At 31.2% G+C, this 57,671-nt stretch carries 51 protein-coding genes, 1 pseudogene and 1 riboswitch (1 of these 53 running past the window's edge); of the genes and pseudogenes, 41 read left to right on the top strand and 11 right to left on the bottom strand.

The window, feature by feature from the left end; translation table 11 throughout:
• Positions 1 to 806, bottom strand: partial view of a leucyl aminopeptidase gene (locus JOD41_RS05770; protein ID WP_205051969.1) — the 5' portion only. 622 nt of this gene lie to the left of the window's left edge; only the first 806 of its 1,428 coding nucleotides appear in the window; it begins with the start codon at positions 804 to 806; its stop codon lies beyond the left edge, outside the window.
• Between the two features lie 186 nt (positions 807 to 992).
• Here JOD41_RS05770 and JOD41_RS05765 point away from each other — a divergent pair, with 186 nt between their 5' ends.
• The 9 genes from JOD41_RS05765 (at position 993) to JOD41_RS05730 (ending at position 10,366) form a co-directional block, all read left to right on the top strand.
• Entirely contained in the window at positions 993 to 1,895 is a 903-nt protein-coding gene (locus tag JOD41_RS05765; RefSeq protein WP_205051968.1) for a DMT family transporter, read from the top strand.
• 75 nt (positions 1,896 to 1,970) lie between these two features.
• Positions 1,971 to 2,597 carry a cytidylate kinase-like family protein gene (locus tag JOD41_RS05760; protein WP_205051967.1) on the top strand — a complete coding sequence of 209 codons (627 nt, stop codon included), beginning with the start codon at positions 1,971 to 1,973 and terminating at the stop codon, positions 2,595 to 2,597.
• A 227-nt stretch (positions 2,598 to 2,824) separates the two neighbouring features.
• Positions 2,825 to 3,814 carry a helix-turn-helix domain-containing protein gene (locus tag JOD41_RS05755; RefSeq protein WP_205051966.1) on the top strand — a complete coding sequence of 330 codons (990 nt, stop codon included), beginning with the start codon at positions 2,825 to 2,827 and terminating at the stop codon, positions 3,812 to 3,814.
• Between the two features lie 95 nt (positions 3,815 to 3,909).
• Positions 3,910 to 4,962 carry an enoyl-CoA hydratase/isomerase family protein gene (locus JOD41_RS05750; RefSeq protein WP_205051965.1) on the top strand — a complete coding sequence of 351 codons (1,053 nt, stop codon included), beginning with the start codon at positions 3,910 to 3,912 and terminating at the stop codon, positions 4,960 to 4,962.
• 349 nt (positions 4,963 to 5,311) lie between these two features.
• Positions 5,312 to 6,856, top strand: coding sequence for an S-layer homology domain-containing protein (locus JOD41_RS09200; RefSeq protein WP_239541074.1), 1,545 nt, complete (start codon positions 5,312 to 5,314; stop codon positions 6,854 to 6,856).
• Between the two features lie 329 nt (positions 6,857 to 7,185).
• Positions 7,186 to 8,151, top strand: coding sequence for a [FeFe] hydrogenase H-cluster radical SAM maturase HydE (gene hydE / locus JOD41_RS05740; RefSeq protein ID WP_239541072.1), 966 nt, complete (start codon positions 7,186 to 7,188; stop codon positions 8,149 to 8,151).
• A gap of 22 nt (positions 8,152 to 8,173) precedes the next feature.
• Positions 8,174 to 9,595, top strand: a complete 1,422-nt coding sequence (hydG, locus tag JOD41_RS05735) for a [FeFe] hydrogenase H-cluster radical SAM maturase HydG (RefSeq protein ID WP_205052082.1) — start codon at positions 8,174 to 8,176, stop codon at positions 9,593 to 9,595.
• Positions 9,595 to 9,765: a GTPase gene (locus JOD41_RS09195; RefSeq protein WP_239541069.1), complete on the top strand. Its 171-nt coding sequence runs from the start codon at positions 9,595 to 9,597 to the stop codon at positions 9,763 to 9,765. Before hydG ends, JOD41_RS09195 begins: the two co-directional genes overlap by 1 nt.
• A 22-nt stretch (positions 9,766 to 9,787) precedes the next feature.
• A complete protein-coding gene (locus JOD41_RS05730) occupies positions 9,788 to 10,366 on the top strand; it encodes a cytidylate kinase family protein (RefSeq protein ID WP_239541066.1) in 579 nt (192 codons plus the stop codon).
• Between the two features lie 278 nt (positions 10,367 to 10,644).
• Here the strand turns inward: JOD41_RS05730 and JOD41_RS05725 are convergent, their stop codons facing one another.
• Positions 10,645 to 11,253, bottom strand: a complete 609-nt coding sequence (locus tag JOD41_RS05725; RefSeq protein ID WP_205051963.1) for a DUF4230 domain-containing protein — start codon at positions 11,251 to 11,253, stop codon at positions 10,645 to 10,647.
• A 130-nt stretch (positions 11,254 to 11,383) separates the two neighbouring features.
• On the opposite strand from JOD41_RS05725, the gene JOD41_RS05720 reads away from it, so the two are divergent.
• On the top strand, positions 11,384 to 12,736 hold the full coding sequence (locus JOD41_RS05720) for a hemolysin family protein (protein ID WP_205052081.1): 1,353 nt from the start codon (positions 11,384 to 11,386) through the stop codon (positions 12,734 to 12,736).
• A gap of 210 nt (positions 12,737 to 12,946) precedes the next feature.
• On the opposite strand, the gene JOD41_RS05715 is transcribed toward JOD41_RS05720, so the two are convergent.
• Positions 12,947 to 13,786 (bottom strand): gamma-glutamyl-gamma-aminobutyrate hydrolase family protein, encoded by an 840-nt coding sequence (locus JOD41_RS05715; RefSeq protein ID WP_205051962.1) that lies wholly within the window; start codon positions 13,784 to 13,786, stop codon positions 12,947 to 12,949.
• Between the two features lie 395 nt (positions 13,787 to 14,181).
• Between JOD41_RS05715 and JOD41_RS05710 the strand changes: the two genes are divergently transcribed.
• From JOD41_RS05710 to tnpA, 7 genes are all read left to right on the top strand, one after another.
• A complete protein-coding gene (locus tag JOD41_RS05710) occupies positions 14,182 to 15,108 on the top strand; it encodes a DnaJ C-terminal domain-containing protein (protein WP_205051961.1) in 927 nt (308 codons plus the stop codon).
• Positions 15,109 to 15,128: 20 nt separating this feature from the next.
• The gene (gene clpB, locus JOD41_RS05705) at positions 15,129 to 17,708 is read left to right on the top strand and encodes an ATP-dependent chaperone ClpB (RefSeq protein ID WP_205051960.1); all 2,580 of its coding nucleotides are present in this window, start codon (positions 15,129 to 15,131) and stop codon (positions 17,706 to 17,708) included.
• Between the two features lie 187 nt (positions 17,709 to 17,895).
• The gene (locus JOD41_RS05700) at positions 17,896 to 19,668 is read left to right on the top strand and encodes an S-layer homology domain-containing protein (RefSeq protein ID WP_205051959.1); all 1,773 of its coding nucleotides are present in this window, start codon (positions 17,896 to 17,898) and stop codon (positions 19,666 to 19,668) included.
• A 178-nt stretch (positions 19,669 to 19,846) separates the two neighbouring features.
• A riboswitch (Lysine riboswitch) is annotated at positions 19,847 to 20,014 on the top strand.
• Between the two features lie 104 nt (positions 20,015 to 20,118).
• Positions 20,119 to 20,973: a transporter substrate-binding domain-containing protein gene (locus tag JOD41_RS05695; protein ID WP_205051958.1), complete on the top strand. Its 855-nt coding sequence runs from the start codon at positions 20,119 to 20,121 to the stop codon at positions 20,971 to 20,973.
• Positions 20,974 to 20,999: 26 nt separating this feature from the next.
• Positions 21,000 to 21,770, top strand: a complete 771-nt coding sequence (locus tag JOD41_RS05690) for an amino acid ABC transporter permease (protein ID WP_205051957.1) — start codon at positions 21,000 to 21,002, stop codon at positions 21,768 to 21,770.
• A gap of 1 nt (position 21,771) precedes the next feature.
• Complete coding sequence (locus JOD41_RS05685) at positions 21,772 to 22,500, top strand: amino acid ABC transporter ATP-binding protein (protein ID WP_239541063.1); 729 nt, start codon at positions 21,772 to 21,774, stop codon at positions 22,498 to 22,500.
• Positions 22,501 to 22,776: 276 nt separating this feature from the next.
• Positions 22,777 to 23,235 carry an IS200/IS605 family transposase gene (gene tnpA / locus JOD41_RS05680; protein WP_205051181.1) on the top strand — a complete coding sequence of 153 codons (459 nt, stop codon included), beginning with the start codon at positions 22,777 to 22,779 and terminating at the stop codon, positions 23,233 to 23,235.
• A 162-nt stretch (positions 23,236 to 23,397) separates the two neighbouring features.
• On the opposite strand, the gene JOD41_RS05675 is transcribed toward tnpA, so the two are convergent.
• Positions 23,398 to 24,387 carry a YeiH family protein gene (locus tag JOD41_RS05675; protein ID WP_205051956.1) on the bottom strand — a complete coding sequence of 330 codons (990 nt, stop codon included), beginning with the start codon at positions 24,385 to 24,387 and terminating at the stop codon, positions 23,398 to 23,400.
• Positions 24,388 to 24,623: 236 nt separating this feature from the next.
• Between JOD41_RS05675 and JOD41_RS05670 the strand changes: the two genes are divergently transcribed.
• The 8 genes from JOD41_RS05670 (at position 24,624) to JOD41_RS05635 (ending at position 33,765) form a co-directional block, all read left to right on the top strand.
• On the top strand, positions 24,624 to 26,327 hold the full coding sequence (locus JOD41_RS05670; protein WP_205051955.1) for a proline--tRNA ligase: 1,704 nt from the start codon (positions 24,624 to 24,626) through the stop codon (positions 26,325 to 26,327).
• 1 nt (position 26,328) lies between these two features.
• Positions 26,329 to 26,550, top strand: coding sequence for a YdbC family protein (locus JOD41_RS05665; protein WP_156701865.1), 222 nt, complete (start codon positions 26,329 to 26,331; stop codon positions 26,548 to 26,550).
• Positions 26,551 to 26,622: 72 nt separating this feature from the next.
• Positions 26,623 to 27,993, top strand: coding sequence for a trigger factor (tig, locus tag JOD41_RS05660; RefSeq protein ID WP_205051954.1), 1,371 nt, complete (start codon positions 26,623 to 26,625; stop codon positions 27,991 to 27,993).
• A gap of 17 nt (positions 27,994 to 28,010) precedes the next feature.
• Positions 28,011 to 28,595, top strand: coding sequence for an ATP-dependent Clp endopeptidase proteolytic subunit ClpP (gene clpP / locus JOD41_RS05655; protein ID WP_019108032.1), 585 nt, complete (start codon positions 28,011 to 28,013; stop codon positions 28,593 to 28,595).
• A gap of 8 nt (positions 28,596 to 28,603) precedes the next feature.
• Positions 28,604 to 29,821: an ATP-dependent Clp protease ATP-binding subunit ClpX gene (clpX, locus tag JOD41_RS05650; RefSeq protein ID WP_205051953.1), complete on the top strand. Its 1,218-nt coding sequence runs from the start codon at positions 28,604 to 28,606 to the stop codon at positions 29,819 to 29,821.
• A gap of 44 nt (positions 29,822 to 29,865) precedes the next feature.
• On the top strand, positions 29,866 to 32,199 hold the full coding sequence (gene lon, locus JOD41_RS05645; protein ID WP_205051952.1) for an endopeptidase La: 2,334 nt from the start codon (positions 29,866 to 29,868) through the stop codon (positions 32,197 to 32,199).
• The gene (gene yihA / locus JOD41_RS05640) at positions 32,186 to 32,785 is read left to right on the top strand and encodes a ribosome biogenesis GTP-binding protein YihA/YsxC (protein WP_205051951.1); all 600 of its coding nucleotides are present in this window, start codon (positions 32,186 to 32,188) and stop codon (positions 32,783 to 32,785) included. Before lon ends, yihA begins: the two co-directional genes overlap by 14 nt.
• A gap of 116 nt (positions 32,786 to 32,901) precedes the next feature.
• On the top strand, positions 32,902 to 33,765 hold the full coding sequence (locus JOD41_RS05635) for a DUF1002 domain-containing protein (protein ID WP_205051950.1): 864 nt from the start codon (positions 32,902 to 32,904) through the stop codon (positions 33,763 to 33,765).
• A 112-nt stretch (positions 33,766 to 33,877) separates the two neighbouring features.
• On the opposite strand, the gene JOD41_RS05630 is transcribed toward JOD41_RS05635, so the two are convergent.
• The gene (locus tag JOD41_RS05630) at positions 33,878 to 34,396 is read right to left on the bottom strand and encodes a nitroreductase family protein (protein WP_205051949.1); all 519 of its coding nucleotides are present in this window, start codon (positions 34,394 to 34,396) and stop codon (positions 33,878 to 33,880) included.
• Positions 34,397 to 34,872: 476 nt separating this feature from the next.
• Here JOD41_RS05630 and JOD41_RS05625 point away from each other — a divergent pair, with 476 nt between their 5' ends.
• The gene (locus tag JOD41_RS05625) at positions 34,873 to 35,535 is read left to right on the top strand and encodes an S-layer homology domain-containing protein (RefSeq protein ID WP_205051948.1); all 663 of its coding nucleotides are present in this window, start codon (positions 34,873 to 34,875) and stop codon (positions 35,533 to 35,535) included.
• A 68-nt stretch (positions 35,536 to 35,603) separates the two neighbouring features.
• Here the strand turns inward: JOD41_RS05625 and JOD41_RS05620 are convergent, their stop codons facing one another.
• From JOD41_RS05620 to JOD41_RS05600, 5 genes are all read right to left on the bottom strand, one after another.
• Positions 35,604 to 37,043 carry a bifunctional metallophosphatase/5'-nucleotidase gene (locus JOD41_RS05620; RefSeq protein WP_205051947.1) on the bottom strand — a complete coding sequence of 480 codons (1,440 nt, stop codon included), beginning with the start codon at positions 37,041 to 37,043 and terminating at the stop codon, positions 35,604 to 35,606.
• Positions 37,040 to 37,852, bottom strand: coding sequence for a phosphonate ABC transporter, permease protein PhnE (phnE, locus tag JOD41_RS05615; protein ID WP_205051946.1), 813 nt, complete (start codon positions 37,850 to 37,852; stop codon positions 37,040 to 37,042). Before phnE (JOD41_RS05615) ends, JOD41_RS05620 begins: the two co-directional genes overlap by 4 nt.
• A 1-nt stretch (position 37,853) precedes the next feature.
• Positions 37,854 to 38,675 (bottom strand): phosphonate ABC transporter, permease protein PhnE, encoded by an 822-nt coding sequence (gene phnE, locus JOD41_RS05610; protein ID WP_205051945.1) that lies wholly within the window; start codon positions 38,673 to 38,675, stop codon positions 37,854 to 37,856.
• Entirely contained in the window at positions 38,672 to 39,436 is a 765-nt protein-coding gene (gene phnC / locus JOD41_RS05605) for a phosphonate ABC transporter ATP-binding protein (protein WP_205051944.1), read from the bottom strand. Before phnC ends, phnE (JOD41_RS05610) begins: the two co-directional genes overlap by 4 nt.
• Before the next feature lie 82 nt (positions 39,437 to 39,518).
• A complete protein-coding gene (locus JOD41_RS05600) occupies positions 39,519 to 40,559 on the bottom strand; it encodes a phosphate/phosphite/phosphonate ABC transporter substrate-binding protein (RefSeq protein ID WP_205051943.1) in 1,041 nt (346 codons plus the stop codon).
• Positions 40,560 to 40,735: 176 nt separating this feature from the next.
• Between JOD41_RS05600 and rlmD the strand changes: the two genes are divergently transcribed.
• From rlmD to JOD41_RS05560, 8 genes are all read left to right on the top strand, one after another.
• Entirely contained in the window at positions 40,736 to 42,064 is a 1,329-nt protein-coding gene (rlmD, locus tag JOD41_RS05595; protein WP_205051942.1) for a 23S rRNA (uracil(1939)-C(5))-methyltransferase RlmD, read from the top strand.
• Between the two features lie 497 nt (positions 42,065 to 42,561).
• On the top strand, positions 42,562 to 43,149 hold the full coding sequence (locus tag JOD41_RS05590; protein WP_205051941.1) for a type IV toxin-antitoxin system AbiEi family antitoxin domain-containing protein: 588 nt from the start codon (positions 42,562 to 42,564) through the stop codon (positions 43,147 to 43,149).
• A complete protein-coding gene (locus JOD41_RS05585; protein ID WP_205051940.1) occupies positions 43,146 to 43,988 on the top strand; it encodes a nucleotidyl transferase AbiEii/AbiGii toxin family protein in 843 nt (280 codons plus the stop codon). Before JOD41_RS05590 ends, JOD41_RS05585 begins: the two co-directional genes overlap by 4 nt.
• Before the next feature lie 413 nt (positions 43,989 to 44,401).
• Positions 44,402 to 44,614, top strand: a complete 213-nt coding sequence (locus tag JOD41_RS05580; protein WP_004835177.1) for a helix-turn-helix domain-containing protein — start codon at positions 44,402 to 44,404, stop codon at positions 44,612 to 44,614.
• Positions 44,615 to 44,635: 21 nt separating this feature from the next.
• Positions 44,636 to 45,664: a nucleotidyltransferase domain-containing protein gene (locus JOD41_RS05575; protein ID WP_205051939.1), complete on the top strand. Its 1,029-nt coding sequence runs from the start codon at positions 44,636 to 44,638 to the stop codon at positions 45,662 to 45,664.
• The gene (locus JOD41_RS05570) at positions 45,665 to 47,407 is read left to right on the top strand and encodes a ThiF family adenylyltransferase (protein ID WP_004835062.1); all 1,743 of its coding nucleotides are present in this window, start codon (positions 45,665 to 45,667) and stop codon (positions 47,405 to 47,407) included.
• Positions 47,404 to 47,895, top strand: a complete 492-nt coding sequence (locus JOD41_RS05565) for a Mov34/MPN/PAD-1 family protein (RefSeq protein ID WP_004835165.1) — start codon at positions 47,404 to 47,406, stop codon at positions 47,893 to 47,895. The genes JOD41_RS05570 and JOD41_RS05565 overlap by 4 nt, the downstream gene beginning before the upstream one ends.
• Complete coding sequence (locus tag JOD41_RS05560; protein ID WP_004835104.1) at positions 47,879 to 48,697, top strand: hypothetical protein; 819 nt, start codon at positions 47,879 to 47,881, stop codon at positions 48,695 to 48,697. Before JOD41_RS05565 ends, JOD41_RS05560 begins: the two co-directional genes overlap by 17 nt.
• Before the next feature lie 332 nt (positions 48,698 to 49,029).
• Here the strand turns inward: JOD41_RS05560 and JOD41_RS05555 are convergent, their stop codons facing one another.
• Positions 49,030 to 49,371, bottom strand: a complete 342-nt coding sequence (locus JOD41_RS05555; protein WP_004816309.1) for a plasmid mobilization protein — start codon at positions 49,369 to 49,371, stop codon at positions 49,030 to 49,032.
• 349 nt (positions 49,372 to 49,720) lie between these two features.
• On the opposite strand from JOD41_RS05555, the gene JOD41_RS05550 reads away from it, so the two are divergent.
• The 7 genes and pseudogenes from JOD41_RS05550 to JOD41_RS05520 all read left to right on the top strand — a co-directional run bounded on the left by JOD41_RS05550 (position 49,721) and on the right by JOD41_RS05520 (position 57,532).
• On the top strand, positions 49,721 to 50,305 hold the full coding sequence (locus JOD41_RS05550; protein ID WP_154272114.1) for a TetR/AcrR family transcriptional regulator: 585 nt from the start codon (positions 49,721 to 49,723) through the stop codon (positions 50,303 to 50,305).
• Positions 50,306 to 50,315: 10 nt separating this feature from the next.
• Entirely contained in the window at positions 50,316 to 51,293 is a 978-nt protein-coding gene (locus tag JOD41_RS05545) for a helix-turn-helix domain-containing protein (RefSeq protein ID WP_154272115.1), read from the top strand.
• A 66-nt stretch (positions 51,294 to 51,359) separates the two neighbouring features.
• A complete protein-coding gene (locus tag JOD41_RS05540; RefSeq protein WP_019115691.1) occupies positions 51,360 to 51,950 on the top strand; it encodes an MptD family putative ECF transporter S component in 591 nt (196 codons plus the stop codon).
• Entirely contained in the window at positions 51,947 to 52,618 is a 672-nt protein-coding gene (locus JOD41_RS05535; protein WP_060790678.1) for an energy-coupling factor transporter transmembrane component T, read from the top strand. The genes JOD41_RS05540 and JOD41_RS05535 overlap by 4 nt, the downstream gene beginning before the upstream one ends.
• Before the next feature lies 1 nt (position 52,619).
• Positions 52,620 to 54,071 (top strand): energy-coupling factor ABC transporter ATP-binding protein, encoded by a 1,452-nt coding sequence (locus JOD41_RS05530; RefSeq protein WP_205051938.1) that lies wholly within the window; start codon positions 52,620 to 52,622, stop codon positions 54,069 to 54,071.
• A gap of 11 nt (positions 54,072 to 54,082) precedes the next feature.
• A pseudogene (locus tag JOD41_RS05525) lies at positions 54,083 to 55,803 on the top strand (ABC transporter ATP-binding protein).
• Complete coding sequence (locus tag JOD41_RS05520) at positions 55,796 to 57,532, top strand: ABC transporter ATP-binding protein (RefSeq protein WP_205051936.1); 1,737 nt, start codon at positions 55,796 to 55,798, stop codon at positions 57,530 to 57,532. Before JOD41_RS05525 ends, JOD41_RS05520 begins: the two are co-directional and overlap by 8 nt.
• The last annotated feature ends 139 nt before the right edge of the window (positions 57,533 to 57,671 follow it).

The raw sequence follows: 57,671 nt of genomic DNA, 5'->3' as shown, positions 1-57,671 counted from the left end.
CCTGCACCACCCATGTCGCAGTGCATATAGTTCATGCCAGCTGGAGATTTTATGTTGTAGCCACCAGAATCGTAAGTTAGTCCCTTACCAACTAGGGCAATTTTTTCTGACTCAGCATTTTTGTATTCCATTACAATAAGTCTTGGACGGTTAGTAGCACCTGCTGCCACCCTTAAAAAGGCCTTCATGCCAATTTTTTCGATTTCATCTTCTTCATAAACCCTTACCTTTACCCCAAGCTTTTCTAATTTTTCTACTGCAATATTGGCAAGGCTTTCTGGATAAATTACATTGGCTCTTTCATTTACAAGGTCTCTTGCAAGGAAGACTCCATCCATAATATTTTCCATTTTATCTAAGACTGCACGAAGTTTTTCTTCAGGGCCCTTAAAGGCAGAGTAGTTTACAGTAAGTTCAAAGTCAGCCTTTTTTTCTTTGACATCAGTTTTTTTCGTAAATTCATACTCTCCTTGGCGAAGGCCTTCATAGGCTGCCATAATAGTTTTTCTGTTGCACATAGAAAGGTCTGGCATTTTAATTTCTACTTCGTGTTCTTCATTGTCTCTTAAAATATTTCCAAGTTCAAAGAAAAGATTTCTCACATCTTCTAAATCAAGTTCATCATCGCCTAATCCCATGAAAATTTCTGATTCTTCAAGAAAACTAGGAAGATAAAGAGATTCCTTAAACTTGTAAGAAAATTTTTTCTTTTCGAGATATTCCTTAATATCTTCTGGAAGCTTATCATCTTTTTTTACAAAGTGGACTTTAAGTCCACCTTCTTTATACAAATTAAATTTAATCATATTTCACCTCTACCTTCATTATACATGAGATATGTAAAAGGTCTAATAATTGTTAATTAATATTTATTAAATAAAGTTTATACATCACTATTTTTTCGCGATAAATTATGATATTATTAAATTATAAAATAATAGCATCAATTTAGTTGATAACGCTGGATTGGTGTTTTTTTGGGTGGTGTTATAATGGGTAGAGAATTTAAATCGTCAATAATGCTATTTTTCACATCAATAATTTGGGGTCTTGCCTTTGTAGCACAAACCCAGGGTATGGAATTTATTGGTCCCTTTACTTTTACGGCAGTAAGATCTTTTGTTGCTATAATTTTTTTGTACTTAACTTATTTATTTTTTAATAAAACATCAAAATCCTATAGAGAGCAAAAATTTGACATGAAAAAAACTATAAGAGGTGGAATTCTTTGTGGTCTTGTCTTTACTTTTGGCATTAATTTTCAACAATTTGGTCTTGTCTATACAACTGCAGGCAAGGCAAGTTTTCTCACTGCACTTTATATAGTTTTTATTCCAATTATTGGACTCTTCTTTGGAAAGAGAATAAATAGAAAACTTCTTCTATGTATAGTTCTTGCCATGCTTGGAACTTATCTCATGTCAGTAAAGGGAAGCCTTAGCATGAATAGGGGCGATTTCATTACAATTATGGGTGCAATAGTTTTTTCTATTCACATTTTAATGCTGGCGGAATTTTCAGTAGATACTAATGCAGTTTTAGTATCCCTATTTCAATTTGCAATTTGTGGAATTATTTCTTTTCTTGCAGCTCTTATTTTTGAAGAGATAAATATTTCTGCAATTTTAAAATCCTACATTGCTATTTTGTATGTTGGGGTTTTGTCATCAGGCGTTGGCTTTACAATTCAGCTTATGGCACTAAAGGAACTGGACCCATTAATTGCATCTATGATAAGTTCTTTGGAATCAGTTTTTGGAGCAATTTTTGGCTGGCTTATTCTTTCACAAAGTATGAGTAAGAGGGAAATTATTGGTGCTGTAATTATTTTTATTGCCACACTTATTGCACAACTTCCAATTGAAAGTTATTTAAAGAAAATATTTGATAGATAAAATTTTTCACAAGAATTTTATATTAATTAAAAAAGATTTCACATTTATCATATATAATGGTTGAGAGGTGAGAATATGTCACTATTTAATAAATTTTTCGAAAAAGCTGGAAAAAAATTAATTACAATTGATGGAGAATATGGCAGCGGAGCCAATGAAATTGCAAAAAAAGTTGCCGAAAGATTAAATTACCAATTCTTTGACGAAAAATTAATTGAACTTATGAGCCTGGAAGGCAAAGTAAAACCTGAAGAAATAAAAAAAGACGATTCCTTTTTGCAAGGGACAATTTACGATTTATATAGACAAAACTATTCCTATTCACAAGAGGACATTGCAACAAATGATGCTGCCTTTCTTTTGGATTCAAGAACTATAAGAGAAATTGCAAAAAATAAAAAGGCTGTAATTTTTGGCAAGTGCAGTGATTTTGTCTTAGAAGATTTCCCAAAACTTTCTGTATTTATTTACGCATCAAGTGACTTTAAAGAAGAGAGAATTTTAAATACTTACAATGTAAAAAAAGATAAACTTGAACTAAAATTAGAGCGTGAAAATAATAGAAGGTCAAATCACTATGGTAGAAATACTGGAAAAATTTGGGGCGAGAGATCAAATTATGACCTCTTAATAGATTCTTCAGCCTTTGACTTTGAAAGCCTGGTAAATTTAATTGTAGATATGTCAAAAAATAAAAAGTAAAAATCCTGACACAAGTCAGGATTTTTTATCGAAAAAATTTATAAAAACTTTACATGATCTTTAAATAAAATATATATTTCATAGAAAAATGCTTTGTAAAATATATATAAGCAAAAAAATTTTAAAATTTTAAGACTTGCAACTTGGAGTTTACAAATTGACAAGCACTATTTATAGCTTGCCACCATAAATTTTTATAAAATTTACTTAGAAAAGGAGGTAAGACTATGATTTTAGCAGACAAAATTATAAATCTTAGAAAGAAAAATGCTTGGTCACAAGAAGAACTTGCAGAAAAACTTGGCGTAAGCAGACAATCTATTTCAAAGTACGAAGGGGCACAATCTATTCCCGACATGGATAAAATTTTAAAGCTCAGCAAAATTTTTGGTGTCACAACAGATTATCTCATCAAGGATGAGATAGAGGACCCAGAATTTTTAGATGAGGAATATGAAGAAAGTAAGACGAGAAAAGTTTCCATGGAGATGGCAAATGAATATTTGAATTTAAAGGAAATTTCAGCAAAAAATCTTGCTCTTGGAGTTTCTCTTTGTATAATATCTCCAATATTTTTAGTAATTTCATCAGAAGCCTACGAAAAAAAACTTTTATCTGTTCCAGAAAATGTAGTTTATGGAGTTTCTCTTACAGTATTATTTTTATTTATAATAGCTGCAGTTGGAATTTTTGTAAGGGAAGGAATGCTTTTAAAAAAACATGAATTTATAGAAAGTGAAGCCATTGATACTGATTATGGAGTTGATGGCATGGCGAGGGATAGAATGGAAAAGTTTCACGATTCTTTTGTCAAGAACAACATAATTGGTATCTTACTTATAGTTGCCTCAGTTCTTCCAATTTTTGTTGGCATGATTTTTTCAGCTGAAGACATGGTAATAGCAATAGCAATGGGTTTTTTATTGGCACTTGTCGGTCTTGGTGTAAATTTTTTGCTGAGAACCAATATTCCCATGAGTGCCCTAAAGGCACTTTTAGAAGAAGATGACTTTACTAGAAAAAATAAGGAGCTTAAGAAGAAGATAGAGCCCTTTATCACAGCCTATTGGATTCTTATTGTGGCAATTTATCTTGGCTATTCCCTTGTCACAAATAAATGGGACAAGTCATGGATAATTTGGCCAATGGCAGGCGTCTCCTACGTCCTATATTATTTAATTTTAAGATTTTTCCTGGAAAATAATTTTAAAAAATAAAATTTTGAAAAATAGATTTCACTTATATGAGATCTATTTTTTTGCGATTTTTTTCTTTGGGTATAAAATATTTATAAGGAAAAGATGGTGATGAAATGAAGGATTTTATTATTCCAAAAGTTATAAAAAACCTGGGCGTAATTTATTTAAATAATCCTAGAAAATTAAATGCCCTAAATTTTGAAATGATAAAGAAAATTAGAGAAATTTTGGAAAAATGGGAAGACGATGAGAATATTAAAGCAGTTTTATTTGACAGCTTGACAGATAAGGCCTTTTGCTCTGGAGGAGATTTAAAGGACCTCTACAATAATTTTATAAACAAGGATTCCTGTAAGAGAAAAGACGAATTTTTTGCAACAGAATTTGAGCTTGATAAGTATATTGCATCCTATAAAAAGCCTCTTATAAGTCACTGGAGAGGCATTGTCATGGGTGGTGGCATTGGTCTTAGCATAAATTCAGACTATATAATTTCAGAAGAATCTGTAAACTGGGCTATGCCAGAAACTAGTCTTGGCTTTGTGCCAGATGTTGGAGTCTGCAACTACATCTCTAGACTTCCGAAGGCCTTGGGACATTTTGTTGGCATTCTCGGAAGAGGTCTTGAAGCTTCTGATTTAATTAAATATAATTTTTCCCATGTCTATATTGATTCAAAGGATTATGAAAAATTAATTGAAAAACTTATTGATCTTTCAGAAATTTATGAGGGCGAAGAATTAATTGAAAAATTAAAAATTGAAGGCGAAAAATATAATTTGCCAGTAAAGGAAACTTTTGTAGATAAAAATTATGACAAAATTGAAAAATATTTTAATAAAGATAGCCTTGAGGAAATTTATAAAAGTCTAGAAGAAAACCTAGAAGATGAATTTGCAAGAGAAATCTATGATGACTTAAAGGCAAGGTCACAGTTTATGCTTCAAGTGCAATTTGAAAAATATTTTTTATGTAAAAACTTGACCTACCATGAAACTGTGGACTTAGACCTAAAAGTTTTAAATTACGCTCTTGAAATTGGGGAAATGGAAAAGGGAATTAAATCAAAAGTTATAGATAAGGACTACCAGCCGAAGTGGAGGGAGATGTCCTTAGAAGATGTTGAAATTGAAGAAGTAAAAAAATTATTAGAAGTAGAAAAATAAAAAAATATTCTTAAAAGATACTATTTTAAAACAGTCATTGAATTAAAGTAGTATCTTTTAAAATTAAAAGATAAGGATATCTAAAAAGACAGATAAAGCGAGGATATATTAAAGAAAAACATTTATTCAATCGCAATAAAATTAAAAATATTTTAATGAAGAAGAATTATTAAAAAAAGAAAGATAAAATAATAAACAAAATCAAGTGACAAATACTATGATTTAAGTATATGTAGAAATACTAGAAAGTTTTTATTTACATACTTCTTTGTCTTATATAAGTAGGAAAAACTTATAGATTTTTACTAATTTTTGTAAGCGCGTTTCTCTTATTATTTAAGGAGGAAAAATGAAAAAAATAAATGAAAAACCTAGTAATGGAATGAGTAAGTTGTCACTAGGTTTTGTTTCTTGCCTTTTAGGCTTTTCTTTAATGCTAGGTTCAGTACCAGGACAAGCCTATGCAAGTTCAGTTAAAAATTATACGCAAATAGCCTTAAAGTCTGACAAGACCAATAAAGAAAGAGAAGAAAGTCAAAGGCCAGGTACAGTTGGCGAAGATCAAAATGCAAATGAGAAGTTTGCAGCAAGGGTTAAAAAGGCCAAGGAAGAATTGAAAGTCTATTTAGATACAATGGACGATAAAGTTCTTGATAATGAAGCAATAGAATATGGTGACAATCAAGTAAAATCTCAAATTAAAAACTCTATAGCTAGGGCAAAAGAATTATTAGCAAAAGATTCTAATTCAATAAGTGAAGAAGAAGTGGCAGAAATTGAAGCAATGCCATTTAAAAAAGTTGATGGTAAAAAATCTGGCTTATTTAGAGATTATACTAAAAAAGCCCTTGTTAACTTTGAGGTTTCTGGAGATAGGGATAAGTTAAACCCACACAACAATAAAAAATATGTTGCCCTTAAGGACAATAAAATAAGAATTAAATCTACTTTAAAAGATGCAGGAAAGATTGGAGAAAATGAAAAATTCTTCTTCAAGCTTAACTATGTAACTGTAGATGATTTTAATGCTATGAAACCTTCGAAGGAAGTAGATATAACTTCAACAGCTACACCTAAATACAAAAAACAAGAGCTTCCAATAGAGGACTATTCTGTTAAGGCTGTGGATGGTGGTTATGAAATTGTAATAACTAAATTACCAGACAAGGCAAAATATATTAAACCTATTGTATTAGTTAAATTTGCAGAGAAAACTTATTTTGAAAATGGTGACATGGTAGAAGTTACTGAAAGCGCAATAGAAAATGCTCCAAATGAAAAACCTAAATCAAAACATGGAGCCTATATTTTTGGCTACGGTGACAAGAGTTTCCGTCCTGAGGGAAAGATAAGTCGTGCTGAAGCAGCTTCTATGATAGGAGTCTTGGCTGGATTAGACTTAGACAATAAGGACAAGCCTAACTTCAAAGATACACCTAATGGATGGTATAATGCAGCCATAAATGCTATGGTTAAAAACAACTTGATGTTCGCAGACGAGAATGGCAACTTTAGGCCTAATGAGCCAATAACTAGGGCAGAATTTGCTAGAGCCATAGCTGGTATTGATAAGAAGAACAACAAGACCGCTCCTTTTGCAGATATCAAGGGTCACAAATTTGAAGATGCAATCAATCAAGTTTATGGTAATGGACACATTGTTGGCTATCCAGATGGAAGTTTTAAACCAGATGGTGTTATTACTAGGGCAGAAGCCGTTACAATTTTAAACCACTATGATGGTCGTTCTATTAACAAAAAAGATTTAGAAAAGATTATTAAGGACTTTAATAATTTCACTGATGTCAAAGAAAATCACTGGGCCTATGTTCAAATTTTCTTGGCAGCAAATGATTATCAAGAAATTTTAAATTCCTTGGCTAAGAAGAATTAAAAATTACTAAATTATCTTCACTTTCTCAAAAATGGATGCAGTCTTTACTGCGTCCATTTTTTTATAGAAATTTATATTGTAGGCTAAAAAAGAATTATAAAATGGAAATTCTTTATCCTATTTGCATCTTTTGATATTCTTAAGTGCAAAAATTTTTTATTTCATTATGTTTCTTAAAATCAACAAAATTTGATATAATATGATACTGTAATTGTAGTTAAAAAATTATTTTCGGGTAAGATGAATGGAAGATGGCCATTGAAAACTTTAAAGATATGTGAAAAGTTTATAATACCAAGGAGATTAGCTTTAAGGATTTTTCCAACCTAATGAATTTGGATAAAGTTGAAGCCGAAGATTTACATGCCTTTGCAAGAGACTTAGCAGTAAAAAACTTTGGCCGAGAGATTTACATTAGGGGCCTAATAGAAATTTCCACTTATTGCAAAAGCAATTGCTACTATTGTGGTCTTAGGTTGGCCAACAAAAATACCAAGAGGCTTAGGTTGTCTAAGGAAGAAATCTTGGACCTTGCCAGCTACTCAGTGGACCTGGGGATAAAAACCATTGTCATGCAGGGTGGCGAAGATGACTTTTATAGCCTTGATTACTTAAAAGAAATTATTTATCATATCAAAGAAAAGTTTCCTGATGTTGCCATAACACTTTCTCTTGGTGAAAGAGATTTTCAGGACTTTGAGGCCTTGAAAAATATGGGGGCTGACAGGCACCTCTTGCGGCATGAAACCTATTCCAAGTCTCACTACCAAAGGCTTCATCCAAGCTCTATGAAGTTTGAAAACAGGATTGATTCCATTCTAAAATTAAAGGACTTGGGCTTTCAAACAGGTTGTGGCATGATGGTGGGTTCACCTTATCAAAGGCTTGAAAATTTATATGAGGATTTAAAATTTATTTTAAAATTAAGACCTCAGATGGTGGGAATTGGACCCTTCATACCCCAACATGACACTCCTTTCAGGGACTTTGAAGGCGGCAAGTTAGAAGATGTTCTTAAAATTTTATACATTGTAAGGATTGCTGACGAGAAACTTCTCTTGCCATCAACAACTGCCCTGGGAAGTATTGACGAATTTGGACGAGAAAAGGGAATTTTGGCAGGGGCCAATGTTTTAATGCCCAATGTTGGGGCAGAGAAACTTAGAAAAAATTATAAGCTTTACGACAATAAAATCGGTACAGAAGTTCAAAACTCTGACGACTTTATGGGACTAGAGAAAAAACTAGAGAAAATTGGATATAAGATTTCCAAATCTAGAGGAGATTATAAGTGAGGATTAAGGAATAGTGAAGAAATTGTACAAGCTAGATTCAAAAATTGCAGATGAATTTATAAACCATCAAGAGATCTTAGAAACTCTTGACTATGCAGAAAAAAACAAGAATAATAAGGACCTCTTAGATGAAGTTCTTGAAAAGGCAAAGAAGGAAAAGGGACTAAACCACAGAGAGGCGGCTTTACTTCTACTTGCTGAAGACAAGTATTACCAAGAAGAAATTTATAAGCTTGCAAAGAAAATTAAGGAAGACCACTACGGCAACAGGATTGTTTTGTTTGCCCCCCTTTATCTTTCAAACTATTGTATTAATGGTTGTGTTTATTGCCCTTACCATGCAAAAAATAAATCAATTAGAAGAAAAAAATTATCTCAAGAAGAAATTAAAAGTGAAGTTATAGCCCTTCAAGACATGGGCCACAAGAGACTTGCCCTTGAACTTGGTGAAGACCCTGTGAACAATACAATGGAATATATTTTGGAATCCATTAAGACAATTTATTCTATTAAACATGAAAATGGTCAAATAAGAAGGGTCAACATAAATATTGCTGCTACTACTGTGGAAAATTATAAAAAATTAAAGGATGCAGAAATTGGAACCTACATCCTCTTCCAAGAAACCTACAACAAGAAGTCATATGAAGAACTTCACCCAACAGGACCAAAGCATAATTACGCCTACCACACTGAAGCCATGGATAGGGCCATGGAAGCTGGCATCGACGACGTTGGGATTGGAGTTTTATTTGGATTAGAAACTTATAAGTATGAATTAGTTGGACTCTTAATGCACGCAGAACACTTGGAAGAAAGATTTGGAGTTGGGCCTCACACAATTTCTGTTCCAAGAATCCAACCTGCCGATGACATTGATCCAAGTGATTTTAAAAACGAACTTGCCGATGATATTTTTGAAAAACTAATTGCCCTAATTAGGGTTTCTGTACCTTACACTGGCATGATAATATCAACTAGAGAGTCACAAAAAGTTAGAGAACGCGCTCTTGAACTAGGTGTAAGTCAAATTTCTGGTGGATCAAGAACCTCTGTTGGTGGATATGTTGAGGAAGAATTAGAAGAAGATAACTCTGCTCAATTTGATGTTGCAGATAATAGGACCCTTGAAGAAGTTGTGGATTGGCTAATGGAACTTGGTTATATCCCAAGTTTTTGTACAGCCTGCTATAGGGAAGGAAGAACTGGCGACAGGTTCATGCAACTTTGCAAGTCAGGACAAATCTTAAATTGTTGTCAGCCTAATGCCCTTATGACTTTGAAGGAATACATGTTAGATTATGGAAATGAAAAGACAAGAGAACTTAGCGAAGACTTAATTGCAAGAGAACTTGAAAAAATTCCAAATGAAATTGTAAAGAAGAAGGCTAAAGAATATATAAGCGAAATGGAAGAAGTTGGAAAGAGAGATTTTAGATTTTAATGGAACTTAATAAGACAAATTCTGGTAACAGGATTCACATAGGATTTTTTGGAAAGGTAAATTCGGGCAAGAGCTCAATAATAAATGAATTTTCTGGCCGAGATATTTCCATTGTTTCAAACCAAGAGGGGACAACTACAGATCCAGTTTACAAGTCAATGGAGATTTAAGAGCTTGGGGCCATGTCTTTTAATGGACACGTCAGGCATAGGAGACGAAACAGTCCTTGGACAAAAGAGGATGAAGAGAACTGACGAAGTTATATCGAAAACTGACATTGGAGTCCTAGTTGTATCAGATACCCAAACAGGACCTGAAAGGGAAATGCTAAAAAAATTTAAGGACACTCCAATCCTTCTTGTAATAAATAAAATTGACCTCTTATCAGAAGAAGAAATAAAAAAAGATGATTCCTTTTTGCAAGGGACAATTTACGATTTATATAGACAAAACTATTCCTATTCACAAGAGGACATTGCAAAAAATGATGCTGCCTTTCTTTTGGATTTAAGAACTATAAGAGAAATTGCAAAAAATAAAAAGGCTGTAATTTTTGGCAAGTGCAGTGATTTTGTCTTAGAAGATTTTCCAAAAATTTCTATATTTATTTACACATCAAGTGACTTTAAAGAAGAGAGAATTTTAAATACTTACAATGCAAAAAATATTAGGAGTAGAATCGAGAGTACAAAAGAAAAAAGCATCCCAATAACAAACTACGGAATAGTAATAGCATATTTCAAGGGGATACTGGATAAAATAAATTATTAAAGATAATTAATAATAAAGAGCTGTGGTGACACAGCTTCAGATTGATGACAAGGCAGGCAAAAAAAGCCTGCTCTTTTAATATAATCATCTAATTTAAAGAAAAAATTAGGAATACTGCTATATAAATTCAATCCTAATAGAGATTTAACTTTGAATAAATTAATGGTTTTTTTAGCAAAGACATTAAAATGCAAAAAACCCAGAAAATATTCCTGGGTTTGTCTACAATCTGAGGACATACTATAAGGAATGCCCTTTTTTTTGATCTTATTAATATTTTATTTTAAAGAATCGTCCCTTGTTATTTTAATTTTATATTCACTTAAAATTGTATCTCCCAAGAGAAGTTCTTCTATTGCCTTTTTAGATTCTTCGTCAGCTTCCTTTAAAAGCCCTCTCTTAATGGCTTTTTTTTCAACTTCTTTCTTTTGATCCTTAGAAAAGTTGTTATAGTCTTCAATGTCAATTCTGTTAAAAATAGATTCTCTCTCGTCAAAAACCTTTAGTGAATCTTCATAAATTTCGTGGCTCAAAATTTTTGCCGGTGGAATTTTTATTTCAATGCTTTTATCATGAAGTTCTACCTTCATTTTTTCAAGGTCCACACCTGCATTTATAAGTCCATCATAGGAAACTATGAATTTTTTTGATGTAAAGGGAATTTTGTAGCCATAAAAAGTATTTTGATTTTCAAACTGTCCCATATTTGTATAGTGATATTTAAGAGTCGTAAGTTCCTTGGCACTAACTAATTTATTAAAAATTAAAGTAGAAGTTATATTTGGTTCCATTTGGCTTTTCATAACTTTTTTGCCAGCAAAGAAAGTTGCCAAAAGTGCCACTGCAAGGAGAAGAACTAAAATAGATAATTTTTTAAATTTTTTCATCATACACCTCCATATCAATTTTTATTATAACATAAAAATATCAATAAAAATTCCCTAGATTCATTCTTTTTCTGTTATAATCACAAATTCTTTGATATAATTAGTCTAAAAGATATGGAGGAATATGTTAATGGACGATGGCGCCTTGTGGGCTAAGCTCATATTAATCGCAATACTTACAGGAATTAACGCATTTTTTGCGTCAGCAGAAATGGCTATGGTTTCAGTTAATAACAACAAGATAAAGGAACTTGCAGAAGATGGAGACAAGAGGGCAAAAACTTTACTCTCAATTTCATCTGATCAGACAAGATTTTTATCAACAATTCAGGTTGCAATAACTCTTGCAGGATTTTTCTCATCTGGTTCTGCAGCTACAAGTATATCGCAAGTTTTTGGAGTCTATTTAAGAGATAGGGGCATACCTTATGGCTTTACAGTATCCTTTATTTTAGTGACATTTTTACTATCTTATATAACACTTGTCTTTGGAGAACTTGTTCCAAAAAGAATAGCACTTCAAAATTCAGAAAAAGTTGCACTGAAATCAAGTAATATAATTGCCTTTGCCTCAAAAATATTTTATCCCTTTGTAAAGCTATTGTCTTTCTCAACAGCTTTAGTTTTAAAAATGATGGGCAAATATTCAGAAGATGTTGAAGAAAAAATCTCAGAAGAAGAATTAAAATCCTATATAAAAGTTTCCACTCAGCAAGGAGTAATAAACTCAGCTGGCGAAGAAATGATTGTAAATATAATGGACTTTGATGACAAGTTGGCTTACGAAATAATGACGCCAAGGACATCAATTTACATGGTAGACTATGACGAATTTAACACAGACACAGTTACAGAAATTTTAAAGAAGGGCTATTCAAGAATGCCAGTCTTTAGAGAAAATACAGATAACATTTTGGGAACAGTCTATATCAAAGACCTTTTTGTAGAATATGCAAAAAATGATTATGAGTTTATAAATTTAGACAACTGTATAAAGTCACCTTACTTTGTTCCTGAAACCAAAAAAATTGACATGCTCTTAAAGGAACTTCAAGCTTCCAAAAATTATGTAGCAATATTAATTGACGAGTACGGTGGCTTCTCAGGCATGGTTACAGTAGAAGACATAGTAGAAGAAATAGTTGGAGAAATTGAAGACGAATACGACAAGGAAAATCACTCCTTAGAAAAAATTTCTGACAATGAATATATAGTTGACGGATCTATGGATATAGAAGACATAAACGATGAGCTTGGCACATCACTTTATTCAGAAAACCACGAAACAATTTCTGGGCTTATAATTGAAAAACTTGGCTTTATACCAGAAGAAAATGAAAAGAAAAAGCTTAGCGTAAAAACTTCTGGCTGTATCTTGACAGAACTTGCAGTGGCAGATAAGAGAATAGTAAAAGCAAGTATAAAGGTCATTCCAGAAGAACAAGAAGAAGCCAAAAGAGAATATAAGGAATTTAATTCATAATATAAAAAAACAGGTCCCAGGGCCTGTTTTTTCTTTGGAAGAATATAAAAAAAATTGCCGAGTCTTGCTCGGCGTGTAAAAGGAAATTAATTAAAAAAGTGTATTAAATAATCTGTTATAAGTTTAGCATAATAAATTAATAAATACAATAAAAAAATAAAAAAAATTAGAGGGAATTTTCCCTCTAAAATGTAAAACTAGATTAAATTTTTATTTTTGTTGTGATAATTCTTGTGCTTTTGTGATAAATGCCTTATAAAGATTTAATGCATCTTCATTGTTATCGTCAACTATTAATTCTTCAGGATGGAATTGTAATCCTAAGTAATATGTTTTGTCAGTTCTAGTAATTGCTTCAATTGTTCCGTCAGGAGCTTTTGCCAAAACACTTAAGTTATTTCCAAGGTCTTTAATAGCTTGGTGATGCCAAGAGTTAACTTCAATTTTGCCTGACTTTCCAAATCCTTCAGCTAAAATATTGTCTGGTAAAACTTCGATATCGTGTTTTACGAAAACTTTTCTTTCAGGATCTCTATGAATAACATCAGTAGGTCTTTGAACGATTATATCTTGATATAAAGTTCCTCCTGATAAAATATTAGTAAGTTGCATTCCTCTGCAAGTGGCAAGTGTTGGCTTGTCTTCTTCTAATAAAGCGTTAAGTAAAAATACGTCAGACTTATCTCTTCTTGGGTTAATGTCTTCTAATGTTGGAATTGGTTCTTCCTTGTAAAGGGCAGGGTTTAAGTCGTCTCCACCAGTTACAACAACACCTTGAACTTCACTAATTTCTTTTTTAGCTTGATCAAGTGATTTCATTTCTTTTAAGAAAACAACTTTTGCTCCAGCTTTTCTTAGTGCGTCTGCATACATTTGTGTATCAATGTCTACTTTGTCTTTGGAGTCTTTGTCTACTTCATCTGTTGACCAAGAAATTCCTATTACTGGTGCGTTCTTATCTTCTTTCTTTGAGCAAGCTGTAAATGTTAACATTGCTATTAATAAAAGACTGATGAAAATAATAATATTTTTTTTGTTGTTCTTTCTCATAATATGCTCCTTTTCTAAATATTATTTTTCTAGCTTTACAAATTAAGTATATCGTTTTCACAAAATTCAATCAAGAATTTTTTTGAATAAAATAAAAAAATAAAAAATAATTAGCAGACTACTTGCAAGAGTGCTAATGATGTTGTATAATGTAATAGTCAAAGATAGTCAAAGACAATTGACGTCTTTGAAAAAGATTTAAATTTTAAATTTTCTTATGTAAAAGGCAAGACGGAAACGGAAATTAAAATAAAATCTTTATAATAAAAAAATAAAAATAAAATGTATCAAATTATTAATTTTATTGGCAAATTTTCAATATAATAAATTTAGAAAATTTGGATATAATTATTGTAGAGTAGTTTGATTTTAAATAGATATGAGGAGGGAACAATTTGAAATACAAAGATTATTACGAAATCCTTGGAGTTTCTAAAAATGCTGATGAAAAGGAGATTAAATCTGCCTATAGAAAATTGGCAAAAAAATATCACCCAGATTTGCATCAAGGTGATGAAGCTGCTGCAGAAAAGTTTAAGGAAGTTTCTGAAGCTTACGAGGTTTTATCTGATAAGGACAAGAGAAAGAAGTACGATACTTTTGGCTCTAATTATGATTTTTCTTCCGGATATGATTTCGACCCTTCTCAATATGGCTATACTTACACTACTGGTGGAAGCGGTGCAGATTTTTCTGACTTCTTTGAAACTATTTTCGGCTCATCAAGGTCTGGCAAAGGAGGAAATTTCTCCGGTGGCTTTAATATAAATGACATCTTTGGAGATTTTTCTTCTAAGTCAAGGGGAAGATCAGCAAATAAAGCTAGAAACAAGTTTGAGTCTGAGCTTTCTATCTCAATTAAAGAGGCCTATGAGGGAATAACTAAAAATGTGAGCTTAACTTACAATAAGAAGGAATATCAAGTTGCTGTAAAAATTCCTAAGGGAATAACTCGTGGCAAAAAAGTTAAAGTAAAGGGCGAAAAGTTTGGCTTACCTGGAGATATTCTCTTTAAGATAAATATTCGCGACGAAAAGGATCTTGTCCTTGACGGTCTTGATATCACAAAGACTGAAAATATTTATCCATGGGATGCAGCTCTTGGTGGCAGCAAAACTGTGGAAACTTTAGATGGAAAATTAAAATTAAAAATCCCAGAAAATTTTGTTGGAGGAAATAAAATGAGAATTCCTTCCAAGGGTTTTAAAGATTTAAAGGGCAAGGTGGGCGACCTCTATGTCATCTTTAATATCATAAATCCAAAGAAATTATCTGATGATCAAATAAAATTATATAAAGAATTACAAAATTTAAATAAATAAAATGTAAATGAGGTGTTTTTATGAATTTTGAAAAATTTACTCAAAAATCCCTTGAAGCCGTTCAAGGCGCATACAATATTGCGAAGGAATACGGCAATCCTGAGGTAAAAGAAATTCACATAAATTATGCACTTTTAAATGACAAAGAAGGACTTATACCAAGGGTCTTAACTTATATGGAAAAAAATCCTGATATGATAAAAAGTGATGTCTTAAAGGTTATTGAAAGACTTCCAAAACAATCAGGTGCTGAAGTTTATGCCGACTCTTCTTACAGAGAGCTTTTCCAAAAGGCAGAAGACTTTATGAAAAAAATGGGCGACGAATATCTTTCTGTTGAACATATTTATCTTGGACTTTTAAACATGAAGGGAACTGATTCATCTTCTATTTTTAACAAGCATAAAATTGATGCTGATAGTTTTTTAAATGCTCTTAAAAAAATTAGGGGCAATCAACATGTTACTACAGATAATCCTGAAGGAACTTATGACGCCTTAAAAAAATACGGACAAGATTTAACTGAACTTGCTCGTGATGGCAAGTTAGACCCAGTAATTGGTCGTGATGAAGAAGTTCGTAATGTTATAAGAATTTTATCTCGTAGAACAAAGAACAATCCGGTTTTAATTGGTCCTCCTGGAGTTGGTAAAACTGCCATAGCAGGTGGACTTGCCCAAAGAATTGTGTCTGAAGATGTGCCTGAAGGACTTAAAAATAAAACTGTCTTCTCTCTAGATATGGGAGCTCTAATAGCTGGGGCAAAATATCGTGGTGAATTTGAAGAGAGATTAAAGGCTGTTTTAAATGAAGTGAAAAAATCTGAAGGCGACATAATTTTATTCATTGACGAAATTCACAACATTGTTGGTGCAGGAAAAACTGATGGCGCTATGGACGCATCAAATTTATTAAAGCCAATGCTTGCTCGTGGAGAACTTCACGCAATTGGTGCCACAACTCTTGATGAATACAGAAAATATATTGAAAAGGATCCAGCTCTTGAAAGAAGATTCCAAAAAGTTATGGTTAAAGAGCCAACTGTTGAAGATACAATTGCCATCCTTCGTGGTTTAAAGGACAAATATGAAATTTATCACGGCATAAGAATTTCTGACTCTGCAGTAATTGCTGCTGCAACTTTATCTGATAGATACATCACTGACAGATTTTTGCCAGATAAGGCTATAGACTTAATGGATGAAGCTTGCGCAATGCTAAGGACAGAAATAGACTCAATGCCAATAGAAATTGATGAAGTTAGAAGAAAAATTTTGCAACTTGAAATCGAAAACCAAGCTCTTAAAAAGGAAACTGACGAAGCAAGTGCTGAAAGACTTAAAAAACTTCAAGCTGAACTTTCTGAAGAAAAGGCAGAATTTGACAGATTAAAATCAAAATGGGAAGCTGAAAAGAAGGAACTTGATTCAACTAAGGATATCAAGAAAAAAATTGAAGATACAAATCATGCCATTGAAGAAGCTGAAAGAAATTACGACCTTGAAAAGCTTTCTGAATTAAAATATGGCACTCTTCCAAAATTAAAGGAAGAACTTGCAAAAAAAGAATCAGAAAAGAAAGATGAATCTTCAATGGTTAAGGAAGAAGTTACAGAAGATGAAATTGCCTATGTTGTAAGTAGATGGACAGGAATTCCTGTTGAAAAATTAAATAAAACTGAAAGAGAAAAACTTCTTAACTTAGAAGATATTCTTCACAAGAGAGTAATTGGTCAAGATAAGGCAATTGAAGTTGTTTCTGATGCTGTTTTAAGGGCGAGAGCAGGACTTAAAGATAGAAATAAACCTATTGGTTCCTTTATTTTCTTGGGACCAACTGGTGTTGGTAAAACTGAAACTGCAAAGGCTCTTACAGAAACTCTTTTCGATGATGAGAGAAATCTAATTAGAATTGATATGTCTGAATACATGGAAAAACACTCTGTGTCAAGACTTGTGGGATCTCCTCCAGGATATGTTGGCTATGATGAAGGAGGACAACTTACTGAAGCTGTAAGGAGAAAACCCTATTCAGTAATTTTATTTGACGAAATCGAAAAGGCTCATCCAGATGTCTTTAATATTCTTCTACAAGTTCTTGATGACGGAAGACTTACTGACAACCAAGGAAGAACTGTGGACTTTAAAAACACAGTTATAATAATGACATCAAATATTGGCTCTCACTTCTTAATTGATGGAATTGGTGCTGACGGACAAATTACTGAAGATGCAAGAGAAAATGTAATGAGAGACTTACGTTCATCTTTTAGACCAGAATTTTTAAATAGAGTTGATGAAATAGTTTTATTTAAACCACTTCAAAGAAATGAAATCTATGACATTATTAAACAAAGTATTAAAGAAGTTGAAAGAAAACTTGAAGATAGAGAAATTAAAATTGAAGTAACAGATGCTGCTCTTGAATTTATCCTTAACGCATCCTTTAGCCCACAATATGGTGCAAGACCAGTTAAGAGATATATTGGCCATGCTCTTGAAACAAAAATTTCAAAGATGATTATTAAGGGCGATATAATGGATGGCGACACAATTTTAGTTGATGTAGAAGCCGATGATTTGTCTGTTAAAGTTAAATAATTAAAAATACGGACTTGCTGCGGCGAGTCCTTTTTTATGTCTTTTGTGTTACAAAATGTTAAGAAAATATTAAATAGGCTAGTTTTAAGCCTTTTATCACTTTTTTATCACAAAAAAGATATAAACTCAGTAAAGTAGTATGAAATAGACTTAAAAAATATTTTATATTTTAATTAGGAGGAATATTATGAAACCATATAGTAAGAAATATTTAACACTTGCACTAGCAGGAGTATTAGCGGCATCAATGCCAGTATCTGCTTTCGCAGGAAGTGATGCTACAGAATCAAATAAAACAGAAAGACCTGCAGTGACAGAAGAAAAGAAAGAAGAAAAGAAAGAAGAAAATAAGACAGATGCAGAAAAAAGCAATCTAACAGATTTCAATTACAGCCTTAACAGAGGAGAAAGATTTTACACTAAAAATATTTCCCTACCTGATGGTGCAAAAATAATTGGCAACGAAAGTTTTGAGTATGACAAAACAGGACGTCACTTAGAATATGTTACAGTTGAATTTAAAGACGGCTCAAAAAAGACAATTGAACTTAATTTCAAAGTCAATGACAGATATAATAATAGATATGACAATATAACATTAAGAAATGTAAAATATGATGGAACTTATATTACAGGTGAAACATCAGCTAATGCAAAAATCTATTTAGAAAGCACTAGTTATAGATACTACAGAAATAATAATAGATATTTAACAAAAGCGAACAGCGATGGAACTTTTTCAGTAAGATTTGAAATTAAAGAAGGCGAAAGTGCAACTATTTACGCTGAAGATGAAGGACATACTTCAAGAAGTGTAGAAGTTAAAAATGACAATTACAAAGACATTAAAGGTTCTAAAATTGATGCCAGTGATTTAAGATTAATGGGAAGAATTTTAACAGGTTATATTAAAAATCATCCTTTTGAAAATGTTAGAGTTTATAGAGATGGAAAATTACTTGGAAACTTTAGAACTGACAAAAATTCATATTTTTCAGCTGATTTAAGCGAAAGCATTTCTGAAAGAGACCTTGATAATTTAAGATTTTATCTTGATTCAAAAACTGTAGAAAATAAAAAATTTAAGATTACAGAAGCCATTGAAGGTCAAAAACTTGTAAAGGGAACTTCAAATCCTAAAGATACAATTACAGTTTTTGATGCAAGCAATAGAAAACTTGGAAGCATTGATGTAAATAATTCTGGAGTTTTCACGGTTTTCTTAGATAGAGAATTAATTGCTGGTGAAACTATTAAAATTGAAGCAAAAGATGAAGCTGGAAATCTTACTAAACTTGAATATAAAGTTACTAAAAAAGTTGTAGAAGAAGCTAAGGCTATTTCTTATATTAAGGGTTATCCTGATGGAACATTTAAACCACAAGCAAATGTAACAAGAGCTGAAGCTGCTCAAATGTTTGCTACACTTTTAAATGGTGGAAGTGACTTTGGAACAAGCTCTGCAACAAAATTCTCTGATGCAAGTGACGATTGGTTCTCAAAGGCAATTAATTATGTTGTTGCAAAGGGATTAATTTCTGGATATCCTGATGGAAAATTCAAACCAAATGACAGCATTACAAGAGCAGAATTTGCACAAATGATTTCTGGATATGTTAACAATCAAAAGAAATCTGCTGCTGACTTTAAAGATGTTAAAGATCACTGGGCAAAGGACGCTATAGATAAACTTTATGGCAATAAAAATGTTAATGGTTATCCTGATGGAACATTTAAGCCAAATGCAAAAATTACAAGAGCAGAAGCTGTTACAATTTTAAACTCTGTATTTAACAGAAATACAACATCAACTTCACTTAATAATGTTAATAAATCAGCTCTAAATAAATTTTCAGATGTAAATGAAGGTTTCTGGGCTTACTACAACATTCTTGATGCAGCAAATACTCACAACAGAGAAAGATTAAATTCTTCTTCTGATGTTGATATGTGGAAATAAATTTAATAATATTAGGCTCCCAAGTGGGGCCTTATTTTTTTATTTTGAATAAAGTTTTTTAAAAGCTTATAAAAATTTTGGAGAAAAATTAAAAAATTTAAAGAAAATAAAAAAAGTCCTTGACATTTATAATTCTCCTATATATAATTGATGAAACAATTAAATACATTGTATTGAAAAATACGATAGAGGAGCGGACTTTATCAGTAATCTTTCAGAGCAAGGCCATGCAAGGAAGAAAGATGAAAGGAAATTTCGCCGAAGTGTATTAATGGTAAGTTAATATGCTGGGCATGCAAACAATATTTGCATGACTGTCACAAATATGTGGGGAGCTATCTAAAGTTAAATACTTTGTCTTATATTCTATTAGACATTTTTAACAGTTTGGTTTTCCAGACTGTTTTTTTATTACTTTTTATAGCCACCGGGAATTTACGGAGGTATATCATGAATTTAAGAAAGAATGTAGCAAAAGTTTTACTTGTAGGCGCTTTAGCAAGCACAATGTTTTTAACAGCTTGTAATCCAAAGGGTGATGGAGGTGCAGCTGCTGCACCAGCAGATTCTGACACTTTAAAAGTTGGAATGGAATGTGATTATGCACCTTTTAACTGGACACAAACTGGTGAGGAACATGGCTATCCAATTGCAGCTGGTGGATACGCTGGTGGATATGACGTTGAAATTGCAAAAAAAATTGCTGAGTCCATGGACAAGAAGCTTGAAATTGTAAAAACTGAATGGAATGGTCTTACTCCTGCTCTTACTTCAGGTAAAATTGATTTAATTATTGCAGGCATGAGTCCAACTGCTGAAAGAAAAGAAACAATTGACTTCTCAAACACTTATTACACATCAGACCTTGTAATTGTAGTTAAAAAGGATTCTCCTTATGCAAATGCAAAATCTCTTGCAGATTTTAAGGGAGCAAATATTACTGGTCAACTTAACACTTTCCACTACGATGTAATTGATCAAATTGAAGGTGTAAATAATTCTACAGCTCTTGAAACTTTCCCAGCAATGGTAGTTGCTCTTAGAAGTGGAAAAATTGATGGATATGTTTCTGAAAGACCTGGCGCACTTTCTGCAACTTCTGCAAACAAGGATTTAACTTTTGTAGAATTTGAAAAAGGCAAGGGATTTGAAGCATCTGAAGAAGACACTTCTATTTCTGTAGGAGTTAAAGAGGGAAATAAGGAACTTCTTGACAAGGTAAATGATGCTCTTTCAAAAATTTCTGAAGATGAAAGACAAAGTATAATGGAAGAAGCTGTAGCTAACCAACCACTTAGCGAATAAAGTAGAAAAAGCATAGGAGAAAAAAGATGCCAGATAGTTTTTTTGGATGGATTAGATTTTTAATAAAGGAATATGGTTCCCTCTTTGTAGAGGGAACTATTAATACCATTATAATTGCCGTAATAGGCACCTTAATTGGTTTTTTAATAGGCCTTTTAATAGCAATAGTAAGGACAACAAAGGTAGATAAAAAGTCATCAGTCTTTAAGAGTGGACTTCTAAAATTTGTAAATGCAATAATTACAGTTTACATTCAAGTTATTAGAGGAACGCCAATGATGGTACAAGCTATGATGTTTTACTATGGCTCTCTACAATATTTTAATTTAAATATGGCAGCTATGCCTTCAGCTCTAATAATCGTATCAGTTAATACTGGTGCTTATATGGCTGAAATTATTAGAGGTGGAATTATTTCTGTTGACAAGGGTCAAACTGAAGGAGCCTTATCCATAGGAATGACTCATTGGCAAACTATGACAGAAGTTGTACTTCCTCAAGCTGTTAGAAATATTATCCCATCTGTGGGCAATGAATTTATTGTAAACATAAAGGATTCTTCTGTTTTAAATGTAATTTCTGTTTCAGAATTATTCTTTATTTCAAAATCAGCAGCAGGAACTTATTTAAGATACTTCGAAGTTTTCTTTATAACAGCCTTAATTTATTTAGTCTTAACTATAAGCGTGAGCCAAATAATGAAATTTGTGGAAAAGAAAATGGATGGAGATGGACATTACAAAATTTATGGTTCTCAATCTACAGCAGAAGTTATTGAAGTAAAGGAAGAGGTGTGACATGGAAAATATCTTTGAAATAGAAAATTTGAAAAAAAGTTTTGGCGCAAATGAAGTTTTAAAGGATATAAATTTTAAAGTCAAAAAGGGAGAAGTTGTTTCAATAATTGGATCCTCTGGCTCAGGGAAGTCCACCCTTCTTAGATGTATAAATCTCTTGGAAGAACCTGATGGTGGAAAAATAAAATATCATGGAGAAAATATTTTAGATGAAGTGTCAATAAATAATTATAGGACAAAAGTTGGCATGGTGTTTCAATCTTTTAACCTCTTTAACAACATGAGCGTTCTTGAAAATTGCGTCATAGGACAAGTCAAAGTTTTAAAAAAATCTCGTGATGAAGCTGTAAAAGTTGCAGAAGAATTTTTAAAAAAAGTTGGCATGTATCCCTTTAAGGACGCAAAACCAACATCCCTATCTGGTGGACAAAAGCAAAGAGTTGCCATTGCAAGATCTCTTTCCATGAATCCAGAAGTTTTACTTTTTGATGAGCCAACATCAGCTCTTGACCCAGAAATGGTAAATGAAGTTTTAAATGTTATGCGTGACTTGGCAGAAGAAGGACTTACAATGCTTGTTGTAACTCACGAAATGGGCTTTGCAAGAGATGTATCAAATAGAGTTCTCTTTATGGACAAGGGAGTAATTGCAGAAGATGAAGATTCAAAGGAATTTTTCAGAAATCCAAAAACAAAAAGGGCAAAGGAATTTTTGTCCATGGTTTTATAAATAATTTAAAAATAAAAAGCTCGAGAGGGCTTTTATTTTTTTGTTTTAATTTTTAAAATCCAAAGTAAAGATAAAAAATATCTTTAGAAATAAAAAATCTCTTACAAATTTTCTTGCAAGAGATTTTTATATTGTGACTTTAGTCAGTTGAGCACGCAACGCGTGCGAAACAAAAAACTACCCGCTATGCGGGTAGGCAACAATAGGTTATACCAAAAAATCACTTCAGTATTATAATAGAGTTGTTCAGACCTAAAATAATAAGAGGTGATTAATATGGCTCAAAAGGCAAATTCATTATCACACACAAAATGGATGTGTAAATATCATATTGTCTTTACACCAAAGTATAGACGAAAAATAGTATTTAATCAATACCGAGATAGTTTGGGAGAAATATTTAGGATGTTATGTAAATACAAAGGAGTAGAAATAATAGAAGGACATTTAATGCCAGATCATGTGCATATGTTAGTTAGTATTCCTCCAAAAATATCAGTGTCAAGTTTCATGGGATACTTGAAAGGAAAAAGTGCACTAATGATGTTTGACAAGCATGCAAACCTAAAATACAAATTTGGAAATAGACATTTTTGGGCAGAGGGATATTATGTAAGTACAGTAGGATTGAATGAACAAACAATAGCAAAGTATATAAGAGAGCAAGAGCAACACGACATAGCAATGGATAAATTGAGTGTAAAAGAATACGAAGATCCATTCAAAAGAAGATGAATAAAGCCCTTTCAGGGCTGGCTAAAGAGGCAAAAACAATAAGGTTTGAACAAAGTGAAAACCAGCGCCTTGAGACGCTGGTTGGTATCACTCGGGCTTATAGCCCGTGATCAAACCACCCGTTTTACGGGTGGTTATGATTAAAGTTGATTAAATTTTATCTTACCAAATTCCAAGTAAGTGTTGCATTAATAAACTTACTAAAATTATTCCTATCCAACAAAGGGCACCCTCAACTATTGCCTTGCCACCTTCTGAAATTAATTTCTTTATATAAGTGTTAAGTCCAATTGCTGTCATTGCCATAATGATGAAAAATTTTGACAAAAATTTCATTGTAGACAAGAAAGTTTCTGGAAGAGGTAAAACTGTTGTTATAATTGATGCAAGTAGGAAAAATAAAATAAATGTTGGAAAAGCCTTTAAAGGACTAACTTTTTCTGTGTTTTCCTTTGATTTTATTATTCCAAGTACAAGAGTTATTGGAATTATAGCAAGAGTTCTCGTTAATTTTACAATTGTTGCATAATTTAGGGCAGTGTCGTCATTAAACATTGTTGACCAAGTGCCAGATGCTGCAACAACTGAAGATGTGTCATTAATTGCTGTACCTGCCCACATACCAAAACCTGTGTGAGTCATGCCAAGTTTTACACCAAGAGTAGGAAAAATTAGGGCAGCTATAATATTAAATAAAAATATTACAGAAATTGATGTTGCAATATCTTCATCCTTTGCATTAATAACTGGTGCTGTTGCTGCAATTGCAGAGCCACCACAAATTGATGAGCCAACGCCAACTAATGTGGCTACATCAGAATCAATTTTTAAAATTTTTGCAGCTACAAAGGAAATTATTAGGGCAGTTGAAATTGTTGATAGAATAATAAGTAGTGATGATTTTCCAACAACTATAATTTCTCCAAGATTAAGTCCAAAACCTAAAAGAACTACTGCAAGTTGCAAAACTTTTTTTGATGTGAATTTTATTCCAGATTCAAAGGACTCTGGTCTATTAAAATTATTTAAAATCATTCCAAAGAGTATGCCAAAAACTGGTCCGCCTATTACAGGCAATTTTTTACCTAAAAAGTAGGCACAAATTGCAATTAAAGCTGAAAATAAAATTCCACTTAAATCTTTTTTCTTCATTATAAGTCCTCCTATTTAATTTTATGAAACATTTATCTATTATACCTTAAAATGGAAAAAATTTTTGTGACTTTTGCAAAAGAATTTATTTAAGATTTAAAAATCTAAAAATTTTTTGCAAAATTGTGAAGTATTGGCGTCTTTATAGTATAATAAAAATAGCGTGCCACGAGATTTTTCATAAAACTTGTGGAAATTTATTTTATTTATTATAATACTTTTATTATGGAGGTAATATGAGATTATCAAAACTTTATATGCCTACTCTTAGGGAGGATCCACAAGATGCAGAGATTGCATCTCACAAATTTCTCCTAAGGGCTGGTATGATTAGAAAATCTGCTAGTGGTATTTATACCTACTTGCCACTTGGCTATAGATCTATTCGAAAAATTGAAAATATAGTTCGTGAAGAAATGGATGAGGCTGGATCAATGGAAATTTTGATGTCAGCTATTCAACCTGCTGAAATCTGGAAAGAGTCTGGTAGATGGGAAAAGTTTGGTCCTGAAATGTTTAAGTTAAAGGACAGAAATGACAGAGAGTTCTGCCTTGGACCAACTGCGGAAGAATATTTTACCACTCTTATTAGAGATGAAGTTAAATCCTATAAGGATCTTCCTCTAAATTTATATCAAATTCAAACAAAATATAGAGACGAAAAAAGACCAAGATTTGGAATAAATAGAGCAAGAGAATTTTCTATGAAGGATGCTTATACTTTTGATACTTCACCAGAAACACTTCATGAAGCTTACATGAATATGTATAGGGCCTATGAAAAAATTTTTGACAGATTAGAGCTTGATTATAAAATCGTAGAAGGCGACAATGGTGCTATGGGTGGTACTGGCTCACATGAATTTATTGCTCTTTCTGAAACAGGCGAAGGCGTAATAGTTTATGCTGAATCTGGAAAATTTGGAGCAACTGAAGAAAAGGCTCCTGTTGAATATATTCTTCCAGAAGCTGAAGAAAAAAAAGAATTAGAAAAAGTACACACACCAGGTGCAAGCACTATCGAAGAAGTTTCTAAATTTTTAAAAGTTGACCAAAAAAAATGTGCTAAGGCAATTGATTTAATGCTTGGCGATGAACCTGTTCTTGTATTTATTCCTGGCGACAGAGAATTAAATATGGCAAAACTTGTAACTTATACTGGAGTTGCAGAACATGACATAAGAATGATGGAAGAATCTGATATTGAAGCTATAAAATCTAAAAAAGGCTACACTGGTCCTATTGGACTTGATGTTAGAATGATTTTTGACAAAAGAGTAACTGAAATGGATAATCTTGTTGTTGGAGCAAATGAAGAAGAATACCACTACATCAATGCAAATTATGGAAGAGATTTTGAGGGCGAAGTTGTAGATGATTTACTTCTTGTTGCTGAAGGCGACAAAGTTCCTGGAACAGATGAAGAATATAAATTTGCCAGAGGCATTGAAGTTGGAAATATTTTTAAATTGGGTACAAAATATTCAGAAGCTTTAAACGCAACATATCTTGATGAAAATGGCAAGGCAAATTATTTTTACATGGGTTCCTATGGTGTAGGTGTTACTAGATCTGTAACAGCTATAATAGAACAAAATCATGACGATAATGGAATCATCTGGCCAATGGCTGTGGCACCATATGAAGCAATTGTTACAATAGTAAATGTTAAGGATGAAGACCAAGTTAAGCTTGGAGAAAAAATTTACGAGGAATTAAAAAATAAGGGCATTGAAGTTTTACTTGATGACAGAAAAGAAAGAGCTGGAGTTAAGTTTAAGGACAGAGACTTAATTGGTATTCCACTAAGAATAACTTGTGGCAAAAAATCTTCTGAAGGCTTAGTTGAATATTCAACTAGAAAAGAAATGGAAAATTCTGAAATTTCTTCTGAAGATGCAATAAAAAATGTTTTAAAGAAAGTAGAAAAGGTTAGGTAATATGAGCGACTTTAAATTTGAAATTACAGAGCACTTGGGAGTTTTATCTGAAAGTGCCAAGGGCTGGACTAAGGAACTTAACAAGGTTTCTTTTAATGACAGACCTGCTAAGTATGATTTAAGAGAATGGGACCAAAATCACGAAAAAATGTCAAAGGGTGTTACTCTTAATGACGAAGAAATAGAAATTCTCTCTAAAATCCTAAAGGATAGAGGTATTTAATATATTTTTAAAATAACTTATGTTATAATGTAGAGATGTAAAAAAACGCCATAGAGCGAGGAGGCAATTAAAATGGAAATTAAAAAGAAAGAAAATAACACTGTCTTTTTTGACATTGTTTTAAAAAGAGAAGATATAAATAATGCTGAGACAGAAGTTTACAAGAAAAACAAAAAACAATTCCAACTACCTGGATTTAGAAAGGGTCATGTTCCTAGAAAGATGATCGAAAATATGTACGGAAAAGATGTATTCTTTGAAGATGCTATTAACGAACTTCTTCCTGCTGAATATGAAGAAGCTATTAAAGAATTAGATCTTAAAGTAGTTGACCAACCAAATATTGACATTGACGAAGACAGCGTAAAAGATAATGAAGACTTAACTATTAAAGTTTCTGTTGATGTTAAACCAGAAGTTGAACTTAAAGACTACGAAGGAATTGAAATTGAAGATCCAACTCTTGAAGTAACTGATGAACTTATTGATTCTGAAGTTGAAAACCAAAGAGCAATGAATGCAAGAATTATAAATGTTGATGATAGAGCTGTAAAAGATGGCGACACTGTAAATATCGACTTCAAGGGTTCTGTTGACGGAAAATATTTTGAAGGTGGAGAAGCTGAAAGCCAAGACCTTAAAATTGGTTCCAACACATTTATCCCAGGCTTTGAAGAACAATTAATTGGCCATGAAATTGGTGAAGAATTTGACATAACTGTTAAATTCCCAGAAGACTATCACCAAAAAGATCTTGCAGGAAAAGATGCAAAATTTGAAATTAAATTAAATAGCATTTCTTACGAAGAACTTCCAGAACTTGATGACGAATTTGTAAAAGATATTTCTGAATTTGACACTCTTGATGAATTTAAAGCTGACATCAGAAAGAAAAAAGAAGAAGAATTCAAGACAACTTCTGAAATGGAAAAACAAAGAAGAGCTATTGATAAAATCGGCGAAATGGTAGAAGCAGATATTCCAGAAGGAATGATTAATGCCCAAATCGATGATATGATTAGAAATTATGACCAAAGCCTAAGAGCTCAAGGAATTAGCTTTGAAGACTACATTAAAATGATTGGTCAAAGTCTTGATGATTTCAAAAAAACTATGAGACCTGAAGCAGAAAGAACTGTTAAAAATGATCTTGCCCTAGAAGCACTTGTAAAAGATTTAGCTATTGAAATTAGTGATGATGAAATCGAAGAAGAAGTTAATAAAGTTGTTGAAGAATACTTTAAAGACGACAAAGATCACATGGAAAAAATGAGAGAATACATGCTTAACGAAAACAAGGAAGTTGTAAGAGACGACCTTCAAAAGAGAAAAGCAATTGACACTCTTGTTGAAAAGGCAAAATTTGTTGAACCAAAGGAAACTACTGAAGAAGAAATTAAAGAAGAAGTAAAAAAAGATAAAGAAGAAAAAGAAGATAAATAATCAGAGGATGTGATTAAATGGCATTAGTGCCAATGGTAGTAGAACAAACTAATAGGGGCGAAAGATCCTATGACATTTATTCAAGACTTTTAAAGGACAGAATTATTTTTGCTAGTGGCGAAGTAAATGATACTATGGCAGATTTAATTGTTGCCCAACTTTTGTTTTTAGAATCTGAGGACCCAAATAAGGACATTCAACTTTATATAAATTCACCTGGTGGATCTGTTTCTGCAGGCTTTGCAATTTATGACACTATGAATTATATTAAGCCAGATGTTTCTACAATTTGTATAGGAATGGCTGCATCTATGGGAGCATTTTTGCTTGCATCTGGAGCTAAGGGAAAGAGATTTGCCCTTCCTAACTCTGACATTATGATTCACCAACCTTCTGGTGGTGCACAAGGTCAAGCAAGTGATATTCAAATAAATGCAGAAAAGATTTTAAAAATCAGAAAAAAATTAAATGAAATTTTAGCTGAAAGAACTGGTCAAGATCTTGAAAAAATCGAAAGAGATACAGATAGAGATTATTGGCTATCTTCTGAAGAAGCAAAAAAATATGGTTTAATCGATAAAGTTATAGAAAAAAGGGTTTGAGGTGAGATATGTCAAATACAGATGAAATTTTAAGATGTTCATTCTGTGGCAAAACGCAAAACCAAGTGAATAGATTAATCGCCGGACCTAATGTAAATATTTGTGATGAGTGTATCGAAAGATGTCACACAATTTTAGAAGCTGAACTTCCTGTAGAGATGGATAAAGATTTTGAGCTTAAAAAGCCAGCTGAAATAAAAGAAATTTTAGACCAATATGTTGTAAAACAAGAGGATGCCAAGCGTGCTCTTGCCGTTGCAGTTTATAATCACTACAAGAGAATATCATCTTCCAAGAAAGTTAATCCAGATATAGAACTTCAAAAGTCCAACATTTTAATGATTGGACCAACTGGTTCAGGTAAAACTTTACTTGCACAAACTCTTGCCAGACTCTTAAATGTTCCCTTTGCCATTGCCGATGCCACAACTTTAACTGAGGCTGGTTATGTTGGCGAAGATGTTGAAAATATTATTTTGAAATTAATTCAAAATGCTGATTACGACATTGAAAGGGCAGAAAAGGGAATTATTTACATTGACGAAATAGATAAAATTGCCAGAAAATCTGAAAATGTGTCTATCACAAGAGATGTAAGTGGAGAAGGTGTCCAACAGGCACTTTTAAAAATTATTGAAGGCACTGTTGCCAATGTTCCGCCACAAGGTGGCAGAAAGCATCCTTCTCAAGAATTTATTCAAGTTGACACCACAAATATTTTATTCATTGTTGGTGGTGCCTTTGACGGAATAGACAAAATTATTGAAAATAGAACGGCTAAGTCATCTATGGGATTTGGATCTGAACTTGTAGATAAAAAATCCAATAGAGAAAATATTCTTAAAAAAGTTGAGACAGAAGACTTATTAAAGTTTGGACTTATTCCAGAACTTATAGGAAGACTTCCTGTTACAATTACTCTTGAAGAATTAGACGAAGATGCTCTAGTAGAAATTTTGACTAAGCCAAAGAATGCCCTTGTAAAACAATATAAGGAGCTATTAAAATTTGATGATGTCGATTTAATTTTTGAAGACGAAGCCTTAAAATATATTGCCAGAAAGGCAATAGAAAAGAAGGCAGGAGCTAGAGGATTAAGAGGAGTTATCGAAAACACAATTATGAATGTGATGTACGAAATTCCTTCAAGAGACGACATTAAAGCAGTTAAAATAACGAAAGAATCAGTAGAAGGTACAGAGTCTGCTGAATTAATTAAAAAATAAATGAATTTAGCCGTGGTCGCCACGGCTTTTTTAGAAGGTGAAAAATGGAAAATTTAAAATTACCACTTATCCCTCTTCGAGATTTAGTAATCTTTCCCCACATGGTTATGCACTTTGATTGTGGCAGAAAAATCTCTGTAAACGCAATTGAAAGATCAGAAATGCAGGACTCAAAAATATTTTTAGTGGCACAAAGAGAATTAGAAGTTGAAGATCCAAAGAGAGAAGACCTCTTTGATGTTGGGACTGTGGCAACTATAAAACAAATTTTAAAACTCCCAGGTGGAATTGTAAGGGTTCTTGTTGAAGGTGAAGAGAGGGCAAAAATATCAAAGCTTCATATTAGCGATGAAATAATTGAGGCTGACATAGAAATCCTAGAAGAAGATGAAGTTGACTACACAAAAGACGATGAAATTGAAGCAGCCCTTCGTCTTGCCCTAAGCGATTTAGAATCCTATGCATCCTTAGATGAAAAATTCTTCCCAGGACTTTTATCTAACATTGCAGACACTGACGATCCTTCAAGGTTTATCGATACAGTTGTTGGGTATTTAAATTTTAAACTTGAAGAATACCAAAAATTACTTGAGACAACTGATATTTATGAAAGACTTGTAGCCTTTCACGAGATAATGAAAAAGGAAATTGAAATTTTATCTATTGAAAAAAATATCAACGACCAAGTTAAAAAGAAAATGGACGACATCCAAAGGGAATACTATTTAAAGGAACAACTTCGCGTCATCCACAAGGAACTTGGCGATGGAGAAGATGAAGGCGAAATAACAGAAGTCTACAAGAAAAAAATAGAAGAGAAAAATCTTCCTGATGAAGTTAGGGAAAAAGCCCTAAGTGAAATAAAAAAACTTGGCAATTTAAATTCTCAGTCTCCAGATTATTCAATGCTTATAAATTATCTTGACTGGATAATTGACCTTCCTTGGCTTGAAGCTGGAGAAGAAAAAGTAAAATTAAGCCAGGCTAGAAAAGTTTTAAATGAGGATCACTATGGTCTTAAAAATGTTAAAGAGAGAATCCTAGAATTTATTGCTGTTAGAATTTTATCTGGCGACAAAAATAAGGGACCTATACTTTGCCTTGTGGGACCTCCTGGAGTTGGAAAGACTTCTATTGCCAAGTCTATTGCAAATTCCCTTAATAAAGAATTTGTTCGCATGAGCCTTGGTGGTGTAACTGATGAAGCAGAAATTAGAGGGCACAGAAGAACTTACATTGGCGCTCTTCCTGGTAGAATTATTTCTCTCATGAAAAAAGCAGAAAAAAATGATCCAGTATTTTTATTTGACGAAATAGATAAAATAGGAAATGATTTTAAGGGCGATCCAGCTTCTGCACTTTTAGAAGTACTTGATCCAGAGCAAAATAATTCCTTTACAGATAGATATTTGGAACTTCCCTTTGACTTATCCAATGTATTTTTTATAGCAACAGCAAATACAACTGCCACTATACCAAGACCACTTCTTGATAGAATGGAAGTAATAGAAATTGGTGGCTACACTCCAAATGAGAAATTAAATATTGCAAAAAAATATTTAGTTTCAAAACAAATTTCTGAAAATGGATTAAAAAAGGAAAATATAAATATTTCTGAAAAGGCCCTAAAGGACATTATAGATTACTACACTCGTGAATCTGGTGTTAGAGGTTTAGAAAAACAAATTTCAAAAATTGTGAGAAAGTCTGCCCTAAAAATTGTGGAAGAAGATTTAGATAAAGTTTCTGTATCCACGAGAAATATTTCAGACTTCCTTGGCGAAAAAATTTATTTAATAAATGAAAGAGAAAAAAATTCTGAAGTGGGTTCAGTTAATGGACTTGCCTGGACAGAAGTTGGCGGCACTACACTTGTCATAGAGACAACGGTTATGCCTGGAAAAGGAAAATTAACTCTTACAGGTTCTCTTGGAGACGTCATGAAAGAGTCTGCCATAGCTGCCATTTCTCACATTGCATCAAATGCAGAAGATTTTAAGATTGATCCAAACTTTAGAAGTGAAAAAGACATTCACATTCACGTTCCTGAAGGTGCAGTGCCAAAGGACGGACCTTCAGCAGGAATTACAATCGCCACATCAGTTTTATCAGCTCTTACCAAAAAGCCAGTGAAAAGTGATGTAGCTATGACTGGAGAAATTACCCTTCGCGGAAAAGTTCTTCCAATTGGTGGACTAAAGGAAAAACTTTTAGCTGCCGAAAGATATGGAGTTAAAACAGTAATAATTCCCGAAGAAAACAAGAGAGACTTAAAAGAAATTGAAGAAGAAGCAGTTGAAAGACTTGAAATAAAAGCTGTTTCCACTTTCAAAGAAGTTGCAGAGATTGCCATAGGTGATTTTAATGAAGATAAGTAAAGCAGAACTCGAAAAAGTTGCAGTTTTGGAAAAACAATATCCTCTGGCAAATCTTCCAGAATTTGCCTTTGCAGGAAGATCCAATGTAGGCAAGTCATCCTTTATAAATGCCATGCTAAATAGAAAAAATCTAGCAAGAACATCTTCCACACCAGGAAAAACTAGGACCATAAATTTTTATAAAGTAAATGATTCACTTCGCCTTGTTGATCTTCCAGGTTATGGCTATGCAAAAGTCGCAAAAACAGAAAAAGAAAAGTGGGCAGGCATAATTAATAGATATCTTGAAAATAGAGAAAATCTTTTGGAGACAATTCTCTTAGTAGACATTAGACACGAGCCAACAGATTTAGATAAGCAGATGTATGACTACATCATAGATTCAGGCTTTTCTGGAATAGTTATTGCCACAAAAAAAGACAAGATAAAAAAATCTCAAATAGATAAAAATATTTCTGTAATTGCAAAAAAACTTGGAGTAGAACACAGAGAAAATATAATTCCCTTTTCTTCATCAGAAAAAAATGAGGTAAAGGACATGTGGTTTATCTTTGAAGATATGATGAGATTTCACAAAAATAAATAAATTAATTAAGAGCCAGCTTGGCTCTTTTTTACTTAGCTTTTGTGAAAAGTAAATTTCACAAAGTTTTAAAAAATTAAACATATACTTATGTTAAGATGTAAAAAATGGAGGAGATTATGAAAATTAAAAATAAAATTATGACCCTAGGTCTATCACTTATATTATTACCAAGTGCAGTTTTTGCCAGCGCTGGAGATGAAATAGTAACTCTTGGTGCTGATTTAAATGAATCACAAAAAAATGAAATGCTTCGTGAAATGAAGGCAGATGAAAATGCAAAAATCATAGAAGTAACAAATAAAGAAGAATATAAATATTTGGGAGATGTACTTTCAGCAAAGGAAATAGGAAATAAAGCAATTTCTTCAGCCATAGTAAAATATAAAAAAGAAGGCAGCGGAATAAATATAGAGCTTTCAGATAATATTCGCGTAGTAAGTGAAGAAGCCTTTTTAAATGCACTTAACACAGTAGGTATTGAAGATGCAGACATTTATGTAACTGCACCTGGAAAAGTAAGTGGGACAGCAGCCTTAACAGGAATTTTAAAATCCTATGAAGAAAATACAGGAAAAAAATTACCAGAAGATTTGAAAAAAGTTGCCAATGAAGAATTAGTTGTGCAAACAAAACTTTCTGAAGAACTTGGTGACGAAAAGACAAATGACATAATTTATGAAATAAAAGATGCCATGGCAAAAAATATGCCTAAAGATGAAAAAGAAGTTAGATATATAATAGAAAGCGTAACAAATAATTACAATATAAATTTAACAAAAAACCAAGAAGACAAGTTGGTAAGCCTCTTTGACAACATGAAAAATGCAGATGTAGATTGGAATAGAGTAGCAGACACGGCCGTAAAATATAAGGACAAAGCCTCAAAATTTTTAAACTCTCCTGAAGGAGAAAAAGCTGTAGAAAACACAAAGAGCTTTTTAGAAAAATTTATAGATTTTATAGTTTCACTTTTCAAATAATTTAAGAGATTAAAAGATTCACCTTAGGGTGAATTTTTTTATTATAATTTATTTTCCCAATAAAAAAATCCGGCGAACCGGATTTAATTATTTTACATGATAATAAAATTTTTTAGAACTTATTGTAGTGGACTTTTGAGGATATATCAAATTCTTCATGATCCTTTGTGCCTGATTTTTTGTAGCCAATAGGTATCAAACATTGTGCCCTATATGGTTTTTTCACGCCAAAGTTTTCTTGGAAGTATTCCTCATAGGAAATTTTTCCAGCAGTTTTTCCTTCTTTTACATTTATCCATGAAGATGATAGTCCTTCTTCTTCAAGTAGAAGTTGTAAATAGGCTGCTGTAAGTGATGCTTCTTCCACCCAAGTTTTGCAAATGTCAGTGTTTGCAATTACTATTACAATCATTGGTGCGTCTTTTAAATATAAAGTTGCAAAGGAATCCATATTTGAAAGTTCTTCAATTTTATTTTTGTCATCTACTATTATAAATTCAACGGGATGAGAATTGCCATTTGATGGTCCCATTGATGCGTACATTAAAAGTTCTTCAATTTTTTCTCTGTCAACTTCTTTATCTTTATATTTTCTAACTGTTCTTCTTTTTAAAATTATATCTTTTAACAAAATATCACCTCAAATACATTCTACCACAAATTATAGATAAAGTAAGCTGTGCAAATATATTCATAATTTTTTTAAAAATTAATTTATTTTCCTAACAAACCATGGATTTAAGCGATTTATAAAAAAATAATAATTTTTGAAAATATTTTCATAAAGGCTTGACAAAAATAATTTACTACAGTACAATATAGGAGAAGTGAAAACTTCATCATCTTTTTTCTTCCCTTAGAGAACAGTTATAACATTACATAATCTGTTCTCTTTTTATTTGCGCAAATTTACATCTTAAATTTTTAATTTATTTCACTATTATTACACTTAGAATACTTAAAAATCTTCAAAAGACACTATATAAAGTATGAAAAGGATTTTTATTTCATTAATATTACAATATATATTCTTTGTAACATAAACTTAAAATAGAATCTGTTTCAAAACTTTCTTATTAAGTTATAATGATATTGAAGGTGATAAAAATGAAGATTTTGAAAAAGACTTCATTGATCATTATCTCCGCAGCATTGATTTTAACAAGCACTGTATCTGCGAAATCTTTTAGGGACACGAGAGGTCATTGGGCAGAACCGTCTATCGATTTTGTTACAGACAAGGGTTTAATGTCTGGATATCGTGATAACACTTTTAGACCTAATGAAAATATGACAAGGGTGGAATTTTATTCAACTATAAATAATTTAGCTGGATATGATAAAACTTACACTGTTACATTTTCTGATGTAAATACTTCTGACTGGTATTATAGTGAGGTAGCTAAAGGAATAAAGGCAGGATACATTAGACCAACTACGGGAAAGTTAAATCCAGAGAGGGAAATTACAAGAGAAGAGGTTGCAGAAATCCTTGGTTATGTTTATTCTCTAGTACCAAAGGTAAGTGCAACTGATGAATTTGGCGACAAAAATAAGATTAGTGAATCGGCTAGAGGTTATGTAGGCGCCTTAGTCGGTGCAGGAATACTAAGAGGTTACTCTGATGGAAATTTCTATCCAGCAAGATCAATTAGGAGATCAGAAGCGGCTTCGCTTTTTAGGTCGATGATTTCTAATTACAACTATCCACAAAAAAAGGCTCTAAATAATAGTAAAATTAGATTTGGAAGCAGGAATCTCTACGAATAAGGCAGGAAACTGTCTTATTTTTTTGTCTAAATAAAAAAATAAGAGAATTTAATCTCTTATTTTAATGCTTATAAATTTCTAAAATAATCTAATAATATTTCTGATATTTCTCTATCGTAATTTTTTAGGACTTTGAGATTTTTATACATATCAAAACCTCCTGCTCCTGTCGCTCTATAATTATTCATGACAAGAGAAAATTTGTCATCATCTTTTATTTCTTTTCCCTTAAAATAAATTTTTCCAATTCTTTTTCCGATTTCTTTTTTTAAGTCAAGCTTATAATCTATTCCATAAAAGAAATCGAAATTGTAATGCTCTTCTTTTGGCTCTAAAAATCTTTTTGCTATTTTATAAGTCCCATCATATTCTATATAGCTGTAATTCTTCTCAAGGGCATCTCTTAAAGTTTTTCCATCAATTTCAAGAACTAGGGCTGTATTTGGAAATCTGTAAGTGTTTAGGACATCTCTAGTTGTTAGATTTTTTTTGAGACCAGATATTACATTGGCAAAGGAAGTTATTGAAATGTCAGCTCCTGTGTATTTAAGCTGAATTTTATTTATTAAGTCTGCAAGATCTGACCCTTCTGTTGCCATTTTTATTTTGTCATCAGGAAGATAGTCACGACTTAGTCTTGCTATTGGCTCGTCTAAGTAGTCTTGCACTTTTTCTTCAACAGCTTTATATTTTTCTTCCAAGGGATTTTTCTTGAGCCTTGGCTCTATAAAAGAGACAGAAATATTTTTATTTTCTGTGTCTAAATTTATTAAGGCAGCCTTACTTCCATTAGCTGGACTTTCTATTGCCCTGGTATTTTTAATTTTTCCAGAGAGTTCCATGTGCTGGTGTCCTGCAAGGATTAAGTCATATTGAAGCTCACTTGCAATTTTTCCACCCACATTTTCATTGGTATCTGAAAGTTTTTCCCCAGTTTTCAAATCTATTTCGTAGCCACCGTGATAAATTAAAATGTTAAAATCAGTTTTTTCTTCCTTTAATTTTTCTAAAACTTCACTTGCAGATGTAAAAGCATCTTTTATTTCAAAATTTTCTAAATTTTCTTCTTTTTCCCAAAGATTTACCCAGTCTGTTACAATTCCAGCAATTCCAATTTTATAGCCATTAATTTCTTTTATGGCGTAAGGAGAAAATTTTATGCCAGAAGTTTTGTCAGTGACGTTGGCACAAAGTAATTTCCCCTTCATATTTTCTACATAGCTTTTTAAATAATCGTAGCCGTAATTAAAGTCGTGATTGCCAAGAGTGTAGTAGTCTACATTTTGCATAATGTCTGCAATAATATCTGAGTTCAAAAATTCTTTTACATAATAGGCAAAGGAAGAACCCTGGAGGGTGTCGCCACCATCTGTTAAAATTGTAAGATCATCTTTTTTTATATTGTTTAAAAGAGAGAGATAGCCAGTAGCCTTTCTCTCTCTATCTAAATAATCTGTTGGGAAAAAATATCCATGTAAATCAGATGTGTGAATTACTTTTATTTTCATTTTTCACCTACTAACTTTGCTCTAATCTTTGTTGAGAAAAATTCTATAAATAATACTAGAATTATAAGTCCCAAGAGGATTGCTCCAACTTCTTGCCACTTATAGGAATTTATGGCAAACATAAGAGGAGATCCAATACCACCTGCTCCAACTAGTCCAAGAACTGCTGCGTCTCTTAAATTTATGTCAAAACGATAAATTGTTGTAGATGCAAAGTTTGCCCAAAGCTGTGGAATTATTCCAAAGCGTATTTTTTGAAAAGTTGTGGCGCCTATTGATGAGAAAGACTCCAAAATTGACTTATTTAAATTCATGATGTTATCTGAAAATAGTTTTGTCAGCATACCAATAGATGTAAAGCTCATGGTCATAAGTCCTGCAAAGGGACCAGGTCCTGTTACTCTTATAAACATAAGTCCATAAACTATTGACGGGATTGTTCTTATTAGGATTATAAGAAGTCTAACAAGGTAAGCTATAGGTGAAGCCACAATATTTGATGAGGCTAAAAAGCTAAGTGGTATTGCAATTATTGAGCCAACAAGAGTTCCCAAAAAGGCAATACAAATTGTTTCAAGAAGAAGGTAAGGCACGCCTTTTTTTGTCAAATTAAAGAGCATTTCTCTTTTGGGATTTAAAATTCCCTTTATAATATTTTTTGCAACGTCCATGCCTTCTTTTGTTGCCGATTCAAAATTTATTACTGTTGAAGACCAAATAATCATAAATAAAATTATGGCGATTATCATTAAAATGTAGCCATGATTTTTTGGTTCTTTTTTTAGTTTTTCTATTACTTTTTCTGACATATTAATTCAACTTTCTTCTAAAGTAGGAGCTGATATTTTCTATTATAAAAACTGTTATTAGTAGCATCAATAATATCATACCTACGCGGTTATAATCTCTCCAGTTAATGTTTTCGTTAATAAGTAGACCTAGTCCACCTGCACCGACATAGCCCAAGATAGCAGCGTATCTTACATTACCTTCAAAGTTATAAAGGGCAGTTGATAGGTAGAAGGGTAAAATTTCTGGCACAATGGATTTAAAAAATGCCATTGTCCTTGTAAAGCCCATAGAAATCATTGCCTCAAAGGCTCCCATATTAACTGTTTCGATTTGTTCGTAAGTTAATTTTCCAACATAAGAGAAGGAAAAAATAAAAATTGCAACTGTACCTGCAAAGGCACCAAGTCCAAAAATGTAAGTGGCAATTAGGGCCGATACAAGAGTTGGAATTGTACGAAGAATGGAAAATAATAATTTTATAATCCAGTTAATAATTTTACTTTTAACCATATTGTGTGATGCTAAAAAAGCAAAGGGAACAGCTACCACTGCACCGAGAAAAGATCCCAAGAATGACATTTTTATTGTGTCAAGTAGTGGACCCACAACTGAAGAAAAGTAGGAAAAGTTTGGTTTAAACATTGGATTTAATATTGCTAGTAGTTTGTGAGAATTTTTCACAAGTGTATTTAATGAAAAGCCAGTAATCTTTACTGAAAGTGCAGTAAATAATAGCAAAGCAATTATTATTGGAAGAGTAAAACCAGGGTATTCATAAATTTCTTTTCCCGATTCTGTTATATATTTTTTTGGTTTAAAAATTTTGTAGTAGAGGTTCATATTTCCTCCATTTTTAATTCTTCAAAGGAATCTCCGTAAATAGATTTTAAAACTTTATCGTCAACATCTTTGGCAGGTCCATAATAAATTACTTCTCCATCACGAACACCAAGGACCTTTGTGGCATATTCAAGAGCAAGCTCAACATGGTGAATATTTAAAAGAATTGTTATGCCAAGACTTTGGTTAATCTTTTTAAAATAATCCATAACTTGTCTTGCTGTAACTGGGTCAAGGCTGGCAACAGGTTCGTCTGCCAAGATAATGCTTGGATTTTGCACAAGAGTTCTTGCTAGGGCAACTCTTTGCTGTTGTCCTCCAGATAAATTATCTGCCCTTTCAAAGGCCTTATCCAAAATGTCAACTTGTTCAAGGGCTTCAAGGGCCTTTAACTTGCACTCTCTTGGATAGATACCAAGAATTGATTGGATGGGATTTAAATCAGGCACAAAGGAAGACATAACATTTTTTATTACAGAAATTCTCTCAACTAAATTAAAAGATTGAAAAATCATGCCAATATTTCTTCTGAATTTTCTTAGTTCCTTGCCCTTTAAATTTTTCACATCAACTCCATCTACAGTTAAAGTACCAGCATTTATATCGTGCATTTTATTTATAGTTCTTATGAGAGTGGATTTACCTGCACCAGATCTCCCGATAATAGCGACAAATTCTCCATCTTCAATAGTGAGATTAATATCTTTTAGGGCCTTAAATCCACCTGGATATACTTTATCTACATTTTTAAATTCAATCATAATACTCCTTATAAAAAAGAGCTTCTATTGAAGCTCCTTCTTAATTTTTTTCTATAAAACTTTTTATTTTGCCAAAAGTTTATTAGTTTTTAAGTTCTTTTAAAAGTTTTTGTGCTTCTCTTTCGCCATCATAATCAGAATCTTTTGCAACTTGATAACCTTCGTGGCTATAAATTGAAATGATTTTTTTACCTTCATCAGTTTGTGCTATTTCCATGAAAGAATCTGAAAGAGCTTTTTTAAAATCGTCAGTCATAATTTCTGAGTTTTTAGAAACAGAAATTGTATCATTAAAGATTTTATCAGTAACGCCAATTACATTAGTTTCATCCCAGATTGATTGAGTTTTTCCAAATTCACTTTGCCATTTATCTGCATTGTCCATTCTAACATCTGCAAATCCAACCATAACATCAACTTGACCAGAAGCAAGTCTTGCCATAGAAGATGGATAAGAATCGGCTTGAACAAGTGAAGGGAGATCAGTTAGACCTTTTTCATAATTTTTTTGTAACCAAAGATATGGATAAATATAACCTGCTGGAGAAGATGAACTCATTACAGACCATTTAGCACTTGAAAGATCTTCCCAAGTTAATTTTTCACCCTTATTTACTTTTGCTGCAAGTTCTTTACCCTTTTCAGAAGGACCAGCAATTATTAAAGCTCTGTAGAAATTAACTTGATCATCAATTTGTTCAGTAGGTTTTTTGTCATTCCAATCTTTTGCATTATCAGATTCAACAGAAAGACCCTTTCTAGTTGCAGTAAGAATAACTTCAGCGCCATCATCATAAATTGCATAAGTTCCGCCAGGGATAAATCCAACATCAACACTACCTGCACTTAAAGCTTCGCCAGTAGCTTCGTAATTTGTACCAACTGTAATGTCAATATTTTTTACGTCGTAACCTTTTTCAGCAAGCTTAGCTTTTAAGATTTCTTTTAAAGGTTCAGTTTGTGTGACAATTTCTTCAGGTTCCCTAGATGGAACAAATTGAATTTTTAAAGTTTCAATTGCATTTTTTTCTCCTTCTGCCTTTGCCTCTTCTTTTTTGTTACCGCCACAAGCAGTAAGAGTCATAAGCATTGCAAGAAGTAATACTAACCATGTTTTTTTCATATAATACCTCCAAAATTTATAGGGACCTCCCTATTAAATAAAGTTTTATCAATTTAATTATACCAAAAAAAGCAAAAATTAAAATTAAAGTAAGGTAAAAAATAAAAATAAGAAGAATATATTATCAATTTATTAAATAGTAAGTATTTGATATAATTTTTTTAAGGAGTGAAGACATGAGTACAATTGTTAAAATAGATGAAGCAAAATTTCCAAACCTATCTAGAGGAAAATTTGAAGATAGAAAATATGAATTTAAGGGTGGCATTATTGGTCAAACAGTAGAAATAAAGGCGAGAGGAAGAAGATCTAAGAAGGCAAAACTATTAAAGGTAATAGAAAGATCAAGTCTTGAAAAGGGAAATCCCTGCCCTCACTTTGAAAAGTGTGGCGGCTGCACTTACCAAACTTTAACTTATGAAGATGAACTTAAATATAAAAAAGAATTAATAGAAAAATTATTTAAAGAAAATGGAATTGAAAGAGAACTTAAAATAATTCCATCACCAGTCCACAAATTTTATAGAAATAAAATGGAGTACACCTTTGGCGACGAATACAAGGATGGGCCACTTGCCCTTGGACTTCATGTAAAAAATAGATTTCACGAAATAGTAAATACCAGTGAATGTAATATTGTAGATGTCGACTTTAATAAAATTAGAAGTGAAGTCCGAAATTATTTCGAAAAAATTGGAGAAAAACATTACAACAGAAAGACTCATGAAGGATTTTTGCGTCATCTTTTAATAAGAAAGGCGACAAAAACTTCTGAGATTATGGTTTTGCTTGCAACATCCACTCAAAGTGAACTTGATAGAGATGCCTTTATAAAATTTCTTTTGGATTTAGACCTTGAAGGTCAAATCCTTAGTATTTTTCATGTAAAAAATGATGCCCTATCAGATGCAATTGTGCCAGAAGAAATAAATTTGATCTACGGCAAGGACCACATAGAAGAAGAAGTCCTTGGACTCAAATTTAAAATAAGTCCCTTCTCATTTTTTCAAACAAACACGAGATCGGCTGAAGTTCTATATAAAATGGCGAGAGAAAAAATTGACGCAAAAGATAAACTAGTTTTTGACCTCTATTCAGGAACGGGAACAATAAGTCAGGTCTTGGCAGCATCAGCAAAAAAAGTCATTGGAGTAGAAATAGTAGAAGAAGCAGTCAAGGCGGCAAGAGAAAATGCTAAGCTTAACGGGATTGACAACGTTGAGTTTATAGCATCAGACGTCTTAAAAGTCTTAGATGACCTAGACAATAATCCAGACCTAATAGTTCTAGATCCACCGAGAGAGGGAATAAATCCAAAAGCAATCGAAAAAATAATAGACTTTGATCCGGAAAAATTTCTATATATATCCTGTAACCCCGTAACCCTTGTCCGTGACCTCGGAGTCTTTAAAGAAAGAGGCTATGAAATAGAAGAAGTAGAAATAGTCGACCAATTCCCAAAAACATCTCATGTGGAAGCTATAGCGTTGATACAAAAGATGTAAATTTAGAAATCCTGCATTTTAAGCAGTTTTATAAGCATTTTGTCTTCGATAAAGATGAAGAAGGATACGTCAAAAAGACTCAAAAAAACTACATGAACGTAAGAGTAGTTTTGCAACTGGTATGAGGAAACACAAAAAAATATAATTAACTCATTTTGTACTTTCTACAAGAGTAGCTTAAAAGGCTGCTCTTTTTTTCTAAGAAGTGAGTGTATATAAATTTTAAATATAACTAATAATACAAAATCTGATCTCTGAAATCAGAAGTCCAGACTTCCGAAAATCGGAATTTAAGAACTACGAATAACAGATTTCTAGAATTCGAAAATCGGAGAGTAACTATAATAATATTAGTAATATTGAGTTAAGAAAGAATAATTTTAGAAAGGGAGTAAGGATTCGTTACATCCTTTTCAAAATATGAAACATTCACAAGCCGACTTTACATATTCGCTTTTATAACATATAATAAAAGCGTAAACGAGAGGAGGCAGACTATGGATACGCTTAAAGAATATATACAAGAAAATTTAGTAATCACCAACAAAGAAGCAGAAGAACTTGGATATAGTAGGCATAATTTATCTGAATTAACAAAAATCGGACAATTAGAAAGATTAAGACCAGGTCTATATCAATTAAAAGGAAAAGTAATAGACGATTTTGTTTTAATATCATCAAATAGCAATCGAATTATATTTTCCCATCAAACAGCCCTATACCTCCACGACCTATCCGATAGGACTCCAAATGTATTTCATATATCTGTACCCCAAGGCTACAATGCCAGCCATATCAAAAAAAGATATGAGGATCTACAAGTTCACTATGTAAAAAAAGATTTATACGAACTAGGAAAGACAGAAATAAAATCACCGCAAGGCAATCTCATACCAGTTTATGATATTGAAAGAACGGTTTGCGATATCATAATTGACAGAGAAAAAATAGATAAGCAAATTTTCACAGAAGCAATAAAAAGATACTTTAAATCACAAAATAAAAACCTAAGACGATTAATAAAATACGGTAGATTATTTAAAATAGAAGATGAAATTAGAAAATATATGGAGGTATTATCGTGATTAATATAGAGAGTATAAAGGGCAAGATAAGAAGTTTAGCAGAGAAGAAAAATCTAAAGTCACAAGAAGTTCTGCAAATATATTTTTTTGAAAGATTTTTAGAAAGGCTATCTAAATCAAAGTACAAAAACAATTTTGTAATAAAGGGAGGATTCTTAATATCATCTTTAATCGGGATTGAAAATAGAACAACTATGGACATGGACACAACCATAAAAGGCATACCCCTAAAAGAAGAAAAAATAAAAGAAATCGTAGATGAAATTATAAATATAGATGTCGATGATGGAATAAAATTTGAAATAAAAGACATCTCTTATATTAGAGAAGAGGATGAGTACGAGAACTTTAGAATTTCACTAATAGCAAATGTTGGAAAAACTAAAAACCCAATGAAACTTGATCTAACAACAGGAGATGCAATAACACCAAGAGAAATAGAATACACCTATCCATGTATCTTTAGCAAAGAAAATATAAAAATAATGGCATATCCATTAGAAACAATTTTAGCTGAAAAATTTGAAACTATAATTAGAAGAAATATAACAACAACACGAATGAGAGACTTTTACGACCTATACACCCTCTACAAACTAAAGAAAGACGAGATAAAATATGAAATTTTAAAAGAAGCAATAGAAAGAACCTCAAAGAAAAGAGGAAGTCAGGAGATAATGAAAGACTCTGAGGAAATAATCGAGGACATAAAAAATGATTCATATCTAAGATCCTTGTGGGATGTATATCTCAGTGAAAATAAGTATATTGGAGATTTGACCTTTGATAAGGTTGTTGATGTAGTTATAATTTTATCAAATAGGATTAATGAGTCGTAATTTAACAGACAATGTCTGTAATATTATAGGTAAGAAAATATCAGTTAAAAGAGAAGTGGAATTATTTTACTTCTTTTTTATTTTGCATTATAGGATTTAAAATTAAATAAATTTCCTGTCAATGCTTAGCCTTGTAAATAGTATAAGAGAATTATAGAACTTAAAGATAGGAAATTTTATCAAAATCTTTGGACTTGTAAAACAAATATTTATAACAATGAGATATGATATAACAAATGTACTGATATATAAATATCGATGATATCTCAAATGCCTATAATTTTCTACTTAATAATTCTATTAATGCAAAGTTTTGAAATTACAACGAATATAAAGTATAATATAGTAAAGTAAAAGTTTGCAAATACAAAAGTTTTATTTGTATAATAAAAAACAGAATAAGGATGATAATTATGAAGATTAATTACAATGGACTCTGGAAAGTATTAATTGATAAAAATATGAACAAAAAAGACTTGATGGATAGAGTAGGTATATCAACTGCAACAGTGGCAAAAATGACAAAGGGAGAATTTGTTAGTATGCAAGTTTTATATAGAATTTGTAAAGAGTTAGATGTAGACTTTAATGATGTTATATCTATGTATAAAAGTAATTCAATTTAATAGAAAAGGAGAGCACAACTAATGACTGTTCAAAAACAATTTGAAAAATTCAACGATAATATAAGAGTAGACTTTGATACGAATCATGAATTAAAAGAGAAACGTGAAGTATTAGTCAACATTTTAAGAAATTCTGATGACTTGCCATCGTTTGAGGTTATAAATCAAGGCAGCTACATTCTAAAAACAGGAATAAAACCTGAAGAAGATCAAGAATATGATATAGACGTTGGATTAATATTTAATGTAAATAAAGATGATTACAAACCGTTGGATTTAAAGGAAAAAATTTGTTCTATACTAGAGAATCATACAGACTATGGTGCTAAGATAAAAAAGCCTTGTGTAACAGTAACTTATAAAAAAAATAATAAAGCTGCGTTTCATGTTGATTTAGTAGTTTATGCTTATGAGGATAATGAGAATAAAGAAAGTCAATTGTATATTGCTAAAGGAATTTCAAGCAATCAGGATTCTATTAAATGGGAAAAAGCTGATCCAAAAGGCCTCGTAGATTATATTAATAATACAATTGTTAAAGGAGAACAAAGAGATCAATTTAGAAGAATCATACGTTATATAAAAAAATGGAGGAACAGGCGATTTAGTAACTTTGGGCATATTTCTCCAGCAAGTATAGGATTAACATTAATGGCTATTGACAACTTTTCTTATTATTCTGATGATGATTTGACAGTATTAATAGATGTCGTTAATTATATAAAGAATAAATTTCATTATAGAAAAACAGAAAATGGTAGAAATCTTTATAGAATAGAGTTATCTTTACCATATGAACTTTCATTTGATTTTCCAAATGATGTCTTTGAAAAAATGACAGATAATCAAATGACAGATTTTAAAGATAAGATTACAAAGTTTTCTAACGATTTGAAAGAAGCTAGAAATGAAATTGATGAGTATGCCCAATATAAAAAATTGAATAAGATTTTTGGAGATGATTTCGAAATTCCTGAAGAGAAAAACACAGCTAAAAATCAAGTTAACTATATTCCCTCATCAAGTTCATCTGGATGGGAGATATATTAATTGGACTCAAATCAATTAAGAGATATCTTATTAGATAATAAATATATCTCAGACGTTATGATTGAAGAGAATGCAAGCTTTAAAAAGACAGAATATAAATTTTTAATCAGTTGTTCTTTATCAACAAATAGTAAGTTAATTCCAGTTAAAATTGGATTACCATTAAATTGGGAAATAAGTTTAATAGATATATACTGTGAGATAGATAAGCTCCCTTTTATCCCACATGTTGAAAAGAATGGGAAACTATGTTTATTTGATTTAGAAGGAGCTTTGATAGATTGGAATTTTGAGGGAGTTTTTAATCAATGCATAGACAAAGCTATTAAAATTTTAGATGATGGCATAAATGGTAAAAACAAGAGAGATTTGTTGGAAGAATTTAATTCGTATATATACAACAGAGATGATTATAAAAATATTGATGTTGCTATTCCCAAAGAAAAGAAAAACCAAAAGATTAGTTATTGTACAAAAAATAAGATATCTAAAGTAAGAAAGAAAAATGAGACGGATGCTGAATATCTAAAGAGAACCACTATAACATCTTATTTTGCAAGTACCTTATCATCAGATTTTGATTTATGGGGATATAGAGATAGAACACAATTCAATGGTTTATATTTCTTCATAGCTCCAAATAAAGCAATATATCCTCCTGATTTCAGAAAATCTATAGATTTATCATATTTAAATAATATCTTGAGCTATTGCTCTTTTAACATTAAAGATAAGAGATATTTAAAAACAAAAGATATGCTTTTTATATTTGAAATTAAACAACCTGAAGAAATTAATAATGTAATAGGATTTTTAATTGAAAATGGAGAGTATGATATTGAGTTTGATAAGCTAAAAATTAGTAATGCTGATAGAATCATTCCTCTCAGTGTAAATAGATTAGATAAGAGTTATCTAATGAATAGAACATCATTCGATAAAAATATACTTGCTAATAAAAAATATCTTTTAATAGGATGTGGTTCTATCGGGGGATATACATTTAGCAATTTGATCAAATCGGGAGTAGAGGATATTACTCTTGTTGATTCAGATCATCTGAATGCTGAAAATATATATAGACATTTACTTGGCATTGAATATCTTTACAACTATAAGGCAGAAGCTTTGAGAATATATGGAGAGAAAAACTTACAAAATTTAAATATAAAAACTGTTGATAACAAAATTGAGGATGCAATTGAAGATTGTTCTATAGAATTTGAAGATTATGATTATATAATATCAGCAACTGGAAATGAAATTCTTAACCGTTGGTTAAATAAATATATTGTTACTAATAAAATACAGACACCTGTTTTTTATTTATGGAATGAGCCATTAGATATTGGCTCACATGTAGCATTTTTTGATATAAATTATAAAGGGTGTTATGAATGTATGTTTACAAGGGACGATGGAGGAAATTTATATAATTCATTAGCTTATACGCAAAAAGGACAAGTCATTGCTAAATCTAACTCTGGATGTCAGGGTTCTTTTATTTCTTATGGTTCATTAATATCTATAAAAACAAGTCTAATGTTTATGGATTTATTAAAGAAGCACGCACTTAATAGGATACACAGTAATCTTATATTTTCTTCAAAAGGTGACGATTATTATTTCAAATTAGCAGGATTAAATTTTTCTAAACGATTTGTATCACAAAAGTCTGATTCTGAAATCATAGAATTTGATAATATTTATAATAAAACTTGTAGTATTTGTGGTGAATTATGACAATAAGTGAAAATATTCAAAGGGTTAAAATTAAGGATTCAGTTATTGATTTATTTAAGAAATATATACAATATAAACAAAATGGTTTAGAATCTGGTGGAATAATTATAGGTAAAGAAAACTTACAAAATAATGATTATACTATAGGTTATGCAACAGAACCATATAAAAATGACAAGAGAAAAGGGAATAGATTTAAGAGGTTAGATACTAAACATATAGAGACCTGTAACTCAATATATTTAAGAAGTGGTAAAATTTATAGGTATGTAGGTGAATGGCATACTCATCCTGAAGCTATTCCCCAATATTCAGATATAGACTTAAAAAACTGGGGGAAAATAGCAAAAGGTTCTGATGAAATAAGTTTATATTTCCACATTATAGTAGGATATGAAGCATATAGAATTTGGAAATATGAAAAGTCGGGTATTATCGAGTTGTTAGAAACAATTTATTGGGGAGATAGACATGAAAGAAATTATTAGAAAGTTTAAAGATTGTAAAACTCAATTATGTCAGTTTTTCTTTATATTTTTAGCATTATTTTTACCTAAAATATCGAATATTGAGAGTGTTATAAATACAAAACCTAAGGATATTTCATTTGATATTATCGATATAATATATTATTTTTTGTCAAAATTGGGAAATCTAGGAATAGGTATTTTCTTTGCAGGAATAGCTATATTTACTATACGAAAAATGAATAAGAATAAGATTTTAAACAATGGAAATATATATCATGATCATAGTTATTTATGGTTTTTGTTATGCTCTAAAATTTTAGGATATGAAAAGTGTAACTTAGTATTAGTTCCTATTTATATGCAATTTAAACTAGTTATTAATGATGTATTCAGTGAGTTTATAGTAACAAACAATATCTCCGAAGAAAAAACATCTTCTAAAATTATATATATCAATTGCGATAATAAGGATTCTTTAGAATATAATTTAATTTTAGAAGATACTTATTCAATAAATGATTTTCAAATCCCGCCAGAAAAGAAACAATTACCAACAATTAAAGTTATAAATTCCAAGACAAAAAGTGAAGGAGTTAGAAAGTATAATCCGAAATTTGTAGAGTTTGTAGTAAAAGAAATTAGGGCATTACCTAAAGGAGTATTAATTAATATTTTTGCTACAACACACGCACAACACAATTATGAAATTGTTGAGCAGTCGCTAAAGTTAGCAGATAGAGGTAACATAGCGGAAGTATTTGTATACCAGCAAGATAGACAGAGCTATAGAAATTTTTCTGAAAGATATAAAGTTATATAGATGACTTTTTTGTTTAATTCAACAAAAATTTTAAGCATTTATTTATATAAAAGTATTATCTAAGTTATTTATTTAAAGGATATTCTAGCATTAGAGTATTCTTTTTTTTATTGTATTTACTTAGAATATTATATGTAAGTTCGGAAGGTTATTTTTTAATCTGATAGATTAATTTGAAAAATAAAAATATAATTATACTCATTAAAAATGCTATATTTGATGTACCTAGTTTTTAGTATTGCTCATCTGATATTTAATGACTTATATAGGAATTAGATTTTGTATGATTTGGAGATCCATAACACTTGAATCTTGATTTTATATTGCATGATTTATTTTGATTTGTTAAGAAGTAGGGAATGGATCTGCCATATTTCTTTCGATAATTTTTCTATCTGTTTATTCATTGACTCGATTTCATTTTTGTAAATAACACCAGTTGTATTTGTAGCTTTTGCAATCTGGTTTATATTATTTGTTGCATTTGAAAGTAACCATTGAAGATCTCTAAATGGTTCTAAATCTACTACATAAATTTCTTTTTCTAATACGCACTTTCTAAGAAAGTGGGACATTGTTTTACAATTTGCAAGTTTCATTTTCTTTTCAAAAACTTCTTTTTCTTCTTTAGTAAGTTTTATTTCTATTCTTTCATTTCTAAATCTATTTGCCATTTTATTCTCCTTTATAAAATATATTTCGGGGTCTTAGGGTTCTCCCTAACAAGGTAAAAATTTAAAAAAATGGAGCATTCCGTAAAGGGCTGCTCCATTAATTTTTTCGTAAGTGTCCGTACACTTACTGTGCTTGCTATTAAAGTTATAAGCGTCAAGCGTGTATTAAGTTTTATTAATTATACCGCATTTAAAGAAATTAATTAAGAAGTATAAAAGGCGTTCGGGCAAATATCTTAAATAAGATTACTAAAATTTAAAATAATCCATGTATTGAAATTAATTATCAAATGAGTTACAATAAAACTGACGGTAGCGTCGGAATTATTTATTGACAGGAGATAAAGTTTTGAATGATAAAAAATTGAAAGTTGGAGAAAAAAGGAAGTTAGAAATTCTGGAAGCGGCAAAGAAATGTTTCTTAGAAAAGGGTTTCCAAAATACAACTATGGAAGATGTTATAGAAAAAGTAAGTTTAAGTAAAGGTGGTGTTTACTATTATTATGGATCAACCTATGAAATGATTTATGATTTTATGAAATTAGGTATCAAATATAGAGGAGAAAAAAACAAAACTATCGACACATCTAAATTAACGAGTTTAGACGCAATTACTGAGATAATGATGGAAAGAATTTATGATGAAAATGAATTTAAAAGCATCTATGCAATTTTTTTGAAACTACAAAATGAAGATAAAAGATTGTGTGAAATGTTTGAAAATTTAAAAGAAACAAACACAGAAATTTTGTTGTCTGCATTTCCTCCAGACGATAAACTCTCATCTATTTTTGAAGATGAGTTTTTAGTTACCTTTGTAAATACTTTGATTTTAGGATATGAAAGTTTAAATCAAAAAGAAATTTTTATTGAAAATAAAAAAACAATCAAAAAGATGTTGGAAGATTATTTGAGAGAAAAACTCATTAATTAGGAGATTTTTTATGGGTAAGGAGTTAATGTGCCATCTTTATGGAAGAAATTTAGAAAAAATAAAAGAAAATTCTAAAGGGAGAATTTGCGAATTTCATAATTTGGAAAATGGGAAATATATAGTTTCCAAGTACGAAATTTTCAAAGGGGTAACAGTTTTTTATAATGATATACACACTTCTGTCATAAAGAAAAAATTATCAAAAAATTTAAATCAAAGCTATGAGATTAATCATTGTAGAGAAGGAAGATTTGAATGCGTGTTAAGCGATGGAACTATTACTTATATGGAATCGGGAGATTTTGCAATCAATGCAAGTAGCAATAGTTCTGAAGAATCTTTTTTTCCTATATCTCATTATCATGGTGTGACTTTTTATATTAATCCAAAAGAATTTGATAGCGAAATATATTTTTTAGAGGAAATGTTAGGGATTAAATTTGAAGTTGTTTTAAGAAAATTATGCAATAAGGACAAAATTTTTGTACAAAGAGCTACTCGGCATATTGAACATATTTTTTATGAAGTTTATAAAGTTCCAGATGAAATTCTAATTGAATATCTAAGGGTAAAATTTCAAGAACTTTTCCTATATATTTCAAGCCTTGATACCAGTAACAAGATAAGCGATAGGAAATATTTTATTAAGACAAATGTTGATATTGTAAAGAAAATAGATGAATTTATAAAGAATAATTACGAAAAAAATATAACTTATGATAAACTATCAGAAATCTTTAAGATAAATACTACCACAATGAAATCTTGCTATAAGAGTGTTTTTGGGCAAACAATTAAGGAAGCTATAACAAGTAAAAGATTGGAGGTAGCAGCTGATTTTTTAAATAATACATCAATTTCAATTACAGAAATTGCTATTAGGGTAGGTTTCACAGATCATGCTAAATTTTCAAATACTTTTAAAAATAAGTTTAATCTCACTCCTTCAGAATATAGAAAAATATCTAAAACAGCACATTTAGTCTAAATAGTCAAGAAAATAAGCTTAGTCTATTATAGAATGATAACAGCTATCAACTAAGGAGGTTGAATTATGGAAAGTAAAAAATTAACTATAAAAGATTTAGCAACCATAGGAATCTTTTCTGCAATCATGATTGTTGTATTCATTGCTTTTTCAATGATTACAGGGGCATCATTATTTTTCAATATGATTTTTAATGCTGTGTTTACTGCACTAATTTTAGGACCATTTTTTGTTTATATGGCTATGAAAGTAGGCAAACCGGGAGTTGCACTAATTTATAATATTATACAAGCTATATTAGCAACTGTCTTTATGGGTCCTTTTATGATTCCATGGTTTGTAGGTGGCGGGATAATTGCAGAGTTATCTATGATTGGTACAGATAGCTATAGGAATATAAAAAGAATTACTATTGCTTGGATAATTACATCATTAACTAGAGCGGCTCATGGTATGAGCGAAATATGGTTTTTTAAAGATGCTTTCATTAAGTCTGGCGTATCTCCAGAACAAGTTCAAATACAAACTCAGTATTATACAAATCCTAAATGGATTCTTATTTCTTTAGCATGTACTATTGTGGCGGCAATTATTGGTTGCTATTTAGGAAATAAGATGACAGAAAAGCATTTTAAAAAGACAGGCATAATAAAATGATGCATTTGGACTTACGTTCCAAATTAGTAGTATTTTTAAGTACAGTATTTTTGGTTTCAGTATTGTCCAAAGATACTGTATTTTTTTTATTAGCCGCCATTCTAGTTATTTATGTATCACTGCAAGGATATAGCAAATCTACAATAAAACTAATTATTGCAATGGGCGTTTTAAGTTTTTTGAGATTTGTCTCAAATGGTGAAGGTTTTGGCATTTTGATTCCTGATATGTTTCTGTTTATGGTTATAAGAACATTAGTTATAGTTCTATCAGTAATACCAATTTTAAAAACACCTCCAGGAGAGATAATGGCAATAATGAAAAAAATGAAAATTCATAGAAATGTTGCTTTGCCACTTATTTTCATGATGAGATTTTTCCCAGTAGTTAAAAGTGAGTTTAAAGAAATTATCGACTCGTTGAGATTAAGGGGATTAATTTCTATTAAAAAACCATTTTTAACGATGGAATATTTATTTGTTCCTATGATGTTTTCATCTTCAAAAATAGCTGAAGAACTTGCCGCCGCATCGGAAGTAAGAGGAATTTCTGCATCTGGAAAACATAGCTCAAGAAGAGAAATAAAATTTAGAAATCTTGATGTTATTGTTTGTTTAATCACCATCTTTATCACAATGAGCATGATTTTTCTGGAGAGGAGTTATTAAGATGATCAAGTTAAAAAATGTAAGCTTTGCCTACAGTAAAGATTCAGCAAACATCTTAAAAAATATTAATTTGGAAATTAATGATGGGGAATGTGTTGCCTTTATAGGGGCGAGTGGTTGTGGTAAAACTACCCTTACAAGACTTATAAATGGTCTTGCTTATAAATTCTATGGAGGGAAATTAAAGGGAGAAATTTCCATAGATGGAATAAATCCCCTAGAAAAAGAATTATATGAAATAGGGAGGAAAGTAGGATCTATTTTTCAAAATCCCAAGAGTCAATTTTTTGCAGAAAATGTAGAAGACGAAATTGCCTTCGGGCTTGAAAATTATGGGATAGAAAGAGAAAAAATAGATGAAATAATCAATAATTCCTTAAAATCTATTAATGGAGAAGATTTAAAAGATAAAAACTTATTTCATCTTTCAAGTGGAGAAAGACAAAAAATAGCAATTGCTTCAATAAATGCACTTAATCCACCTATTTATGTTTTTGATGAACCGTCTGCTAACCTAGATATGAAAAGTGTAGAAGCTTTAAGAAAACTTATGCTTTTATTAAAGAAAAATAAAAAGACAATAATCATTTCAGAGCATAGGCTATACTACCTTAGAGGGGTAGTGGATAAATATTATTATCTTGAAAATGGGGAAATTAGCAATGTTTTTACAGAGGAAGAACTATTAGCAAAAAGTGAAGATTTTTTCAATAAGTTAGGATTAAGATTCTTTTCTTTAAATAAAATATCTCCTAAAATAAATAAGTTAAAAGAGATAAATTCTATGAACTTAGAAAAAATTTCTTTTTCCTATAATAAGAATGTCCTTATAAAAGATTTGACCTACGAATTTGAAAGTGGAAATATTTATGGAATTATTGGGGATAATGGCATAGGAAAATCTACTCTGTTTAAAATTTTAAGTGGACTTATGAAAAAAGATAGTGGTTTTATATCTATAAATGGAGAAAAATTAAACAAAAGAAATAGGCAAAAAAGAATATACTACCTGTCAAATAATCCTAATAGTAATCTTTTTGAAGTTTCAGCAGAAGACGAGTTAAAACTAAATAATAAAGATGCAGATACAGATAAAATATTAGCTGATTTTAACTTAGAAAATATAAAAGACATCCATCCACAAATCATGTCAGGCGGACAAAAACAAAGATTGACTATCGCTTCAGCAGAACTTTTAGAAAGAGATGTTTATTTATTTGATGAGCCAACAAGTGGTTTTGATGGACATAATATGCAAATTATTTCAGAAAGAATGAAGAAATTACAAGAAAAAGAAAAAATTATACTTATAATTTCCCATGATTATGAATTTTTGTGTAATTCCTGCAATAAAATTCTTTATTTAGACGGATACTCTTTTGAGGAATTTTCTACAAAGGAGGATAAAGAAAAAATACTAGCTATATTAATGGGGAAAAAATTTAATATTTAGGAGGGGATTTGATGAATTTAATAAAACAATATGTAAGTAAAAGAAAAGGATCATATTTTGCATCCGTCCTACTTGCGATAGTGGGAGTGGTGGCAGGTTTTTTTCCTATATATACATGGCAAAAATCGTTGTAAACTTAATTAATGGTGCAAATGATATGAGTTTATATACTCCACTATGCATAAATATTTTAATAACATTTGTTATTAAAGAAGTGGCAGCAGGAATATCAACAAGTATTTCCCATACGGCAACCTTTAATTCATTAGGAGAAATTAGAAATGATATTTCCAAAAAACTTTTTAAGATGCCACTAGGAGATGTTCTTTCAAGATCTTCAGGGGAATTTAAAAATATAATTGTTGAGCAAGTTGATTCTATGGAAACATCCCTTGCCCACTTAGTGCCAGAATTTACTGCAAATTTAGTAGGACCTATTCTATTGTTTATTTACATGTTTACCTTAGATTGGCGATTGACCTTGCTATCACTAATTCCTTTTGTGGTGGGAATGGCTACCATGATGTCTGTTATGAATGCTCATTATAAGGAAATGTTTGGAAAGTCAGTTGCTATTGGTCAACACATGAATAATTCTATTGTTGAGTATATAAATGGGATAGAAGTAATAAAAACCTTTAATCAAAGCGAATCATCTTATAAAAAATATTCTGATGCAGTTTATGACAATGCAAGCTTTTATTATAACTGGATGGGTGAATCTATGAATAGGGTTGCCATAGGTAGATTACTTTCTCCTATGGGAATTATTACAATCATACCCTTTGGGATTTTATTTTATATAAATGGAAGTATTGATTTAGGGAATTTAATTACCTTAATCGTCTTATCCTTTGCTACAGTTTCTAGCATATTAAAAATCATGAACTATATGGATGATATGTCAAGAATATCAACTATAACTTCTGAAATAGGAAAGGTTTTAGATTCAAGAGAGTTAGAAAATATTGGCAAGGGAGAAAAAATAGAATCCTATAATATAGAACTTCAAGACGTAGACTTTTCTTATGATGGAAAAAATAAGGTTATAGATAATCTTTCTATGGAAATAAAAGAATCTTCTGTTTCAGCCCTCGTTGGTCCTTCTGGGTCAGGTAAGTCTACAATAGCAAAACTTATTGCTGGATTTTGGAATGTAGATAAGGGATCTATTAAAATTGGAGGAGTAGAAACAAAAGATGTGTCGCTCGAAAACTTGTCTTCACTTATTTCTTTTGTATCCCAAGACAATTTCCTCTTTGATATGACTATAAAGGAAAATATTAGGCTTGGAAATAAGAATGCCTCTGACGAAGAAATTATAGATGTATGTAAAAAATCTGCCTGCCATGATTTTATTATGAATCTATCTAATGGTTATGATACAAGAGTTGGCGAAGGTGGAGGTCATCTATCTGGAGGAGAAAGACAAAGAATATCTATTGCTCGTGCCATGCTAAAGAATGTACCAATCGTAATTTTAGATGAAGCAACTTCTTATATAGATCCCGAAAATGAAGCTCTCATACAAAATGCCTTGGCAAATCTAGTTAAGGGTAAAACTTTAATCATAATCGCTCATAGGCTAAAGACAATTGTTGATGCAGATAGGATATTTGTTATTAAAGATGGCAAATTAAATTCTTATGGTACTCATGAAGAACTATTAAAGTCATCAGAACTTTATAAGGAAATGTATGCTGCAAATTTAAGGGGTGATGAAAATGCTTAATGTGTTTAAAAAGATATGGAATTTTTCAAAAGAAGAACAGGTATATATTAAGAAATCTATTCTCGCTGGATTTTTGCACGCAGTATTTAATGCCCTTGAGTTTGGTGCAATTTACTATATGCTAGTAAATATATTTTCTAAAACTTTAGACTATAAGGCTATCTTTGTTTGTCTTGGAATATTAGTTATATCCCTTATTGGCAAAATTATGACACAAAAATCATCACAGATGGCACAAACACACGCTGGATATTTTATGGCAGCTCATAAGAGGATAGAAATAGGAGAAAAAATAAAAAGAGTTCCTATGGGTTTCTTTTCAAGCTTTTCACTAGGAAGATTAACTACTATTGCTACATCTTCACTTTCCCAAGCAGAAATGTGGGTGCCTATGCTTTTGGTTCTTGTACTTGGTGGAGTTTTAAATACTTTAGTCTTTGTCCTTGGAACTTTAATTTTTAACGTAAAGGTAGGACTGGTTGCTGTAGCAGGTGTGGTAGTATTTTTCATCGTTACATCAATGATGGAGAAAAAATCATCAGCTAATGCAGATAAAATGACAGAAACACAAACAAGACTTACAAAAGAAGTATTAGCAACTTTACAAGGTATGCAGGTTATAAAATCCTATAATCTTGGTGGAGAAAATAACAGAGCTTTGAGAAAGTCTATAAAAGATACATCAAATATACTTTTAGATTTAGAAATATCTGTAGCACCATACACAGTTATCCAAAGAATTGTAATGGGAATAACAACAGTAGCTATGGTCTATGTATCATTAAAATTAAATTTATCAGGTGAACTTCCACTTGCTGAAACAATTCTTATGATTATGGCATCATTTATTATCTTTGAAGGCTTAATAGGGGCAGGATCAAACATGGCAATCCTAAGAGCTTGCGAAAATGCCATAGATTCTGTAGGTTTTATCGACTCTATGCCTGATATGAGAGAAGGAAGTATTACAGAGCCTATAAAAAATCATGATATAGTCTTTAAAAATGTATCATTTTCCTATGATGATAGACCAATTTTAAAAAATGTATTAGCAGAGATAAAAGAAAATACTATGACTGCTATTGTTGGACCATCTGGATCTGGTAAGACTACATTTTGTAATCTCATAGCGAGATTTTGGGATGTAAATTCTGGTGAAATTTTAATAGGTGGAAAAAATATTAAGGATTATAAGATAGAAAATCTTATGAATTCAATTTCCATGGTCTTTCAAGATGTATATCTATTTGAGGATACAATTGAAAACAATATAAAATTTGGAAAACAAAATGCAAGCCATGAAGAAGTAGTTCAAGCTGCAAAAAAAGCAAGATGCCATGAATTTATAGAAGCTTTACCAGAAGGATATGACACTATTATTGGGGAAGGTGGAGCAAGCCTATCAGGTGGAGAAAAACAAAGAATCTCCATAGCAAGAGCCATGCTAAAAGATGCAGACATAATTATTTTTGATGAAGCAACTGCAAATGTAGATCCAGAAAATGAAGATAAACTTAAAGAAGCAATAGAATCATTGACAAAAAATAAGACGGTAATAATGATTGCCCACAGACTAAAAACCATAAGAAATGCTGACCAGATTTTAGTCTTAAAAGATGGGGAAATAGTAGAACGTGGAAATCACGAAGAACTGATTAAAAATAATGGACTTTATTCTGACCTTATAAATGCAAAAGCTAAGGCAGAATCATGGAAATTAAATAATTGATAGGAAGAAAGATTTAAAGTCTTTGAATAGGAAAATTTAGATTAGAGGATTTATGCCTAATAGCATAAGTCCTCATTTTTTATATTCAAATTAATTATTAAAACTCAAAAATACTATAAAAAAATAAAAATTCTGGTTA

The sequence above is a fragment of the Peptoniphilus gorbachii genome (assembly GCF_016908115.1).
In the GTDB taxonomy this organism is placed as follows: Bacteria; Bacillota; Clostridia; order Tissierellales; family Peptoniphilaceae; genus Peptoniphilus_A; species Peptoniphilus_A gorbachii.
This window is presented reverse-complemented; position numbering and strand designations above follow the sequence as displayed.

Excerpts from the sequence above, each read along its gene's own strand:
- JOD41_RS05765 (WP_205051968.1), top strand. The coding sequence starts at position 993 with ATGGGTAGAGAATTTAAATCGTCAATAATGCTATTTTTCACATCAATA.
- JOD41_RS09200 (WP_239541074.1), top strand. The coding sequence starts at position 5,312 with ATGAAAAAAATAAATGAAAAACCTAGTAATGGAATGAGTAAGTTGTCA.
- JOD41_RS05590 (WP_205051941.1), top strand. The coding sequence starts at position 42,562 with ATGGATACGCTTAAAGAATATATACAAGAAAATTTAGTAATCACCAAC.
- clpB (WP_205051960.1), top strand. The coding sequence starts at position 15,129 with ATGAATTTTGAAAAATTTACTCAAAAATCCCTTGAAGCCGTTCAAGGC.
- JOD41_RS05520 (WP_205051936.1), top strand. The coding sequence starts at position 55,796 with ATGCTTAATGTGTTTAAAAAGATATGGAATTTTTCAAAAGAAGAACAG.
- JOD41_RS05600 (WP_205051943.1), bottom strand. The coding sequence starts at position 40,559 with ATGAAAAAAACATGGTTAGTATTACTTCTTGCAATGCTTATGACTCTT.
- JOD41_RS05755 (WP_205051966.1), top strand. The coding sequence starts at position 2,825 with ATGATTTTAGCAGACAAAATTATAAATCTTAGAAAGAAAAATGCTTGG.
- JOD41_RS05530 (WP_205051938.1), top strand. The coding sequence starts at position 52,620 with ATGATCAAGTTAAAAAATGTAAGCTTTGCCTACAGTAAAGATTCAGCA.
- JOD41_RS09195 (WP_239541069.1), top strand. The coding sequence starts at position 9,595 with ATGGAACTTAATAAGACAAATTCTGGTAACAGGATTCACATAGGATTT.
- JOD41_RS05675 (WP_205051956.1), bottom strand. The coding sequence starts at position 24,387 with ATGAAGAAAAAAGATTTAAGTGGAATTTTATTTTCAGCTTTAATTGCA.
- JOD41_RS05575 (WP_205051939.1), top strand. The coding sequence starts at position 44,636 with ATGACTGTTCAAAAACAATTTGAAAAATTCAACGATAATATAAGAGTA.
- clpP (WP_019108032.1), top strand. The coding sequence starts at position 28,011 with ATGGCATTAGTGCCAATGGTAGTAGAACAAACTAATAGGGGCGAAAGA.
- hydE (WP_239541072.1), top strand. The coding sequence starts at position 7,186 with ATGAATTTGGATAAAGTTGAAGCCGAAGATTTACATGCCTTTGCAAGA.
- JOD41_RS05695 (WP_205051958.1), top strand. The coding sequence starts at position 20,119 with ATGAATTTAAGAAAGAATGTAGCAAAAGTTTTACTTGTAGGCGCTTTA.
- JOD41_RS05620 (WP_205051947.1), bottom strand. The coding sequence starts at position 37,043 with ATGAAAATAAAAGTAATTCACACATCTGATTTACATGGATATTTTTTC.
- JOD41_RS05545 (WP_154272115.1), top strand. The coding sequence starts at position 50,316 with ATGGGTAAGGAGTTAATGTGCCATCTTTATGGAAGAAATTTAGAAAAA.
- JOD41_RS05580 (WP_004835177.1), top strand. The coding sequence starts at position 44,402 with ATGAAGATTAATTACAATGGACTCTGGAAAGTATTAATTGATAAAAAT.
- JOD41_RS05715 (WP_205051962.1), bottom strand. The coding sequence starts at position 13,786 with ATGAGAAAGAACAACAAAAAAAATATTATTATTTTCATCAGTCTTTTA.
- yihA (WP_205051951.1), top strand. The coding sequence starts at position 32,186 with ATGAAGATAAGTAAAGCAGAACTCGAAAAAGTTGCAGTTTTGGAAAAA.
- JOD41_RS05555 (WP_004816309.1), bottom strand. The coding sequence starts at position 49,371 with ATGGCAAATAGATTTAGAAATGAAAGAATAGAAATAAAACTTACTAAA.
- JOD41_RS05750 (WP_205051965.1), top strand. The coding sequence starts at position 3,910 with ATGAAGGATTTTATTATTCCAAAAGTTATAAAAAACCTGGGCGTAATT.
- JOD41_RS05625 (WP_205051948.1), top strand. The coding sequence starts at position 34,873 with ATGAAGATTTTGAAAAAGACTTCATTGATCATTATCTCCGCAGCATTG.
- JOD41_RS05685 (WP_239541063.1), top strand. The coding sequence starts at position 21,772 with ATGGAAAATATCTTTGAAATAGAAAATTTGAAAAAAAGTTTTGGCGCA.
- JOD41_RS05725 (WP_205051963.1), bottom strand. The coding sequence starts at position 11,253 with ATGAAAAAATTTAAAAAATTATCTATTTTAGTTCTTCTCCTTGCAGTG.
- JOD41_RS05540 (WP_019115691.1), top strand. The coding sequence starts at position 51,360 with ATGGAAAGTAAAAAATTAACTATAAAAGATTTAGCAACCATAGGAATC.
- JOD41_RS05665 (WP_156701865.1), top strand. The coding sequence starts at position 26,329 with ATGAGCGACTTTAAATTTGAAATTACAGAGCACTTGGGAGTTTTATCT.
- lon (WP_205051952.1), top strand. The coding sequence starts at position 29,866 with ATGGAAAATTTAAAATTACCACTTATCCCTCTTCGAGATTTAGTAATC.
- JOD41_RS05730 (WP_239541066.1), top strand. The coding sequence starts at position 9,788 with ATGGACACGTCAGGCATAGGAGACGAAACAGTCCTTGGACAAAAGAGG.
- JOD41_RS05690 (WP_205051957.1), top strand. The coding sequence starts at position 21,000 with ATGCCAGATAGTTTTTTTGGATGGATTAGATTTTTAATAAAGGAATAT.
- JOD41_RS05560 (WP_004835104.1), top strand. The coding sequence starts at position 47,879 with ATGAAAGAAATTATTAGAAAGTTTAAAGATTGTAAAACTCAATTATGT.
- JOD41_RS05635 (WP_205051950.1), top strand. The coding sequence starts at position 32,902 with ATGAAAATTAAAAATAAAATTATGACCCTAGGTCTATCACTTATATTA.
- clpX (WP_205051953.1), top strand. The coding sequence starts at position 28,604 with ATGTCAAATACAGATGAAATTTTAAGATGTTCATTCTGTGGCAAAACG.
- phnE (WP_205051946.1), bottom strand. The coding sequence starts at position 37,852 with ATGTCAGAAAAAGTAATAGAAAAACTAAAAAAAGAACCAAAAAATCAT.
- phnE (WP_205051945.1), bottom strand. The coding sequence starts at position 38,675 with ATGAACCTCTACTACAAAATTTTTAAACCAAAAAAATATATAACAGAA.
- JOD41_RS05535 (WP_060790678.1), top strand. The coding sequence starts at position 51,947 with ATGATGCATTTGGACTTACGTTCCAAATTAGTAGTATTTTTAAGTACA.
- JOD41_RS05720 (WP_205052081.1), top strand. The coding sequence starts at position 11,384 with ATGGACGATGGCGCCTTGTGGGCTAAGCTCATATTAATCGCAATACTT.
- tnpA (WP_205051181.1), top strand. The coding sequence starts at position 22,777 with ATGGCTCAAAAGGCAAATTCATTATCACACACAAAATGGATGTGTAAA.
- JOD41_RS05760 (WP_205051967.1), top strand. The coding sequence starts at position 1,971 with ATGTCACTATTTAATAAATTTTTCGAAAAAGCTGGAAAAAAATTAATT.
- rlmD (WP_205051942.1), top strand. The coding sequence starts at position 40,736 with ATGAGTACAATTGTTAAAATAGATGAAGCAAAATTTCCAAACCTATCT.
- JOD41_RS05670 (WP_205051955.1), top strand. The coding sequence starts at position 24,624 with ATGAGATTATCAAAACTTTATATGCCTACTCTTAGGGAGGATCCACAA.
- JOD41_RS05565 (WP_004835165.1), top strand. The coding sequence starts at position 47,404 with ATGACAATAAGTGAAAATATTCAAAGGGTTAAAATTAAGGATTCAGTT.
- JOD41_RS05700 (WP_205051959.1), top strand. The coding sequence starts at position 17,896 with ATGAAACCATATAGTAAGAAATATTTAACACTTGCACTAGCAGGAGTA.
- phnC (WP_205051944.1), bottom strand. The coding sequence starts at position 39,436 with ATGATTGAATTTAAAAATGTAGATAAAGTATATCCAGGTGGATTTAAG.
- tig (WP_205051954.1), top strand. The coding sequence starts at position 26,623 with ATGGAAATTAAAAAGAAAGAAAATAACACTGTCTTTTTTGACATTGTT.